General features: G+C 33.6%; 45 protein-coding genes, 1 other RNA gene and 1 pseudogene (1 of these 47 running past the window's edge). 20 read left to right on the top strand and 27 right to left on the bottom strand.

The window, feature by feature from the left end; genetic code table 11:
* A protein-coding gene (locus JEM49_RS07735; protein ID WP_201874522.1) for a DEAD/DEAH box helicase crosses the window boundary here: on the top strand, nucleotides 1-1,216 show its end. It extends 2,312 nt beyond the left edge of the window; only the last 1,216 of its 3,528 coding nucleotides appear in the window; the start codon falls outside the window, past its left edge; the stop codon is at nucleotides 1,214-1,216.
* A gap of 96 nt (nucleotides 1,217-1,312) precedes the next feature.
* On the opposite strand, the gene plsY is transcribed toward JEM49_RS07735, so the two are convergent.
* Complete coding sequence (plsY, locus tag JEM49_RS07730; RefSeq protein WP_025006103.1) at nucleotides 1,313-1,939, bottom strand: glycerol-3-phosphate 1-O-acyltransferase PlsY; 627 nt, start codon at nucleotides 1,937-1,939, stop codon at nucleotides 1,313-1,315.
* Nucleotides 1,940-2,035: 96 nt separating this feature from the next.
* Between plsY and parE the strand changes: the two genes are divergently transcribed.
* The 5 genes from parE (at nucleotide 2,036) to JEM49_RS07705 (ending at nucleotide 9,194) form a co-directional block, all read left to right on the top strand.
* Nucleotides 2,036-3,982 carry a DNA topoisomerase IV subunit B gene (gene parE, locus JEM49_RS07725; protein WP_025006104.1) on the top strand — a complete coding sequence of 649 codons (1,947 nt, stop codon included), beginning with the start codon at nucleotides 2,036-2,038 and terminating at the stop codon, nucleotides 3,980-3,982.
* A gap of 16 nt (nucleotides 3,983-3,998) precedes the next feature.
* Entirely contained in the window at nucleotides 3,999-6,455 is a 2,457-nt protein-coding gene (parC, locus tag JEM49_RS07720; protein WP_025006105.1) for a DNA topoisomerase IV subunit A, read from the top strand.
* A gap of 149 nt (nucleotides 6,456-6,604) precedes the next feature.
* On the top strand, nucleotides 6,605-7,579 hold the full coding sequence (locus tag JEM49_RS07715; protein WP_087235539.1) for a LysR substrate-binding domain-containing protein: 975 nt from the start codon (nucleotides 6,605-6,607) through the stop codon (nucleotides 7,577-7,579).
* A gap of 20 nt (nucleotides 7,580-7,599) precedes the next feature.
* A complete protein-coding gene (locus tag JEM49_RS07710; RefSeq protein ID WP_025006106.1) occupies nucleotides 7,600-8,535 on the top strand; it encodes a manganese-dependent inorganic pyrophosphatase in 936 nt (311 codons plus the stop codon).
* An 80-nt stretch (nucleotides 8,536-8,615) separates the two neighbouring features.
* Nucleotides 8,616-9,194 (top strand): peptidylprolyl isomerase, encoded by a 579-nt coding sequence (locus tag JEM49_RS07705; protein WP_035434451.1) that lies wholly within the window; start codon nucleotides 8,616-8,618, stop codon nucleotides 9,192-9,194.
* Nucleotides 9,195-9,228: 34 nt separating this feature from the next.
* On the opposite strand, the gene JEM49_RS07700 is transcribed toward JEM49_RS07705, so the two are convergent.
* Nucleotides 9,229-9,582, bottom strand: coding sequence for a helix-turn-helix domain-containing protein (locus tag JEM49_RS07700; RefSeq protein ID WP_025006107.1), 354 nt, complete (start codon nucleotides 9,580-9,582; stop codon nucleotides 9,229-9,231).
* Nucleotides 9,583-9,832: 250 nt separating this feature from the next.
* Here JEM49_RS07700 and JEM49_RS07695 point away from each other — a divergent pair, with 250 nt between their 5' ends.
* Complete coding sequence (locus JEM49_RS07695; RefSeq protein ID WP_201874520.1) at nucleotides 9,833-10,531, top strand: YoaK family protein; 699 nt, start codon at nucleotides 9,833-9,835, stop codon at nucleotides 10,529-10,531.
* Nucleotides 10,532-11,807: 1,276 nt separating this feature from the next.
* On the opposite strand, the gene JEM49_RS07690 is transcribed toward JEM49_RS07695, so the two are convergent.
* A complete protein-coding gene (locus tag JEM49_RS07690; RefSeq protein WP_025005684.1) occupies nucleotides 11,808-12,062 on the bottom strand; it encodes a GlsB/YeaQ/YmgE family stress response membrane protein in 255 nt (84 codons plus the stop codon).
* Nucleotides 12,063-12,625: 563 nt separating this feature from the next.
* Here JEM49_RS07690 and JEM49_RS07685 point away from each other — a divergent pair.
* The 3 genes and pseudogenes from JEM49_RS07685 (at nucleotide 12,626) to JEM49_RS07675 (ending at nucleotide 15,090) form a co-directional block, all read left to right on the top strand.
* On the top strand, nucleotides 12,626-13,783 hold the full coding sequence (locus tag JEM49_RS07685; RefSeq protein ID WP_201874518.1) for a GH25 family lysozyme: 1,158 nt from the start codon (nucleotides 12,626-12,628) through the stop codon (nucleotides 13,781-13,783).
* 152 nt (nucleotides 13,784-13,935) lie between these two features.
* Nucleotides 13,936-14,329, top strand: a pseudogene (locus JEM49_RS07680) (hypothetical protein).
* Nucleotides 14,330-14,481: 152 nt separating this feature from the next.
* A complete protein-coding gene (locus JEM49_RS07675; protein WP_201874514.1) occupies nucleotides 14,482-15,090 on the top strand; it encodes a DUF5052 family protein in 609 nt (202 codons plus the stop codon).
* A gap of 102 nt (nucleotides 15,091-15,192) precedes the next feature.
* Here the strand turns inward: JEM49_RS07675 and JEM49_RS07670 are convergent, their stop codons facing one another.
* Entirely contained in the window at nucleotides 15,193-15,648 is a 456-nt protein-coding gene (locus JEM49_RS07670) for a hypothetical protein (RefSeq protein ID WP_025005681.1), read from the bottom strand.
* Nucleotides 15,649-16,163: 515 nt separating this feature from the next.
* Between JEM49_RS07670 and xerS the strand changes: the two genes are divergently transcribed.
* On the top strand, nucleotides 16,164-17,246 hold the full coding sequence (gene xerS, locus JEM49_RS07665) for a tyrosine recombinase XerS (RefSeq protein WP_201874512.1): 1,083 nt from the start codon (nucleotides 16,164-16,166) through the stop codon (nucleotides 17,244-17,246).
* A 193-nt stretch (nucleotides 17,247-17,439) separates the two neighbouring features.
* Here xerS and JEM49_RS07660 read toward each other — a convergent pair whose 3' ends face one another.
* Together JEM49_RS07660 and JEM49_RS07655 are read right to left on the bottom strand one after the other, a co-directional pair.
* Nucleotides 17,440-18,321, bottom strand: a complete 882-nt coding sequence (locus JEM49_RS07660) for a DegV family protein (protein WP_201874501.1) — start codon at nucleotides 18,319-18,321, stop codon at nucleotides 17,440-17,442.
* Between the two features lie 73 nt (nucleotides 18,322-18,394).
* Nucleotides 18,395-18,811, bottom strand: coding sequence for a MarR family transcriptional regulator (locus JEM49_RS07655; RefSeq protein ID WP_201874499.1), 417 nt, complete (start codon nucleotides 18,809-18,811; stop codon nucleotides 18,395-18,397).
* Between the two features lie 294 nt (nucleotides 18,812-19,105).
* Here JEM49_RS07655 and JEM49_RS07650 point away from each other — a divergent pair, with 294 nt between their 5' ends.
* Nucleotides 19,106-20,800: an Rqc2 family fibronectin-binding protein gene (locus JEM49_RS07650; RefSeq protein ID WP_201874497.1), complete on the top strand. Its 1,695-nt coding sequence runs from the start codon at nucleotides 19,106-19,108 to the stop codon at nucleotides 20,798-20,800.
* Nucleotides 20,801-20,864: 64 nt separating this feature from the next.
* On the opposite strand, the gene JEM49_RS07645 is transcribed toward JEM49_RS07650, so the two are convergent.
* From JEM49_RS07645 to JEM49_RS07600, 10 genes are all read right to left on the bottom strand, one after another.
* Nucleotides 20,865-24,056: a carbamoyl phosphate synthase large subunit gene (locus JEM49_RS07645; protein ID WP_201874495.1), complete on the bottom strand. Its 3,192-nt coding sequence runs from the start codon at nucleotides 24,054-24,056 to the stop codon at nucleotides 20,865-20,867.
* Between the two features lie 3 nt (nucleotides 24,057-24,059).
* Nucleotides 24,060-25,115, bottom strand: coding sequence for a carbamoyl phosphate synthase small subunit (locus JEM49_RS07640; RefSeq protein ID WP_191335805.1), 1,056 nt, complete (start codon nucleotides 25,113-25,115; stop codon nucleotides 24,060-24,062).
* A 2-nt stretch (nucleotides 25,116-25,117) separates the two neighbouring features.
* Nucleotides 25,118-26,029 (bottom strand): RluA family pseudouridine synthase, encoded by a 912-nt coding sequence (locus JEM49_RS07635; RefSeq protein ID WP_201874493.1) that lies wholly within the window; start codon nucleotides 26,027-26,029, stop codon nucleotides 25,118-25,120.
* On the bottom strand, nucleotides 26,022-26,486 hold the full coding sequence (gene lspA, locus JEM49_RS07630; RefSeq protein ID WP_025005674.1) for a signal peptidase II: 465 nt from the start codon (nucleotides 26,484-26,486) through the stop codon (nucleotides 26,022-26,024). The genes JEM49_RS07635 and lspA overlap by 8 nt, the downstream gene beginning before the upstream one ends.
* A 6-nt stretch (nucleotides 26,487-26,492) precedes the next feature.
* The gene (locus JEM49_RS07625; RefSeq protein ID WP_025005673.1) at nucleotides 26,493-28,169 is read right to left on the bottom strand and encodes a formate--tetrahydrofolate ligase; all 1,677 of its coding nucleotides are present in this window, start codon (nucleotides 28,167-28,169) and stop codon (nucleotides 26,493-26,495) included.
* 455 nt (nucleotides 28,170-28,624) lie between these two features.
* The gene (locus JEM49_RS07620; protein ID WP_087235529.1) at nucleotides 28,625-29,857 is read right to left on the bottom strand and encodes a metallophosphoesterase; all 1,233 of its coding nucleotides are present in this window, start codon (nucleotides 29,855-29,857) and stop codon (nucleotides 28,625-28,627) included.
* 3 nt (nucleotides 29,858-29,860) lie between these two features.
* Complete coding sequence (locus JEM49_RS07615; protein WP_087176092.1) at nucleotides 29,861-30,985, bottom strand: THUMP domain-containing class I SAM-dependent RNA methyltransferase; 1,125 nt, start codon at nucleotides 30,983-30,985, stop codon at nucleotides 29,861-29,863.
* Between the two features lie 67 nt (nucleotides 30,986-31,052).
* Nucleotides 31,053-31,422, bottom strand: an RNA gene (rnpB, locus tag JEM49_RS07610) — RNase P RNA component class B.
* A gap of 26 nt (nucleotides 31,423-31,448) precedes the next feature.
* Complete coding sequence (locus JEM49_RS07605) at nucleotides 31,449-31,865, bottom strand: DivIVA domain-containing protein (protein WP_087176084.1); 417 nt, start codon at nucleotides 31,863-31,865, stop codon at nucleotides 31,449-31,451.
* A 90-nt stretch (nucleotides 31,866-31,955) separates the two neighbouring features.
* Nucleotides 31,956-32,525 carry a DUF1273 domain-containing protein gene (locus JEM49_RS07600; protein WP_201874491.1) on the bottom strand — a complete coding sequence of 190 codons (570 nt, stop codon included), beginning with the start codon at nucleotides 32,523-32,525 and terminating at the stop codon, nucleotides 31,956-31,958.
* A gap of 63 nt (nucleotides 32,526-32,588) precedes the next feature.
* Here JEM49_RS07600 and recU point away from each other — a divergent pair, with 63 nt between their 5' ends.
* Both recU and JEM49_RS07590 read left to right on the top strand, forming a co-directional pair.
* Nucleotides 32,589-33,215, top strand: a complete 627-nt coding sequence (recU, locus tag JEM49_RS07595; protein ID WP_025005667.1) for a Holliday junction resolvase RecU — start codon at nucleotides 32,589-32,591, stop codon at nucleotides 33,213-33,215.
* Nucleotides 33,216-33,217: 2 nt separating this feature from the next.
* A complete protein-coding gene (locus JEM49_RS07590) occupies nucleotides 33,218-35,491 on the top strand; it encodes a PBP1A family penicillin-binding protein (RefSeq protein WP_201874489.1) in 2,274 nt (757 codons plus the stop codon).
* Between the two features lie 179 nt (nucleotides 35,492-35,670).
* Here the strand turns inward: JEM49_RS07590 and nth are convergent, their stop codons facing one another.
* The 7 genes from nth to JEM49_RS07555 form a co-directional block, all read right to left on the bottom strand.
* Complete coding sequence (gene nth / locus JEM49_RS07585) at nucleotides 35,671-36,291, bottom strand: endonuclease III (RefSeq protein ID WP_056945515.1); 621 nt, start codon at nucleotides 36,289-36,291, stop codon at nucleotides 35,671-35,673.
* 1 nt (nucleotide 36,292) lies between these two features.
* Nucleotides 36,293-36,937, bottom strand: coding sequence for a DnaD domain protein (locus JEM49_RS07580; protein ID WP_025005665.1), 645 nt, complete (start codon nucleotides 36,935-36,937; stop codon nucleotides 36,293-36,295).
* Between the two features lie 85 nt (nucleotides 36,938-37,022).
* Complete coding sequence (gene asnS, locus JEM49_RS07575) at nucleotides 37,023-38,321, bottom strand: asparagine--tRNA ligase (protein ID WP_056945516.1); 1,299 nt, start codon at nucleotides 38,319-38,321, stop codon at nucleotides 37,023-37,025.
* A gap of 53 nt (nucleotides 38,322-38,374) precedes the next feature.
* On the bottom strand, nucleotides 38,375-38,872 hold the full coding sequence (locus tag JEM49_RS07570) for a hypothetical protein (RefSeq protein WP_201874554.1): 498 nt from the start codon (nucleotides 38,870-38,872) through the stop codon (nucleotides 38,375-38,377).
* Complete coding sequence (locus tag JEM49_RS07565) at nucleotides 38,872-41,655, bottom strand: helicase C-terminal domain-containing protein (protein WP_025005663.1); 2,784 nt, start codon at nucleotides 41,653-41,655, stop codon at nucleotides 38,872-38,874. The genes JEM49_RS07570 and JEM49_RS07565 overlap by 1 nt, the downstream gene beginning before the upstream one ends.
* Before the next feature lie 18 nt (nucleotides 41,656-41,673).
* Nucleotides 41,674-45,288 (bottom strand): helicase-exonuclease AddAB subunit AddA, encoded by a 3,615-nt coding sequence (addA, locus tag JEM49_RS07560; RefSeq protein ID WP_201874486.1) that lies wholly within the window; start codon nucleotides 45,286-45,288, stop codon nucleotides 41,674-41,676.
* Nucleotides 45,289-45,290: 2 nt separating this feature from the next.
* The gene (locus JEM49_RS07555) at nucleotides 45,291-48,773 is read right to left on the bottom strand and encodes a PD-(D/E)XK nuclease family protein (protein WP_201874484.1); all 3,483 of its coding nucleotides are present in this window, start codon (nucleotides 48,771-48,773) and stop codon (nucleotides 45,291-45,293) included.
* Between the two features lie 81 nt (nucleotides 48,774-48,854).
* Here JEM49_RS07555 and mvk point away from each other — a divergent pair, with 81 nt between their 5' ends.
* The 4 genes from mvk to fni are packed head-to-tail and all read left to right on the top strand — an operon-like array spanning nucleotide 48,855 to nucleotide 52,880.
* Nucleotides 48,855-49,763, top strand: a complete 909-nt coding sequence (gene mvk, locus JEM49_RS07550) for a mevalonate kinase (RefSeq protein ID WP_025005661.1) — start codon at nucleotides 48,855-48,857, stop codon at nucleotides 49,761-49,763.
* Nucleotides 49,763-50,725, top strand: coding sequence for a diphosphomevalonate decarboxylase (gene mvaD / locus JEM49_RS07545; protein WP_201874482.1), 963 nt, complete (start codon nucleotides 49,763-49,765; stop codon nucleotides 50,723-50,725). Before mvk ends, mvaD begins: the two co-directional genes overlap by 1 nt.
* 43 nt (nucleotides 50,726-50,768) lie before the next feature.
* Nucleotides 50,769-51,851, top strand: coding sequence for a phosphomevalonate kinase (locus JEM49_RS07540; RefSeq protein ID WP_201874480.1), 1,083 nt, complete (start codon nucleotides 50,769-50,771; stop codon nucleotides 51,849-51,851).
* A gap of 12 nt (nucleotides 51,852-51,863) precedes the next feature.
* Nucleotides 51,864-52,880, top strand: coding sequence for a type 2 isopentenyl-diphosphate Delta-isomerase (gene fni / locus JEM49_RS07535; RefSeq protein WP_201874479.1), 1,017 nt, complete (start codon nucleotides 51,864-51,866; stop codon nucleotides 52,878-52,880).
* 234 nt (nucleotides 52,881-53,114) lie between these two features.
* On the opposite strand, the gene JEM49_RS07530 is transcribed toward fni, so the two are convergent.
* Genes JEM49_RS07530 through JEM49_RS07520 form a run of 3 tightly spaced genes read right to left on the bottom strand, consistent with a single transcriptional unit; the run spans nucleotide 53,115 to nucleotide 56,197 of the window.
* Nucleotides 53,115-54,497 (bottom strand): RsmB/NOP family class I SAM-dependent RNA methyltransferase, encoded by a 1,383-nt coding sequence (locus tag JEM49_RS07530; RefSeq protein ID WP_087176072.1) that lies wholly within the window; start codon nucleotides 54,495-54,497, stop codon nucleotides 53,115-53,117.
* Nucleotides 54,478-55,455: a hypothetical protein gene (locus JEM49_RS07525; protein WP_087176071.1), complete on the bottom strand. Its 978-nt coding sequence runs from the start codon at nucleotides 55,453-55,455 to the stop codon at nucleotides 54,478-54,480. Before JEM49_RS07525 ends, JEM49_RS07530 begins: the two co-directional genes overlap by 20 nt.
* A complete protein-coding gene (locus tag JEM49_RS07520; RefSeq protein ID WP_201874476.1) occupies nucleotides 55,445-56,197 on the bottom strand; it encodes an SAM-dependent methyltransferase in 753 nt (250 codons plus the stop codon). Before JEM49_RS07520 ends, JEM49_RS07525 begins: the two co-directional genes overlap by 11 nt.
* 85 nt (nucleotides 56,198-56,282) lie before the next feature.
* Between JEM49_RS07520 and lepB the strand changes: the two genes are divergently transcribed.
* Nucleotides 56,283-56,852: a signal peptidase I gene (gene lepB / locus JEM49_RS07515; RefSeq protein WP_201874475.1), complete on the top strand. Its 570-nt coding sequence runs from the start codon at nucleotides 56,283-56,285 to the stop codon at nucleotides 56,850-56,852.
* 62 nt (nucleotides 56,853-56,914) lie between these two features.
* Nucleotides 56,915-57,106, top strand: a complete 192-nt coding sequence (locus JEM49_RS07510; RefSeq protein ID WP_003627439.1) for an LBP_cg2779 family protein — start codon at nucleotides 56,915-56,917, stop codon at nucleotides 57,104-57,106.
* A gap of 7 nt (nucleotides 57,107-57,113) precedes the next feature.
* Here JEM49_RS07510 and JEM49_RS07505 read toward each other — a convergent pair.
* Nucleotides 57,114-57,671, bottom strand: a 558-nt coding sequence (locus JEM49_RS07505; RefSeq protein ID WP_201874473.1) for a transposase, incomplete at its 5' end; no start/stop codon positions are given.

Raw genomic sequence — 57,671 nt, 5'->3', positions numbered from 1 at the left:
ATCGGTTATCTATAACTGGCAGAATGAAGCACAAAAATTTGCGCCTGAATTAAAAACTGCTGTACTAGGCGGAACTAAAAAAGAGCGAGCATTAATTCTCTCTAACGCTAATAATTACGATTTATTGATTACCTCATATCAATCTTTAAATCGTGACTTGGAATCTTATCAGGGACTTGTTTTCGATATTCAAATTCTTGACGAAGCACAAAATATCAAAAACCACCAATCAATTACAGCTCAATCAGCTAAAGTTATTAAGGCTCATCATAAGCTTGCCTTAACAGGTACACCAATCGAAAACAAATTAAGTGAATTATGGAGCATCTTTGATTATTTAATGCCTAATTTTTTAGGATCATATCTAAACTTTAAGAAGAAGTTTGAGATACCAATAATTAAAGAAGAAGACGAAAATGCCGAAAATCAATTAGTTGAAATGGTAACGCCATTTATTCTGCGCAGGCTAAAAAAGGATGTTTTAAACGATTTACCTGCAAAAGACGAAGAGATCGTTTACGTTACTATGGGTACTAAGCAAGCTGAACTTTATAAACTACAAACGCAAAAGTTAATAGCCGAATTAGCTCGTCAGGGGGATGCAGAATTCAAGCGTGCTCATTTTAAAATCTTTGCGCAAATTACTAAATTACGTGAAATTTGTTGTGATCCGCATTTATTGTATGAGAATTATCATGGTAACTCTGGCAAATTGATTATGACTATTAAGCTAATCAAAGCAAATATAGAAAATGGACATAAAATTCTCTTATTTTCACAGTTCACTTCAATGCTAGAGATAATTCAAAACAAGTTAGCTAAACTAAAGATTCCTATTTTTGTAATTACAGGAGTAACTGCTAAGAAAGAACGTCAGGAAAAAATTCGTCAGTTTAACACATTAGATAAACCTGGCATCTTTTTAATCTCTCTTAAAGCAGGGGGAACTGGCATTAATTTAACTAGTGCTGATGTAGTTATTCACTATGATCCGTGGTGGAATTTAGCTGCGGAAAATCAGGCAAGTGATCGTGCTCACCGTATGGGACAAAAACACACAGTTAAAATTTATAAAATGGTTACCCGTGACAGTATTGAAGAAAAAATTATTTCGTTACAACATAAAAAAGCAGACTTAGCCAAGATAATTTTAGATAATCATGATGTCGCACAAGCTACAATGAGTAAAGAAAATTTATTAAAGATTCTAAAATGATTTTGCACTTGCGAACTATTGTTTGCATAGGTATAATAAAAAACTAAATATAAAACCAACAAGTTATATACTTGCTGGTTTTATATTTAGTTTAATTTAGTGATGTTTTTTATAATACCAATAATATAATCCGAATGGCACCATATTTTCTTGGTGATGCTTTAGACGAATTATATTGCTTCGATGGCTCCAGTAGATTAAGACTACGAGCAGTCCACTGATAATGCTTAAGGCAAGATCGTGGAAGAACAATGAAGCTATAAAAATCAAAACTACTGAAATTAGGCTAGTTAATGAAACCATACTTGTAATAAACAAGATTGGGAAAAAGATGACTGCACAAATTAAAAAGAAGTGGACATTATAGCCTAATAAGAAACCGGCTGATGTAGCAACGGCTTTCCCACCTTTGAATTTTAAAAAGATTGGGAAGGCATGCCCTAAAATTGCAGCTAGGCCAAAAATCAGGCTAAGATAATGAGGTCCTAGATGAAATAGAACTGGTAATAATGTAGCTATGGTTCCCTTGAAAAAATCTACCAAGAAAACAATAATTCCAGCTAATGGACCTAATACTCTAAAAGTATTAGTAGTACCTATATTACCAGAGCCATATTTTCTTATATCTTTGTGAAAGAAGATTTTTCCCACTAATACACCCGTCGGAAAAGATCCGATCAAGTATGCTAAAATAAACAACGATGCAAATTTTAATGCAAACATATTCAACAACTCCTATTAATCTATCGCTATTTTAGCAAAGATTATTCCTTAAATATACGGTGTTGGTGAATTATTGAGTAAATGGGGGATTTTTTAGTGGCAAAAGCTAATACTTATGATGATTCTTCAATTCAAATATTACATGGACTAGAAGCTGTTCGTAAACGACCAGGTATGTATATTGGTTCAACAGATATACATGGTCTTAATCAACTAGTTTACGAAATAGTCGATAACTCTGTTGACGAAGCCATGGCCGGCTTTGGTAAAGAAATTGATGTAACTATCCATAAAGATAATAGTGTAACTGTAAGAGACTTTGGACGTGGGATGCCTACAGGAATGCATAAGTCAGGAAAGCCAACTATTGAAGTTATTCTGACTGTACTCCATGCAGGTGGTAAATTTACTGAACAAAACTATAAAACATCAGGTGGACTTCATGGTGTAGGTTCATCCGTAGTAAATGCACTTTCAAGTTATATGAAAGTACGTGTTGTTCGAGATGGAAAGGCATACGAAGAAGAGTTTGAAAAGGGTGGACATCCTATTGGAACTCTTAAGTGTTTAGGCAAAACTAAAGATCCTACTGGTACTACAATTACTTTTAAACCAGATGCTATGATCTTTTCAACAACTAAGTATAAGTATGAGACTATTCAGGAACGTATTCGTGAGTCTGCCTTTTTGCTTAAAGGTGTTAAGTTTGTTTTAACTGATGAGCGAGAACCTGAACATCATGATGTATTTCAATATGATGATGGAATTAAATCTTTTGTTTCTTATCTAAATGAAGGTAAGGGAACTATTAGTGATGTTTTCTATTTTGAAGGAAAACAAGATGGCATGGAAATTGAATTTTCCGGTCAATATAGTGATGGATATTCAGAAAATTTAGTATCTTTTGTTAATAATGTTCGTACTGGTGATGGTGGTACTCATGAATCTGGTGCTCGCAGCGGATTTACACGTGCTTTCAACGATTATGCTAAAAAGCAGGGACTACTTGGTAAAAAAGATAAAAATATCGATGGTTCAGATTATCGAGAAGGTTTAAGCGCTGTTTTATCAGTGAAAATTCCAGAAGAATTACTTGAATTTGAAGGTCAAACTAAAGGTAAATTAGGTACCCCACAAGCACGTTCAGCAGTTGATTCACTCGTCTACGAAAAGATGTCTTATTATTTGATGGAAAATGGTGAATTAGCTCAAGAATTGGTGAAGAAGGCACAACGAGCTAGGGATGCACGTGAAGCTGCTAAAAAGGCTAGAGACGAAAGCAGAAACGGCAAGAAAAGACGCAAAAAAGAAGTTCTTTCTGGTAAGCTTACCCCTGCTCAATCACGTAATCCTAAAAAGAATGAATTATTCTTAGTCGAAGGTGACTCTGCCGGTGGTTCAGCAAAACAAGGCCGTGACAGACGCTTCCAAGCAATTTTGCCTTTACGTGGTAAAGTTTTAAATACTCAAAAAGCTAAATTACAAGATATCTTTAAAAACGAAGAAATCAACACTATGATTTATACCATTGGTGCAGGTGTAGGTGCTGAATTTGATGTTGATGATTCAAATTATGACAAAGTTATTATCATGACTGACGCCGATGACGACGGTGCTCATATTCAGATTTTGCTTTTAACCTTTTTCTACCGCTATATGCGTCCAATGATTGAAAAGGGAAAGGTATATATTGCTCTTCCACCTCTTTATCGTTTACAAAAGGGACGTGGCAAGAAAGCAGAAATTCAGTATGCCTGGACAGATGAAGAGCTTGCTGAAGATGAAAAGACTATGAAACGTGGCTATTCATTACAGCGTTTCAAAGGATTGGGTGAAATGAATGCTGAACAACTTTGGCAAACAACCATGAATCCTGAATCCAGAATGCTAATTCGAGTAAAAATTGATGATGCTGCTCTTGCTGAACGACGAGTAACTACCTTAATGGGTGATAAAGTCGCTGCTAGAAGAAAATGGATTGAAGAAAACGTTAAATTTAGAATGGGCGAAGATAGCTCAATCTTAGAATCAGAAGATGATTAAAGAAGGTTTTTAATTAATGACCACAAAAGAACGAATTCGTGAAATGCCGCTTGAACAAGTTATGGGCGAGCGTTTTGGGCGATATTCCAAATATATTATTCAAGAACGGGCTTTACCTGACATTCGTGATGGATTAAAGCCTGTTCAGCGACGCATTCTTTATGCAATGTATCAAGATGGAAATACCTATGATAAGCCATTTAAAAAGGCCGCAAAGGCTGTTGGTAACATTATGGGTAATTTCCACCCACATGGTGACAGTTCTATCTACGGTGCTTTAGTTCACTTATCCCAAGATTGGAAGATGCGTGAACCATTAGTAGAAATGCACGGAAATAACGGGTCAATGGACGGTGATGGTCCTGCGGCTATGCGTTATACTGAATCTCGCTTAAACAAAATATCAAACATGCTTTTGCAAGATATTGATAAGCAAACAGTTAAAATGGTTCTTAATTTCGACGATACTGAATATGAACCAACTGTTTTGCCAGCCCGTTTTCCTAATTTATTAGTCAATGGGTCAACGGGTATTTCTGCGGGGTATGCTACTGAGATTCCTCCACATAACCTTGGTGAAGTAATTGATGCTACTATTTATTTGCTAAAACATCCTGATGCTTCATTAGAAGATCTAATGAATTTTGTGAAAGGTCCCGATTTTCCTACTGGTGCTATTGTTATGGGAACTAAAGGCATCAAGGAAGCATATAAAACTGGTAGAGGTCGTATTCAAGTTAGAGCTAAAACCAGTATTCAAGAAATTCGTGGACACCGTCAAGAAATTGTAGCAACAGAAATTCCATTTGATGTTAACAAGGCTCTTTTAGTCAAAAAGATTGACGAGATTCGATTAAATAAAGAAATTGATGGTATTGCTGAAGTACGTGATGAAACTGACCGTCATGGTCTGTCTATCGTTATCGAACTAAAAAAAGATGCAGATGCTCAAAACATTTTAAACTATTTATTTAAGAATACTGATTTACAGGTTTCTTATAACTTCAATATGGTTGCAATTGATCATATGACTCCTGTTCAAGTAGGCTTAAAGCGTATCTTATCATCCTACTTAGAACACGAAGAAGACGTTGTAACTAAGCGAACCAAATTTGATTTAAATAAAGCTGAAGCACGTCTAGAAATCATTCAAGGTTTGATTCATGCGATGGATATTCTTGATCAAGTTATTAAGACCATCCGTGCTTCAAAAAACAAGGCTGACGCTAAAAAGAACTTGGTTGCCAAATATAAATTTACTGCCAATCAAGCCGAGGCAATTGTTTCTTTACAACTTTATAGATTAACTAATACTGATGTTAATGCATTGATTGCCGAACAAACTAAGCTCAATAAACTTGCAGAAAAATACCGTAAACTTTTGTCAGACCGAAAGACCTTAGAAAAAGAAATTATTAAAGAACTATCAGCTGTAAAAAAGGAATTTGCTAGTCCTCGTCGTACTGAGATTTCTGAAGAAAGTGCTAAAGTTAAAATTGATGAAAAAGCATTAGTTGCTGATGAACAAGTACGTGTATTAATCAGTCGTGATGGTTACTTAAAGCGTTCTTCACTTAGATCATACCAATCTACTGATGATGCCGATAATGGCTTACCAGATGGAGATAAAGTAATTTATGAAAATACGTTATCCACTTTATCTAATCTTTATCTATTTACTAATCATGGTAATGTTATCTACCGACCAGTTCATGAGTTAGTAGAAACTAAATGGAAAGAAACTGGGCAACACCTTTCTCAAGAAATTGGATTAGACAGTGATGAACAAATTATTCGTGTCTTTGTATTCGATAATTTAAACGTAACTAAAAACTTTGTTCTAGCTACCAATGATGGTTATATCAAACAACTTGAATTGACTAACTTGCAACCAACTAGAACTTATAAATCACGTGCTATGACAGCTATCAAATTAAAGAATAAAGATAGCTTATTGATTGGGGTAGATCTAATTAATCCTAATGATAAAAAGGAAATCACATTATTTACTCATCGAGCATATGCAATTAGATATGACATCAGTGAAATTCCAACGTCAGGTTCTAAAGCGGTAGGGGTTAAGTCAGCTAACCTTAAAGATGACGATTATATAGTCGGCTATGTTTTAGTTGACAGTCAGTATCTCGATTTAATGCATGTTGGTTTAATTACTCAACGGGGTGCATTTAAGCAATTTAAGCTTTCTTTAGTTAATAAGGTATCTCGTGCCAAACGTGGGGTATTAGTTTTACGCGAACTAAAGACTAGACCACATAGAATTGTAGCTTTAATGCCTTACGCTCAAGATCATATCCTACATGTTACTACCTCTAGTGACCGTCACATTGAAATTAAGACTAATGAATATCCATTAGGTGATCGTTATTCAAACGGTTCATTTGTTATCGATACAACGGTAGATGGTACACCAACAGATATTGAATTAGGTCGTCCAATTAGCAGTCAGAATTAATATCATGCTTATTATTTAATAACATTTTATAAAAAGAAAATAGTGCTGAGACATTTGTTTTGACACTATTTCTTTTTGGATAGATAATAAATTATGTTATGGGACATGACTTATCATAAAATAAAATTTCGAGAAAGAAGATAATTGTTATGCCTAAAACTGATACAATATTGTCGGCTAAATTATTACGTTATTTTTTACAACTAATTGATACAATGAACTACACCCAAGCAGCTCAAATTTTGGGAATTACCCAACCAGCATTAACTCAACAAGTTAAAAAGCTTGAGCATGCTATTGGTGCGCCCTTATTTGGTCAAATGGGTAAGAAGTTATATTTAACCGAAGCAGGGAAAGAAATGGAAACTGCTGCAGTTGAATTGCTTAATACTATCAATGGAGTTGTAAGTGATATTCAAGAATATACTCAAGCAGATAAAGGTCATATCTCTGTAGGGATCTTGGATTCACTTCAATCAGATCTTTTCTATAAATTCTTAGGTGAATTTAATAAGAAATATCCTGATGTAACCTTTACTATCAATTATTTTGATCGTAAAGAGCTATGGCGTAGGTTGGATACCAACCAAGTTGATATGGCGATTATGTATTTACCTGACAATACGAAGAAGGAAGATACTAATTTACGTCACCAGTATAATTACGAACACTTCTATGATGATCGATTAGTAGTTTTAACTCATAAAACAACTGTTGAAGCTGAAGAAACTTGTCCAGTTTCACGCTTTATAAATAGAAAATGGGTCGCATATCCTGACAATTTCTATTTGACACCTTTAATGCATGAATACTTCGGTAAAAAGAATAAGCCGATTATTCCTATTAAAATTGGATCTACAAAAGAATTAATCAAAATGGCTGAGAATTCAGATTACGATACCTTTATTACTCAATCCTATTATGACGCCCATCGTGATGAAATTGACTCAACCAATTTGACTCCAATTTATTTGAAGGAAGATCATGGATTTCATATTTCCTACGTTTATCGTAAAGGCAAGCTTGAAATACCTAGAATGCAAAATCTCTTAAAAGAATGGGAAAAGTTCTTGGACAAGCATCAGAATTTTAGTAAACTATTAGTAGATCAAATAAAAAGTTAGAAAAAGAGGCAATTTATTCAATGGAAAAAGAATTTGTTTTCGGACACCAAAATCCAGATACTGATGCTATTGGTACTGCCATTGCATTTTCATACTTACAAAATAAATTAGGCTATAACACTGAAGCTGTAGCTTTGGGTGAGCCTAATGATGAAACTGCATATGCCCTTAAGAAGTTTGGTTTTGAAGCTCCTCGTGTTATCAAAGAAGCTGCTCCAGAAGTTAAGGCTGTAATGTTAGTTGACCACAATGAACCTCAACAAAGTGTCTCAGATATCGATAAAGTTAAGGTTACTCATGTTGTTGATCACCACAGAATTATGAACTTCAATACTGCAGATCCTTTATACTATCGTGCTGAACCAATGGGTTGTACTTCAACCATCGTTTGGAAGATGTTTAACGAAAATGGTATTGAAATTCCTGAAAAACTTGCTGGATTAATGCTTTCAGCTATTATTTCAGATACTTTACTTCTTAAATCACCAACTACTACTGATGATGATAAAAAGGCTGTTGAAGCATTAGCAAAAATTGCCAACGTTGACTACAAAGAATATGGTTTAGCAATGCTTAAAGCAGGTACTAACATTAGTAATAAATCAGAGGAAGAATTAATTGATTTAGATGCTAAGAGCTTTGCTTTAAACGGCCACAACGTACGTGTAGCACAAATCAATGTAGTTGACCTACCTGAAGCTTTGGAACGTAAGGATGCCTTTTTAAAGGCTATGGAATCAGCATCAAATGATAATGGTTATGACATGTTTATGCTTTTAATCACTAACATTCTTGATTCAGATTCTGAAGCTTTAGTAGTTGGTTCTAATGAAACTAAAGAATTATTTGAAAAAGCTTTTGATAAGAAGCTTAATGATTCAGAAGTTAAGTTGCCTGGTGTTGTATCACGTAAGAAACAAGTAGTTCCACCATTAACAGAAGCTTTTGAAGGCTAATTTTTAGGTTCTACTAAAAATGACTAGGGAACATATCCCTAGTCATTTTTTTATCTTAAATTTAAAGGAGATAATAATATATGTCATACCCACAACTAGATTTAGAAAATATTACAGGTCCTCGTGCTACTATTAAGACTAATCACGGTGATATTAAGATTCAATTATTCCCAGAACAAGCTCCAATGACCGTTGAAAATTTTGTTCGATTGGCAAAAAAGGGATACTACGATGGTACTATTTTTCATCGTGTAATTAGTGATTTCATGATTCAAGGTGGTGACCCTGAAGGAAATGGTACTGGAGGCACTAGTATTTGGGGCCATCCTTTTGAAGATGAATTCTCACGTGATTTATTCAATCTTCGTGGTGCATTATCAATGGCAAATTCAGGTCCTAATACCAATGGCAGTCAATTCTTTATCGTCCAGAATAAGAACATGCCTAAGCGTTACATCAAGCAAATGGAGCCAGCTGGTTATCCTAAAGAAATTATTCATGCTTATAAGCAAGGAGGAACCCCATGGTTAGATGGTCGTCATACTGTTTTTGGTCAAGTAATTGATGGCATGGATGTAGTCGATGAAATTGCCAAGGTAAAGAAAAATAAAATGGATAAGCCTCTAGAAGATGTAGTTATAAATAATATAGAAATTTAAGACTAAAAAAAGAAGTTGCGCTCGCAACTTCTTTTTAATTCATTTCTTTTAAAAGTACGATGAGTGACTTACATACTCGTTCAGCTTGATCGTCTGGTAATTTTCTTAGCTCATTAGTAACTTTTTGAATGAAAATTGGCGTATTGTTAACATGATTTTCTGGCTTAATATTTTTAGCAGAATAAGCATTATTAATAATATCTGGTGTACTAGTGTTCAAAGCCCGAGCTATTGAATCAAGCTTCTGAATACTAATGTTTTGATCTTTAGTTCTTTCTAAGCGTGAAATAAAATTAACTGAAAGATCGCTAAGTTCAGCTAAGTCCTCCTGTGTAAGTTTTTGTTCACGTCTTCTACGAGAAATTTCTTCTCCTAAATTAATATTCACAAAGCATTCGATCCTTTCAAGTTACTTATACCTTTATAGTTATAGACTATAAAAGTTTCAGGATAAAATGAATAAACTATTTTACAGTCTCTTATCCCGTGATTCCATTTAGGTAATTCTAACTCAAAAAACCTATAAAATTAAGTAATTTGACCTTTAATATAAGATAATCTTAAGAAATTATATTTTTGTTCTATATAAAGTTTATAATGTAAACTGATTATAAATTAAGAGGGGAATTAATGAAGAAATGAATTTAAAAGAGATTTTTAATAAATATGAGCGTCCTGCAGAATCTAGACAATTAGCATGCGCTCTTACTTTTTGTGGAGGATTTGTGGATGCCTATACATATATTCAAAGGGGACATACATTATCTGCTGGACAAACTGGAAACATTATTTTCTTCAGTTCAGCTTTAGCTGACCATAATATAGCTGGCATGATTAACCGTGCAAGTACATTTATCGCTTTTTCTTTAGGATTGCTCGTAGTAGGTCTTTTTCATAAGTACGTTAAAGGATATTATTGGAGAGTATTTTGTTTGTTTCCAATTTTGGCTATTTGCTTAATTGTTGGTTTTTTGCCGCGTAGTGTTCCTAATTATTATATTGTGCCAGCAATTGCGTTTGGACTAGCCATTCAAAATGCATCATTCAGCAAAATTGAAGGAATGGGATATAATAATGCATTTACAACTGGAAATCTAAAGAAATCAGTTGTTGCTTGGAGCGCATTTTTCTTTGGTGAAGATAAAAGCCAACATACAGCTGCAGTAAATTATATGTTATTAGTAATTTCATTTGGAGTTGGTGCAATTGTTTCAGCAATTCTTCAAAAGTTTTTGGTTTTAAAAACAATATGGATAGCTGTAATCTTATTAGCACTTATAAACATGATTTATCTTAATGCTTTGAAAAATAATAAAAAAGTAGACATGCTAAAATAAGTAATTATATAGCAATAAAGAAGTATAAAAGAGAGCAATTAATTCTTACTTGTATCTGCGCATAATTCATATTATGTAAAGTTATAAGCGAGAATATCGTAAATACACAAACAGAAGACATTTTCGTGTATTTTAAAATTGGCAACTCTTTTTATACTTTTTATTTTTGCCTTTTTTATTTGTTGCAAGTTAATTAAAGTTTTTTACTTTTATAAAGATGCTGAGATCGCAATTCTACGGTCAAGTTTATTATTTTTAATTAATAATCAATCGATAAACTTGCCTACTTAATTTTTTAAGTCAAAATTCAAAAAAATTAAATCAATGGATCTATTGATTAATTTCTAACAAAATTTAAAGGCTTAAGTGAAATAAATACCATATACATTCAATAACTAGCTAATCAAGCTAATACGCTGATATTTTTACCATAATAATAAATAGATTCAATACAGATTCTCAGACTAAAAATCGGTCTAATTTCATGCTGATTATAGGGATATTCATAGTAAAATGGCATGATCAGCTGATTTAATAATGATTTTAGGGATAGGCAATTCGTCATATAAATTTTGCTGAATCATTATTAATGAAATAATCCCTTTAACGACCATATTCTTTATACTTGCTTTCTATAAATGGTAATTAATTAGATAAATTATATTTGCTATGCATTACTTAAAACAATAATTTTAATGATAGCAAGAACTAAGTTCCTATCAAAACAGCTATTTTTGCTGATTTATAAAGTTCGAACAAATTTTATATTTTGTTTTAATTTTCATTCATTCTTTATAAAAATCCTTATATTATAAAGAATCTCTACGTCTCATAGCTTTTCTAAGCTTTTTTCTTTTATTACTCCACAGTACACTTGCTAATCATCTTTCTATTTTTAATATTCAGCGTTTGATTTTTAACAATTACGTAATTACATAATTACGTATTACATAATGAATAAAAAATAACTTTTTATTTGAACAATCATAAATTCTTTTAAAGTAAGTCATTATTAATCAACTGAAACCTAAACATAATTGGCTTCAGTTGACAATGAGAGCCCAAAATTCTATTCAAAACAGCCAGATTATCTTCAATTCATTGTTTCAAAATCTATTTATTTTTATCAATTTGTAGCATCACTGTCTTTAATGCTTTTATTTCTCTCCCCTCTCCCAAGAGAATAGGGCAACAAAAAAGGCTAAATCTAGGATAAAATCCTTATTTTAGCCTTTTCGTTTGTAGTACGTACTAAAAATTTTTACTCATATAAACGTTATGCAGTTCTAAATTTGCTGACAACGAAGGCAACAATGATTACCAAAATTACTGCACCTAAAATTGACGGTACAATTGCCATGCCAGCAACTTGTGGCCCCCAGGCACCCAATAAAGCTTGACCTAATGAGGAACCAATTAACCCTGCTAAGATATTAGCAATCCAGTTCATTGATCTGCCATGCCCTGTAAGAGCTCCAGCAATCAAACCAATAACTCCTCCAACAATTAATACCCAAATCCAATGTAGCATTTTGATCACCTTTGCTTTCATTAAAGAAACATCTATATACTTTATTTAGCTAATTAAGCGCTTTTCTTAACTATCTATATTTTATATAATTACAATATTTTTGTCATTAAAGTAATATACGAAATAGCCCTCCTTATACATTTCTTTAGGTTTTAAGTATTATTCTTGACATTTAAAAATTAAAAGTGTCTAAAAAGCATAATATTCTAATTGTAATATCAGTATTTATTTATTTTCATTCAAATTTCTTCACCACGTCTATTATCATACTTGGCTAAGTACTAGCACTTTTTTACTGTTTGCTAGGCCTTTTGAACGTGCATCCCTCTAAGGAGGCATAAACCAAAAAGAATGACATTTAATAATCATTCCATGCTCGACTCTCAATTATTATCCCAATTTTATTGCAATTATTTCTATCTGATTACTACAATATTAATATTTAATCTCAACTATTGCATTTTGGTACCTACCAATGTAATCTATAATATATAAGTTTTAAATATATTAAAAGTGAGAGATATAGATTATTAACTCTCTCCACCAATTATGGAGGAATTAATTTGTTAAAAAAGAAAACATTCGTAAAATTAGCTTGTGCAACTATGTTAGTAAACACTGGGATGAGTCTCCTACCTGCATCCCTCTCTCCTATTAATCCTTCCCATGTACAAGCTTCAGCAACTTCCGTAGCAGCAAGAGAACTAGGGATTGATGTTGCTAGTTATCAAAGTGCGGATTTAACAGCTCATGCCAAAGCCGGATCTCAATTTGCAATAGTCAAAGTTAGTGAAGGTACTAGCTATCGTAATCCAAAGGCTGCCGCTCAAATCAAATCTGCCATTGCTAACGACATGATGCCGATGGGTTATCACTTTGCTACATTTAGTTCTAATGCTTCTATAGCTAAAAGTGAAGCTAAATATGCTGTAGCATCTGCTAAAGCCCTTGGCCTTCCTAAAGGATCCTACTTAGCTTGTGATTATGAAACTGGCAGCGGCAATATAATTACTAACGGTAAGAACGTCACCGCTAAGGCAATCTTAGCCTTTATGGATGAAATTAAAGCAGCTGGCTATCAGCCACTACTTTACGCTAGTTCTTCTGTGTTACAAAATAACATTAATACACCATCTATTATCAAAAAATATCCTAATTCCTTATGGGTAGCAGCATATGCTATATCTGGACGAGTAGATAAGCCTAATTTTAAATACTTCCCTTCAATGGACGGCGTAGCTATCTGGCAATACACTGATAATTGGAAAGGAATGTCTACAGACGGTAATGTAACTATTCTCCCATTATCTATTTCAGGCTCTGCAGTTTCCCAAGCACCTTCTAACTCTAATGCCAAACATACTGGCACAATAATGTATAAGTCCTACGTATATGATTGCAATGGCAAGCGTACCGGCGAAGTTTATAAAGCTTATACATCAGTCAATTACTATGGTGGCAAGACAAAATTAAGCAATGGTAAATCAGCCGTTAAAATTGGCGATAATAAATACATCATGGCAAGCAATATCTTAGGTAACTCACGTATATTTAAGACTGAGGCCGATGTTTACCAAAGCAATGGATCACTTAACACTGAGTGGAAAACATTAAAGCAAGGTTCACCTATTAAGACATATGGACCAAAACATTATATTAACAATGAAGCCTACTATAGAGTTGGTAAAAATGCATACGTAAAGGCTGAAAATTTTAAATAATTGAAAAAGGACTAGACGTAATAGTTTAGTCCTTTTTGTTATAGATCAATTATCAGATTTAAGCTTATGTTTCAAAATTAATTTAGTAAATTATTTTTGAATTTTTTAGCATCTTGCATAGATAATATATACAGATATGGAGGCTAAAAAAGATGAGAGTTACTAAATTAGTTATTGAAATTTTAATGATTGTTTTGTCAGTATGGCTATTTCTAGACGGACTGTTAGGTCAATTACTAGGCATATACGCAGCTAAAAGTATAGTTGGTGGTATTCTTGAAATAATCATAGCTGGCCTGTTTATTGGCGCTGGAATTGTCTATATTTGCTTAGAAAAAAGTCCTTACTTAGGTGGAGATATAACTGGCCCAATTTTGATGATTATCGCAGGCGTTCTAGGAATATTTGGTGGTTTTATATATGCCTGGATGTTTTTGTATGCGGCTATTGCATTAGTAATCGGATTTGGATTTTACATTTGGCATCGTATAATTTGGTACTGATGATATTAGAAAAAGATATTCAAAATATATAAAAGTGGATTGATTATTAGAAAAGATCAATTCACTCTTTTGTTTTTTTATTAACTATCAATAGCTTAATTTAATAATACTCCCCGCCTTTTTGCATCCCTTAAGTACAAATATGATAAAATTAAACTCATCACTATTAAGTATGAATTGAGGAATTTAAAACATATGCGTAAAAAGAAACTTACTTCATTGTTAAGCTTAAGTATTTTAAGCGTAGCTTTACTTTCTGGCTGTAGCAATTTTGAAAATTGGGAGCTGTCTATGCGCTCTAAAATCGGTGCTTTACCATTGACAGTTTCCACTTATGATTCAAATGGACAAAAGATCGATCAAATTAAGGCAAAATCTGTTAATATTCATACAGATAAAAAGATGTCTCAAAAAGACAGCAATGGTAACGAAAAATCTAGCGTAATTGACATTGATTACGGTCACAACAGAATGATTCACGTAGGCTCCACTCTTATTGCCTATGAAGGACTAAAGAATTACGAAGATGAATTTAATAAGCATGTTAATATCAATGATCAAAACAAGGCTGTTCCACTATTAAATACTATGTATCAAAATTTTAAAAATGACTGGAATGGTGATGCTAAAGTAGTTATGATTAGAAGCCAACTAGGGATGCCAATTGCTGTATTCACTGGTAAAAACGTTTCTATCCATAAAAGTGATATGAAGAATGCTACCCAGTTTGTAATTGATGGTCATCGTCTTGTTGCTTATAGAGCTGATTACACTATTTATCCAATAGCTAGTTTAAAGAAATAATATATTAAAAAAGCGCCTCACACATGAGACGCATTTTTAATTGATCCATCTAAAGATTGTAAAGCCATTTTGCCTTTTATTAAATTGGATCTTCAAGCACTATTATTCCTTAATTAAAGTATTGAAAGCTTCATTAGTAGCTACAATATCACCCATAACCTGGTTAACCCAATCGTTGAGTTTATCGTTATCATAGTTTTCAAGACCACCTTCAGTATCTCCAATATCAGCAATACCATTATTAAAGTCTACCATTTCAGTGATTAATCTTTCTGCAAAATCCTTAGTTGTACCGGCAAAATTATCCGCAAAGGTATCAACGTTACCATAAGCATCTGTGATATCACTAAAAGTTTGTACCATCTTGCCAAAAGTATCGTCCAAATTATTAACGTCTTCTTGAGTTGGTACAGTTAATTCTTCATTTTCATTATTAAGCTGCTCATCCAAACGAACACCGATATCATTTAATACTAAATGACCATCATACAAACGATTTAATAATTTAATACCACTTGGATTCTTAGCTTGAAAATTTACATCAATTTCTTCTGTCATAATTTTTCCTCGTCTTATATAATCTTCGTCTTTATTGTACAATTTTTATACATGAAATTTCAAAAACAATATTTTAAACTAAATTAACATTAAATATAAATATTTTTTGAAAATTTGGCGTTTAAGACTTGATCATTAGATTTAATCATCTTAAAATAAATACTTGAAAGGTAAGTTGTACCATACAAACAACACTGTCTAATAATACAGATTGTTTAGCTTGATGTTAAATGCCTATATTATATAGATAAACATAATCAAAGTTACTATAACTGGAATGCTGAAGGGTTGCTACCGGCGTTGCTAGTATTCCAGTTATAGTGACGTGGTTTATTCCATTCTTTAAATACTTATGAACAATTTTTTACAATAATACTATAGATATTATCGTTTGAGTTGGGAAAAGTAATTAAAGCTGGGATTTTTAATATTCACCTATCTCCAAAGATAGGTGTTTTTTATTACCTTTTTCTATGATACAATTATTTAAACACTTGTTCGAGTAAGGAGAAAATATGGAATCTACTAAGTATCTTAGCTTAATTAAAACTGAACTAGATAATATGCCAGACTTTGTTAAACAATATAATTTAGGTACTAATCACTCATTAACAACCACCTATCAATATTTAACCGAGATACGTCGTTTTTTTAATTGGTTACGTCAAGAAGGCATCTCTACTGCAAAAGATAATCAACATATCTTACCAGATACTTTAGCAAATTTACGGCGAAATGATATCATGTTGTACATTGATAACTTAGGCCACACTAAGAATAAGCAAGGACACTTGAACTCCCCCACTACTATTAATCGTTCTATTAATGCCCTACGCTCTTTATTTAAATTTTTGACCATTACATCAGATAATAATAATGGTGAGCCCTATTTTGAGCGCAACGTAATGCTCAAAATTGAGTCTTTAAATGATACTAAAACATTAAATTATCGTGCTCACGTTTTAGAATCACACATGTACACTGGAAACCTCAAATTCGAATTTCTTAAATTTATTGATCATGACTATGAAAATAAATGCAATAAGCAAGCTAAACCTGGTTTCAAGATGAATAAAGAAAGAGATATGGCCATTATTGCTTTAATTTTAGGGACAGGAATTCGAGTTTCTGAGTGTGCTGGCGTAGATATGCAAGATTTGAATATAAAGGACGCAGTTTTAGATGTCACGCGTAAAGGCGGACAAAAGGATAGTGTCCCTATTGCTGAATGGACTCTAAACTATATTAAAAATTATAAAAAAATCCGAGCTGAGCGTTATATGGCCGATTCTAAGCAAACGGCTTTCTTTCTAACAAGATGGCACAATAAAACAAAACGCATGACTACTAATGCAATTGAAAAAATGGTTAGCAAATATTCATCCAGCTTTGGTCATCCTCTTACCCCTCATAAATTGCGCCATACATTAGCTTCTGAATTGTATGCTGTTACTAAAGATCAAGTTTTAGTAGCACAGCAATTAGGTCAAAAAGGAACAACTGCCACAGATTTATATACTCACGTAGATCAAAAGAAGCAGCGAGCAGCATTAGATGCAATTTCTAATGATCATCAAAATTTAAATGAAACTAAATAATAAAACAGCACCAAACTATATAAAAATGGTGCTGTTTTTAATATGTCTAGCAATAATAAAAGTGTTATTGCTGATCACCACATAAATAATAGTAAATTTATTATTATATCCATAACCACAACTATAACAATTTTACTATTAATATTAAATAATAAAAAAGACACTGTTTTTTAGTTTAACAGCGCCTCTTTTATTATTTAGTTAAATCTAATTTATCAAAGTCTATCATCCATGCAATCGCAATAGACTTTTCACCTAAGTGTGTAGCAATTACAGGACTGAATTCAGCCACATCCACCGGCTTATCTGGAAAGTTAGTATTAATAAACTCTTTTATGTCTTCTGCTTGTTTGAGGTCATTAGAATGAAATACGAATAAACGTAATCTATCCTTATAAGGTAATTCTGCAGTTTTTTCTAAAGTAAGTTTCTTAACCTTGGCAACAGCACGCTTTAAAGATCTGATTTTATCAAAAGCAACAATTTTACCATCATCATTAAATGTTAATAATGGTTTTATTTGCAGCATAGTACCAATAAACGCACCTGCGTTGCTTAAACGACCGCCTCTGCTTAAGTTCTTAAGATCATCAACTACAAAATATTCATCGATTGTCTTTCGAATTTCGTCCATTTTCTTTAAAATAGCTTCTGGTTCCATGCCATTCTTAATCATTCTAGCAGCAGCTAATACCAAATAACCTTGTAATCTTACGGTCATTTTAGAATCATAAGGATATAGATTATATTCCGGATTATTATGAGCCATGTTTACCATGTTTTGATAAAATCCAGAAATACCACTCGATAAAGTAATAGCAATGATAGCCTCATAGCCTTCTCCATGAAGCTTATTGCATAATTCAATCATTTGACCCATGCTTGGTTGTGAAGTCTTAGGAAAAGCTGCGCCTTGTTTTTGTAGTTCAAAAAGTTGCGCAGAAGTAATATTAACTCCTTCTAAGTATTCCTTGTCGCCAACGATGACGGGAATCGGAACCACATTAATATTATTGTCCTTAACTTCTTGTTCAGTTAAGACACTAGTACTGTCAGTAACTAATGCGATTTTCAATTTATTTCCCCTTCTCAATTTCTTTAATTATATAATACAGAAGAATTATAGCATAAAACCATTAATTACACACCTATTGCAAGTCGTCTAATGAGGAAGAAGCTTGTGCAATTTCGTAAAGTTGCTTAACAAACAGACTAGAAGCATCAGAATCCAAATATATAAAAAGAAGACTTTCAATTTTACTAAGTGTATTCTTTAATTCTTCTGCTTTCTTTATACCTTCTGAACTTAATTTCACAATCTTACTTGAATCTTTTTCAGATCGTGTAATTTCTATAAGGCTCTTTGTCTTTTTTTGTTGAAGCTGACGACTTAAGGTAGATAAAGAAATATTAAGTGCTTTAGCTAATTTTCCCATGGCTAAAGCTTTATTATTTGTGTCATCAAAAAAAAGCAAAATTCTAGTTTGTGAAATATTCAGACCACACTTGTGATTTATTTCTTTTTTTATTTGATCTGCAATAGTGCTAAAAAATAATACATCCATATACAAAGTCCTTTTTCTCCAAATTAGATTATTATAACTGTATTTTATCATTTAATAATCTATTTGATAATACCGTTTCCAAACTATATTAGATATATAGCGTTGTGTGAAACATTAAATATTAAAACTTTAATACTAATGTTAATTATAACTCTAATATGTCATTTTGTATTTATATTAGTTTTGCCTAATTATTAATGTGTATTATTTTTAGCTTATAGTTGATAACTCTAATAATTTTAGAATATTGAATTTTATTGTTATAATATTAAACGTATTTTGAGGTGATGTATTATGGCATTTGATGGATTATTTATCCATAGTTTATTACAAGATTTAACCCCTACTCTAGTAGGAAGTCGTTTATCAAAAATTTACCAACCCTTTGATCAAGACTTAGTTTTAATCTTTAGAAAAAATCGAAAAAACTACCAATTTTTAATTTCAGCTAATGCACAATATCCAAGGATGTATTTAACTGAACAAACAATTAACAACCCTGATAAAGCTCCTATTTTTGTAATGGTATTACGTAAATACTTAGAGGGCTCTGTTTTACAATCTATTGATCAAGTAGGTTTAGATCGAATTACTAATTTCCATTTTAGTAATCGCAATGAATTGGGTGATGAAATCGAATTAGTTCTTTCCGTAGAATTAATGGGTCGTCACAGTAACGTAATTCTCTACAATCAAAAAGATAATCATATCATCGACTTATTAAAGAGAATTAATCCTGATGAAAATAGAGCTCGTATTTTATTACCAAAAGCAAAATATGAGTTACCTCCATTGAAGCCAGGAATAAATGGATTAACTTTGTCTGAAACTGAATTTAAACAACTTAGCAATGAAAATGATGCTAAAAGTTTAGCTAAGCAAATGGATGGTTTAGATAAAGATGATCGAAGTGAACTATTGGGGTACTTAGAAGATGAATACAGCTATTCTTCCTTTAAAACGTTTTTCAATCAGTTCGACAATCCACGCGCATTTGTTTTAAAGACTCCTAATAATAAGAGAAAAATCTTTTGTTATTTGCCTTATCATCTAGATCTTGAAAAGGAAAGCTCTAATCCTGACCTTAACAAAGGACTTGATGAATTTTATGAATATCAAGCTAATCGTGATTGGGTAAAACAACGCGCTAGTCAAGTAGAACGCGTGGTTAAGAATGAGCAAAAAAAGCTAAGCAAGAAAATCAAGAAATTAAAGAAACAACTCAATCTTGCTGAAAACTCAGAAGGATATCGTATTAAGGGTGAAATTTTAAACACAAATTTAAATCAAGTGAAGCCAGGAATGACTACAGTTTCCCTGCCTAACTACTATGAAAACAATGCACCTATTGCAATAAAATTAGACCCTGCCCTTTCACCAGCACGCAATGCTCAAAAATATTTTACTCGATATAAAAAATTGCGCGATTCCATTAAACATGTTAATCAGCAAATCAAAATAGCCGAAGAAAATTTGCGCTATTTTGATTCTATTCAAACTGCTATCGATAATGCGGATCCGCAGGATATTGATCAAATTAATGATGAGTTAATCAATCAAGGATATATTCGAAAACAAAAGAAGAATAAACGAAAAAATAAAATTACAGAACGTAATCTGAATGAATTTAAACTTTCTTCTGGTAAACATGTTTTAGTTGGTAAAAACAATTATCAAAATGATTGGTTAACTTTAAAAAAGGCTAACAAATCTGATTACTGGTTCCATGTTAAAAATATGCCAGGATCTCACGTGATTTTACGAGATGATCAACCATCTGAAGACGATATTAAAGAAGCAGCTGAAATCGCAGCATTCTTTTCTAAGGGCAAAGACTCTGCCCATGTTCAAGTAGATTATGTACAAGACAAACGTGTTAAAAAGCCTAATGGTGCTAAACCCGGATTTGTAATTTATACTGGTCAAAACTCTATTGAAGTCACTCCAGTAGAGAAAGAAATTATGGCAATGAAAGTCAATAAAAAATAAGCATGCCTCTTAAACATGCTTATTGCGAAAGCTAAGTTATTTGAATAAACTTAGCTTTTTTATTTTAAATTGGTTGTGTAGTTAACGCTAGTGATTCTAATACATCTAAAATTAATTCAGCAGTTTCAATACTTGAAAATACCGGAATATGAGTATACAAAGCCTCATCTCTTATTCGTAATGCATCTTCACTAGCCGCATCAGAAAGATTAGTAATATTTACTACCATTACAATTTTATGTTGTCGGATTTTTTCTAGTAAATTGCGAGGATTATTATGGACTTTTTCTACAACTCCTGTAGTAATCCCAGCTTCCGCAAACATATTCGCAGTTCCTTCGGTTGCAATTAACTTAAAGCCCAATCTATCAAATCGACGAGCCAATTCTGTCACTCGATTTTTATCTTCATCTCTAACTGAAATAAAAATTGTCCCATAACTAGGGATGTGTAAATCACTAGCTTCGTATCCTTTGTATAATGCCTTAGCTAAATGAGTATCTCGCCCCATTACTGAACCAGATGATTTCATATTAGAATCAAATGTATTGCCACTACTATAATTAAGGAAAGAAAATACTGGCATTTTAATATGAATAAAGTTACTTGTATGCCATAGTCCATTGGGATAGCCCAAATCTTGAAGGTTATGACCTATCAAGACTTCCGTAGCGCAGGCAGTAATATCTTTATTCAAAGACTTAGACAAAAACGCTACGTTATGACCTGCATATGGCTTAATTTGTAATAAATATAATTCATCATTTACCAACAAATAATGTAAGTTAAAGATTCCTCTTGTTTGTAATACTTTTATCAATTTAATCGATTGTTGTTCAATCTTTTTTTGTTGTTCTAATGTTAAATTTTGAGGTTTAATAACTGCTATTGAATCTGATGCATGTGAACCTGTTTGCTCTAAATGTTCAATAATACCAGGTAAAGTGACATTCTTACCATCCGAAATAGCTGTTACTTCATACTTATTCCCTTCAATAAACTGAGACACGGTGATTTGATCTACCTGATTTTCAGCTAAATATCTTTTAATTGCTGGAATATCATAAACTACAGCGGATTTTAATTTATTCTCTTTATTCATGCCCCCAATTAAAATTGGAAAATCATATTGATCAACAAATTCAAATACAGCATTAGGATTTGTAGTTTTCAGAGATGGTACTCGTTTTAAATCGGTCAGGGGATGATTTAATAATTCCGTAATCATATCACGAGGATCTTTAGTCTCCCATTGACCTATTATATGAAGACCATTTTCTTCCAATTGCTTACTTAATGCACTTACTCTTTTACCTGAAAATTGTAAAAGTACATCTTTAATATTTTCTCTTTTAGCAATAGTTAAAATATTTTCTAATGTAATTGATTCAAAATATACTCGATCGATATCCTTATATCTAGAAGAAACAGATTCATCATTATTTGAAAGCAAAACTGTAACATAGCCATTATTATGTAAAGTCTTTGCTGCATGAGCAATCATATAGTCAAATTCACTAGTCACAGATACTTGTAAAGGCAACATACCTAAAATTAATATCTTTTTATCTGCCGCTAAATCTTTAGCTTCATTTTGAACATCATATGCGCCATAGTAAGCACACACATTAGGCCGATAAACTCCAGCCGAACCGTCTATCTTTAAAAATGATGGTTCTAAATTATATTTACTAATTAATGATCGTACTTCCTCTACAGAAATATTTAATACCTTAGCAAGCAATGGATTAAAAAAGCCGTAATCTTTAGCTTCTCTTACTAAATCTAAAGTTAAATGCTCCTTATTTTGCACTAGTTTATTAATGATTGTGACAATATGAAGAAGCTTTTGATAATAAATTGGATGAAGGCCTGTAATTTCTTGTAATTCACTAAAAGGAATATTTTCTTTAATAGCTGCTAGTAATTTAATTAGATGTAATTCATCGGGATGCTTAAGATCTTCAATTATTTCTTCATATGTTTTCCGACTCTCTTCTACAAAAGCAGCCCAGCCCAAGTCAAGATTAGTAGTTGCATCTAAACCTTTCAAAAACGCTGTTTCAAAATTACGTCCTACGCCCATTGCTTCGCCACTGGCTTGCATTCGATTATTCAACTGATAATGGTTATAACCCGAACCAGTAAATGACCAATAAGGTATTTTAATCGCTATTGCATCTAAAGTAGGTTCAATAGAAGCATTTAATCCTGATAATGGATCGGTTATTTCATTTAGTCGATAGCCAATTGCTACTTTACTTACTACATAACCCACATCATACATGCCAATTCGTTGAGCCCAAACAGAACTACGAGTTAAACGAGGACGGATCGTCAATAATTTTGACTTAATTTGGGTGCCATGATGTTTAATAGCAAAATGAAAACTAGTAAAACCAACAATTTCCAAATTATCTACAATTCGTCTAACTGATTCTCTCAATTCTTGAATATGATCATTATTTAAAGTTAAAGACGGCATTACTATAGCTGAATCACCAGAATTTATTCCCACTGGCTCTATCGAACCAGCAAAATTAGTAAATACTAAATTGCCATCCTTATCACGTATTACATCAACAATAACTTCTTCCCAAGCTGAAAGATCCTCCGTTAATCGATAATTTTTCCATGTAAAATCATCAGTTTGTCTTTCTTCTTTAAAATAGGTCACTAAAGCTTCTTTAGTCTTAAATCGTAAATGTTCATTATGAACATAACGATTATACTTAGTAACTAATACTGGAAAAGTAACTTTGGAAAGTAAATTATCCATAGCACCATTCATATTGTCTTGAGCATTTTGATTTAATTCCCAAGACTCACTAGTATCAATTCCTAATTTATTTAAAAGCTCTGTTCTTTTTTGCTGATTACCCATCTGCAAGATACGAGAATTCAAAGTTAGCAACTGAATGCCAATTTGCTCTAAAATTCCATCTTGCAATAATTTATGAGCAACTTTTAATCCATTAGTTGAACCATACGCAGTAATAATCGCATCTGGTTCTTCCATACGTAAAATTCGCTTAAGAAAATCTAATGTCATCGGCTCTAGATATACGGTAACATTGGACTTTTTATCCGTGGAGATAGTTGCTGGATTAGGATTAACCAATATAACTTGTATTCCTTCTTCGGTTAAGGCATCAATAGCTTCTGTAGCCATTAAGTCCATCTCAGCTACGCTACCAATCAAAGTAGGACCTGATCCGATAATTAATACTTTATCTAAATCATTTTCTAACGGCATAATTTACTCCATCATTTGTAAAAAATAATCGAAAATTTCATCTGCATCGTGGGATCCTGGAGCTCCCTCTGGATTAAAAGCGGTTGCTACTATCTTGTCTTTGATATTCCAAAATCCTGCATTCAATTCACTATGAAGATCAAAATATTCACGATTCATATTCATTTTTACGCTATCAGGTAATACTAATTGATCAATATTCATTGAAGTCTGCCAAATTGCATTAGTATTTTGCTCAATTACTGGATAATTAATTCCATTGAATTCCTGAGGCAACTGAACCAATTCAAAGTCTAAATAATCACTTAACACTAAGAAACCTAATCCAATTCCTAAGATTGGATATTTGCCATAAAAATGATCTAAAATCGGAGCAATTTTATCAACTATTTCCTCCGGCTTACCTGGTCCATTTGAAATAATGATTCCTTCAGGACGTAAGTTCTCAACATTCAGCGGACTAACATTATAAGGTAAAACGGTTGTGTTTACTTTTCTAAGAGACAAGGCTCTGAGCATAGAGTGCTTTAATCCTAAATCTAAAACTGCAACTGTTTTACCTACATTTGGGGATGCATAAGCATTTTTAGTTGAAACCATTGCCGATTTATTTTTAGGCAGAACTAATGCTTTAATTTGATCAAAAGCGTGTTCATCATTAGTATCCATGATTGAGGCCTTAATAGTTCCTTCTTCCATCAAACGATGAACAAGCGCACGGGTGTCTACCTTAAAAATAGCAGGTATCTTTTTTTCTTTTAAAAACGAACTAAGATCTTCAAAATTTTCACTATCAGAAATATTCAAAGCAATATCATTAGCAATTATTCCCTTAACAGTAGGATCAATACTTTCATAGTCAATTGCATTGATCCCATTATTGCCGATCATTGGCGATGTGAAAACTAGAATTTTTCCAGCATTAGTAGGATCAGTTAATGCTTCTTGATAGCCAAAATTAGTAGTTTGAATTGCTAATTCTCCGGTGGAAATAATACTTGCGCCAATACCTTCACCAGCAAAAGAGCTGCCATCTTCTAATATCAAATAACGTTTCATTTTTATTCACTTGCTTTTTCTAATTGGGCTAACATATCCTGAAATATCTTAGGTGGTTCAACAGTGAATTCTAGCCATTCTCCTGTCCGGGGATGCTTAAAGCCTAAAACTTTAGCATGCAAAAACTGGCCGTTCCCTTTTAAAGTTTTGCGTGGACCATATAATGGATCTCCCGCAACTGCATGTCCAATATAATCTAAATGTACTCTGATTTGATGAGTTCGTCCTGTCTCGAGTTGACATTGAATTAAACTATAGCCTTTGAATTGTTTGAGTACCTTAAAATGTGTAATAGCTTTTTTACCATTTTCTACCACTGCCATCTTCTTGCGATCATATGGATTGCGGCCAATTGGAGCATCAATGACACCATTTTCTTCACTAAAATTACCATGAACAATGGCCCAATATATTCTTTTGTTTGTCTTATGAGCTAACTGATCTTCAAGTGATTCTCTTGCTTGAGCATTCTTAGCAATCATCAACAAACCTGAAGTATCCTTATCAATTCGATGTACAATCCCAGGTCTAAAACCTTCGGGAGATTGTGCCAAATCTTTTGTGTGATAAAGAAGTGCATTCACCAAAGTATGATCAGGATGTCCTGGTGCGGGATGCACCACCATGCCCTGTGGTTTATTTACTACAATTACATCGTCATCTTCATAAACAATATCAAGTGGAATATTTTCTGGAACAACATCCAATGGTTTTACCGCTGGAACATTAATTTCAATTTTGTCGCCTGCTTGAATTTTATAAGATACTTTCTCTGCTTTTTGATTAACTAGGATTTCTTTTTCTTTAACTAATTCTTTTACTCTAGTTCTAGACAAATCAGGTACTTGCTCTGAGATAAATTTATCTAAACGTCCGTGCTCATCTTTAACTTGTAATAAATATTTTTTAGGCATTTTTATCATCCTTATCTGCAAAGAAAATTAAGTAAATAAATATAATGAGCACACCAGTGGTAATAGCAGAATCAGCAATATTAAAGATGTTAAAATTAATGAAATCAAGTTGAAGCATATCAACTACATACTTTAAATGAAGTCGATCAATGAAATTACCGATAATACCACCTAATACTAAGGCTAATCCCACGTCAAACAATGCATTTTTATACTTTTTATTGAACAAAAAATATAAACAAACTGCAATGGCAATAACGCTGATAGCGTAAAATAGCCACATTTGACCAGTTAAAATATTCCAAGCTGCACCATCATTTTGTAAATAATTAAATGATAAAATTCCTGGAATAATCTGATGAACTTCACCAACGGTATAATTGCTTACAATATAATTTTTTAATCCTTGATCTGCTAAAACTACAAATAATGAAATAAATAAATATAAAAATTGCATCTTTTATTAAAATAACCCACTAATCTTGCCATTATTATCAACATCGATATCCAAAGCTGCAGGATGCTTAGGCAAGCCTGGCATATCCAATACATGTCCCGTAGTTACAACAATAAAACGAGCTCCATTTTTCAAACTGATTCCTTTCACATGCAACTTGAAATCAGTTGGAGCACCTAATTGCTTCTTATCATCGCTAAACGAATATTGTGTCTTAGCAATAATTACTGGCAACTTTTCCTTGCCTAACTTGGTTAGCTCATTAATTTGTTTATCAGCCTTTTCTGTATATTCCACTCCGCTAGCATGATAAATTTTAGTAGCTACCTTTTCAATTTTGGTTTTGACATCGTCATCTTCATCATAAGTTGATACTACTTTAGCCTTACCAGAATCGGCTAAATCAATTACTGTTTGTGCAGCTTCAATTCCGCCTTTAGAGCCATCATCATGGTAAGTAACTACCTCAGCTGGAATATCTTGTTCTTCAACTAACTTTTTAAGCAAATCAAGTTCTGCCTCAGTATCTGTTGCAAATTGATTAATTAACACAACCACCGGCACATTATATGAACGCATATTATTCATATGACGCTCTAAATTCTTAAATCCAGCCTTCAAAGCAGCAAGATTTTCTTCATCCAGATTGTCGGTCTTTCCTAAAGCTTGATATTTAAGCGCACGAACAGTTGCAACAACAACCGCTGCATCTGGCTTTTTGTCCAAGTGGTTAGATACAAAATCCATAAACTTTTGACCACCGAGATCACTACCAAAGCCTGCCTCAGTTAAAACATAATCGCTTAAATGTAGGGCAAGATTAGTAGCAATAACTGAGTTAGCCCCATGCGCGATATTTGCAAACGGACCACCATGAACTAGTGCAGGAGTATGCTCAAGCGTTTGAACTAAATTTGGCTTTAATGCATTAGAAAGTAATGCAGCAATTGCACCTTGAAAACCGAGTTGCTTAACATAAACTGGTTGATCATCTTTGGTATAACCAACAAGCATATCACCAATTCTAGCTTTCAAATCATCAATATCTGTTGCTAAACATAAAATAGCCATCAATTCATTGGCTACAGTGATTGCAAAACTTGATTTATGCTCAACGCCATTAAACTTAGAGCCTTGCCCAACTGTAATATTTCTCAAAGCACGATCATTAACATCTAAACCGCGTTTCAAAAGAATTCGTTCTGGATCAATATTTAAACTATTATCCTGATAAATATAGTTATCTACTAATGCAGCTAATGTATCAATCGCTGCAGTTAAAGCGTGCATATCACCAGTAAAGTGTAAATTAATGTCTTCCATCGGAATAATTTGTGCCATACCACCACCGGTTGCACCACCTTTAAGTCCAAAAACAGGACCCATTGATGGTTCACGCAGAGCAATCATTGTATTTTTATGCAATTGATTATTGATAGCATCACCTAAACCAATAGTAATAGTAGATTTCCCTTCTCCAGCTGGTGTTGGCGAGATAGAAGTTACTAAAATTAACTTTCCTAATTTTTTGTTTTGGGAAATGCGATTAATAGCTTGCCAATTGATCTTAGCCTTATCATAACCATATGGTTCTAGATCATCTTCTTTTAAATTAACCTTTGCGGCAATTTCATTAATTGGTAACTCTTTAGTTTCTTGTGCAATTTCAATATCTGATTTCATCTATGCTTATTCTTCTTTCTTGAAAAAACTAAAACAGAATAGCTTTGAAATTCACTTTTTAATCGATAAATTTCAAATATACGCCATTTTGCAATTAAAACTGGTTTACTTACCTTAATTTGAGTTCTGTATGGCAATTTAAGTAAATATTTATTTTTACTATTTTCGAAAAATGAATACAACCATGTATACACTAACAAAACAATAAAAATGAATCCGACTACCATTCCAGGAATATTAATTGCTTTATTTCCTTCATAACCCAAAATAAAAGCTGTCAACAGAACGATTAAAAGCCATGAGTAATAAATTACTCCAATTGTTCCTAAAAATATAAAATGCCGTTTAGATTTTAGAATTTAGATCACACCCTACATATCATTTATTCCTTTTCTTATTGTATCAAAAACCATCAAAATAAGAGAGTACGAAATAAATCATACTCTCTTTATTTATCAATATTTTATTTTTACTTGTAAATTACTATGATCACTGGTGTCATACAGAGTCTCTAAATATAGCCTATATTCAGGATGATGTTTAATTAACACTTGATAGGCCTTTGAAGAATGAATTTTATTCAATTCACTCGCCTTAATATGATTATGCCCAGTGAAAAAGTGATAATTCATCCAGCCAAACAATTTACCCATTGCTCGAACTAAATCTATATCGTCATGATATTTATTCAATTCACTCTGCATCATATCCGCAGAGATACTGCCTAATTGTAGATTCTTTAAATACTTATGAAAATGTTCTAAGGTATAATTTTCTTTTTCTTGGTCTGTCAGGTATCTTGTCATATCAAAATTACGTCTTACATATGTAATATGACGTGAGTGAACGCGCACAACCCCATATCCTTGATCATTAGAACAAAAACTTGAAGTTACTACTTCAGTTGTAGGAGTTGTTTCTTGGGGACCTATAATATTTTGAGCATGAATGTGACCACTGAAAGCTAGTTTAACATTATATTGACTGCAAAGCCGCCTTAATTCAACTGCATCATCAACCACATATCCTTTATTTACAGCAGGATTATGAGCATATAAATTATGATGCATAAATAAAATCGGACGAAGTTGATTTTTCTCCGCATACTGTAGCTGTTTTTTAATCCATTTAAGTTGGGATTTGCCGATCATTCCTCGCGTATGCGGAGCAGCCGTCGTTTCTTCTTTACCATATAAGTTGGAATCTGCCAATATCAAAAAATATTGTGGATTTAATTGCACACTATATGCCAAAGAACTATCATCCGTATCAACTGCTTGACGATAGGATTTAGCAAAAATTGAACGCCAAAACATTGGGCTAATTTCACCTGCATAAAATTGCTTTTTACCACGAAATTCTCTAGCCCAACCATCAAAAATATCGTGATTTCCTGGTATAACTAATACTTTCGTATGTTTTAATGGTCGAAAGATTTCGGCAAATTTTTCAGCTGATACTCTTTCACCATTAAAAGTAATATCGCCTGTGACAATAATTGCTGCAGGCTTTTTTCTTTGTGCCATTCGCATAAAAGCTGTTAGAGCAGTCTCTTGATAATATAAGTCCTTACCTTGACTAGTTTTTTGCATTTGTGAAAAAGCTTGTCCTTCATCATGCAAACTGTTTGCAATCAAATGCGTATCAGAAATTACCCAAAATTCAGTATTAAGATCCTTCGTAATCATTTTTTATCTTCTGTTTGCCCAATATTGATAGAAATCTACTCTTAAATTACCATTAAACAGCTTACGTTTCTTAGTAGCCCTTGCTCCAAAACATTTTTCAAAATTAGGATCAGCTGTTAAATAATATTGACTAAATGAGTCTAGTGGACGTAAAACTTCACCCATTTGCTTATATAATTCTTCAGCAGATTCTCGATCCTTAAGACGTTTACCATAAGGCGGGTTGGCAATAATAATTCCATTTTCTAAGTCAGTAGTAAAGTCTTTGACCGCTACTTGCTTAAAACGAATATCTTGTAAAACCCCTGCATTATGAGCGTTTAACTTAGCAACCTCAAGTACAGATTGATCAATATCACTAGCCCAAATAGGAGCGTCTAATGGTTTGACCTCTGCCTTAGCTTTTTCTAATGCAGATTTATGTAAATCGTGATTAAACCAATCGAAATTATCAAAAGCAAATTTTCGCCATGTTCCTGGTGCAATGTTTTTAGCAATTAAAGCCGCTTCAATTGCTAAAGTACCAGAACCTGTCATTGGATCAATCAGGGGATGCGTTCCGTTATACGGGGTCAATTTTAATAAACCTGCCGCAAAGTTTTCCTTTAATGGTGCGCCACCATGTTCTACTCTATATCCACGCTTAAAAAGACTTGCTCCAGTAGTATCCAAGGAAATACGAGCAATATTTTTATAAATGTGAACATCCAATGGATATTCACTACCAGTTTCTGGCAAGAAGCCACGTCTATGATATTGATCAATCATCTTATTGACGATAGCTTTCTTTACGATCGATTGTACATCTGGTTCAGAGTGAAGCTTCGACTTGACCGCACGACCTTGCACAGGAAACTTAGCATCTACTGGCAACAAATCTGCCCAGTTGTAATCATAAACTTCATTAAATAGAGTATCAAAATCGGTTGCTCTAAATTCTTTTAACAAGATTTTGATTCTATCTGCAGTTCTTAACCACAAGTTAGTCTTTACAATATCTTCTTGGGTTCCCTTAAAAAACACACGTCCATTTTCGACTTTGGTCTTGTAACCCATACTTTGTAATTCTTTGTTTACAACGCTTTCAAAACCAGCGCCCATAGTTGCGTATAGTTGATATTCTTTCATTATTTCTCTTTCGTTAATTAAAAATAAAAAAAGAGCTGGACTCAAGCCCAACTCTGCCAATGTGAATCTCTATAAGCCACGTTTTGTTCCAGTAATTCTGGCAAAAATTACCTTCAGTAGTCATCTATCTTTATTGTCAAAGACAATAACCTGGTCTTTAGTTCATTTTCTTAGACCAAGACTCCCCCACCAAATTTGGGTTTCACGCTCGCAGGGTTTACCTCGTTCCACCAAAATCATTTCTAATTTTGCTTCGTCACTGTGGCACTTTTCAGGATAGTCATGCATGTCTTAAAGATTTAGCATTTTTTCCGCCGTAAGAGTTAAAAACTCTTCTCCAGCTTATTGAGCTGAATACGATCACTACAAGCATCGCAGCCTGTGCGTGCGTGGACTTTCCTCAGCTAGCATATAGCTAGCCGCGCCTACTCAAGATCCACACCGTTAACCATTATAGCAAAAATTAATGCTTTACACCATAAACATGTTGTTCAAGATTATAAACTTTTCTTTCTAAAGTTGAAATTCGTTGAATAATGGCCATGTTAGTTGAAATTTCGCCCTGATTATCATCATTATCATCCGCAAAATTAGGAACTGAGGCAGTTCTTCTATGAGTTGGGGTGTAAGTTTTTACTTTATCTTCCTTCTCTGTTTCAACTGTCTTCTTTTCCTTTTGTCTTTCGTCCATTATTTGACGTTGAAGTGTGCCAATTTGTCCATATAAATCTTCAATAATTTGTTGAAAATTCTCATAATCTGAAATAACTTCATCCAAATAAGCATCTACTTCGTCTGGATCATAACCTTTTACTTTACTTCTAAATTGCTTTTTTAGTATGTCTTGTGCAGATAGTTTAATATCATTTAAATTTGCCATTCTACTGACAACTCCTTTACATTCATTTTTATTTTAGCAAAAAGATAGCCTAGGTAAAACCAAGATTTCCATTTTTATAAAACTTTAAAATTATTCGGAGAAATAATTCTGTCGATGAGTCTCTTGATATTCTTCCGCTGCATCTTGTAAATCATGAAAATCAATTAAATCTAATGGATATTCTTTAGTTTCTTGGTACTTTTGAATTAAATTATAATCATATTTTGGTTTGCCGGGATGCTCTGGGTCATAAATCATCAAAGCTCTATCAGTATGTCGAACCATAAAATTTTGATAATTACGTAATTGCACCGAATTTTGATAAGGTAGATTAGAAGTTGAAGCAAAAAAGTCGACGCGTTCTTTTAAGTTTAAAAACTTAGACTGATTATTTTCATTCCAGCGATCAGCAAACTTCTCATACGGGATCATAATAGAAGTTCGCACAGGAAACTTTTGACCCAATTCTAGTCCTACTTCTGCCGCCCATTGCTCGATTCCTAAATTCGCTCCCGTAATAATCCAGTCCAACTGGTCCTCTTCAAGCAAACTCTTAAAATAATTTCTTAAAGCGTACTTAATAACAGTAATTTTAGGGTCTTTATCACCAAAAACATTTAATTCATAACTACGATAACCAGTTACCCATAAACGCTGCATTAAAAGCCCCCTATATTCAAAAATCTAGTCTTTATTGCTATAATGCTAACAGGAGTGAAGTCAATGGTCAAATATCCAAGCGGCAGTTTAGCTGCATTTAGAAAACCTATTAAAAAGAAAGAAAATAGTACTCGTCGTCCATATACTCACCGGAAAGGCGTTAACTTTTCTGATCGTGGAATGACACTTGAACAACAAATTAATGAATCTAATAAATACTATTTGACTGAGGGTATCGCCGTAGTTCATAAGAAGCCTACCCCCATTCAAATTGTTAAGGTTGATTATCCTAAACGCTCTAAAGCTGTTATTCGTAAAGCTTATTTTAGACAAGCTTCAACTACTGACTATAACGGCGTTTATAAAGGATATTATCTTGATTTCGAAGCTAAAGAAACCAGAAATAAAACCAACTTTCCTTTAAAGAACTTTCATGAGCACCAGATTTTTCATTTGAGCGCATGTTTGAAGCAAAAAGGAATTTGCTTTACAATTATTAGATTCGCTAGTTTGGAACGATATTTTGTCACTCCAGCTAGCTTTGTAATTAATGCTTGGAGAGAAAAGGATAAAAGTTCTATGACTTTAAAAGAAATCGTGGACAATTCCTATGAAATCAAAAGCGGTTTTCGTCCTACACTACCTTATTTAAAAGCAGTTGATAAATTTATTGCAGATAGGGAAAGATAATCATGACAGAAAATAATATGAAACGCGAATCACGTAGAAATTATCATAAACGAAGGTCGATTAAGAATAGTTTAGGTATCAAAATCATTAAATGGTTTTTTCTAATAGTTTTGCTATTGATTGTTTCAGGTATTGGGCTATTTGCTTTTTATGCAAAAGATGCACCTAATATCAGTCAAGATCAATTGCAAAGTGGCGGTACGTCTAGTTTATATAATAATGATGGTAAGTTTTTGTTGTCACTTGGTTCTGAAAAACGAATTTACGTAAAAAATAAAGATATACCACAATTATTAAAAGATGCCGTAGTTTCCGTTGAAGACAAGCGTTTTTATAAAGATAAGCTTGGCGTAGATCCAATTAGAATCGTCGGTTCTATGCTTACTAATGCCAAAAGCAATAGTATTGCTGCTGGTGGATCTACTATTACTCAACAACTAGTTAAGTTAACAGTATTTTCTACTGCAGCATCACAACGTACCTTAAAGAGAAAGGCTCAAGAAGCTTGGCTAGCAGTTAAAGTACAACATGAATTCAGTAAAGACCAAATTTTAGAATTCTATATTAACAAAGTCTTCATGAATTATGGAAATTATGGTATGGGAACTGCTGCTAACTATTACTATGGCAAGCCACTGAAAAAGCTTGATTTAGCTCAAACTGCTTTAATCGCAGGGATGCCTAATGCTCCCGTTGCCTATGATCCTTACCTTTATCCTCAAAAGGCCCAATATCGTCGTAACATTGTTTTAAAAACTATGCTACAAAACGAAAAGATCACTAAAGATGAGTATAACCAGGCAATTAATGAACCAATTACTAAGGGGCTAAAAAAGCGTCGAGCAGATAACGAATCGAAGATTCGAAAGATCGATGATCCATACATCAAAGAAGTTATTTCTGAAGTTAAGAGCAAAGGTTTTGATCCTTATAATGATAATTTGAAAATCACTATTAATATTGATCAAAATGCTCAAAACAAACTCTATGAATTGGCAAATAATGGCTCTATCCCATTCACAAACAATAAAATGCAAATTGGTGCTACAGTGATCGATCCTAATAATGGTCATGTTGTAGCAATTTTAGGTGGTCGACACTTGCCTTCAGTTCAATTAGGCTTAGACCGTGCTGTTCAAACTGGACGGTCGACAGGTTCATCAATTAAGCCAGTATTAGATTACGCTCCTGCAATTCAATATTTGAATTGGTCAACTGCAAAGATGCTTGACGATAGCAAATATGTTTACCCAGGTACTAATATCCAACTTTATGATTGGGATAATAAATATGATGGCATGATGACTATGCGTAAAGCTTTGGAACAATCACGTAATGTTCCCGCTGTTAAGACATTAGCTGATGTTGGTGTTAAACGTGCTTCTGCTTTTGCTCGTCGATTGGGCGTTAATGTCCCAGCCAATTCCGGATTATCAGTTGCTATTGGTGCTAATGCCTCTAGTTTGCAAATGACAGGTGCTTACAGTGCATTCGCAACAATGGGTATTTACCATAAGCCTCAATTCGTATCTAAGATTGAAACCCCTGATGGTTTAACTAGAAATTATGACTCAAACGGTGTCCGCGTTATGAAGAAGTCAACGGCATATATGATTACTGATATGCTTAAAGGCGTCATCAAACATGGTTCTGGTACTAATGCAAAGATTCCAGATCTTTATCAAGCTGGTAAAACTGGTACTGTTAAATATTCTGATGAAGATTTAGCAAAATACCCTGGTTATAATTCAACTCCTAAGGACTCCTGGTTTGTTGGTTACACTAGATCTTATACAATTGGTATATGGACAGGTTATGATAATTTAAAGGATGGTACTATTTCAGGTATTGGACAACAATCAGCTCAACTAATGTATAAGAGCATGATGTCTTACTTAATGAGAAATAAACCAAACTTGAATTGGGAACAGCCTAAATCTGTCATTCGTGCAAAAACTGGCGGCACTTGGCAATTATATGTTAGAGGTCATGCCCCTGCTGGTGTCAGTGATAGCGCGGCCAGTTACGATGAAGATGATGAAGAAACTGATACAAATAATGAGACCAACAATTCTGTTAATACAAACAATACTCAGTCTTCTTCTAGTGAAGCTGGTACTGCTCATCAATCAAGCAGAGTTGAAAGATCTCAATCTAGTCAAAGTAGTCGTGAACAATCATCATCTTCCGCTTCACATACTCAAAGTAGTAGGCCGACAAGAAATGAAGATAACGAAGATCATGAACAAAATCATGATGACTCTGATAAAGATTAATTGTTTAAGAGTAGACTGGCGTGTCTACTCTTTTTATTTGTCTGCCGAAACGTAGTGAAGGCAGATTTTTTTTATGCATTTCAAATTTAGTAACAACTCACTATAATTATATCATTAACAAAAAAAGGTTTATTTCTCTAAGCATTTTTGCAAATAGAAATAAACCTTTTTCATCTTAATTAATTCAAATATGAATATGGATCACCTTTGGCTCTGGCTGGCATTGTATATCTTCCAAATAGAATCATAGCATGATGCGTTTTAATCCATTCATTCTTAGGTAAAATTGATTCCAACCGTTGTTCAACTTCATGTGGTGTTGCCTTTTGATCAACAATATGAAACACCTTCGATATTCTTGATACATGCGTATCTACCGCAATTGCTGGAACTCCGTAACCTTCAGCTAAAACTACATTAGCAGTTTTCTCTCCTACTCCAGGTAACGTCATCAAAGTCTTCTTATCTTCAGGAATTTCACTATTATACTTTTCAACTAAAATTTGTGCAGTAGCTTTTAAGTGTTTGGCCTTTGAGCGATACAATCCAATAGTCTTAATTGTATTTTCAATCTCTTCAATTGGAGCATTGGCTAAAATTTCAGGAGTAGGAAATTTTTTAATAAAATCAGGCATAACCCGATTAACCATTTTATCGGTCGTCTGTGCACTCATCATTACCGCACACAACAAATGAAAAGTATTATCCCATTGCAATTCGCCTTTAGCATCAGGGTACATTGCTAAAATTCTTTTTAAAACACTACGTGCTTTATCATCGCTTAATAAATCTTCTGCCATCCTATCTGTTCCTCTTTAAAAATCTCTCAATTTCATCAACGGTTTTTAAGTTATGCCGCTGCCAATTAAGTAAAACTCGATCAATATATTTCAAAGAATAAGCCTGAGACAACACAGCTTCTCTCAGAGCCAATTCTATCACTTCAGGAGTATAATGATCCACACTTAGCCATTGAGCGATCTCTTCCCTCTCAATTGGGCTAAGATAACGTCCAAACTCTACCTCAACTTTACGAGAAAGATAATTTAACGGATTATTATCTAAATCATCTACAACGGATACAGTCTTTTCTCTCTTCTTATCTTTGATTAATACATTCTGATCTATATATTGATCTATAGCATCATACAATTTATTTAAGCTATATCTATTACCAATTTTATCTTGATTATCTTTTACTTGCTCAATAGTTAAATAATCTCGATCAATTAGTCTTTGAATAATATTGCCAACATCTGCTACCGTCAAATTAGTATTAGCCGCTATTTTTTCGTTCGAGGGGAACGACTCTCCACGCTGACTAAAAGCTTCCAGTTGAATAATTAACAATAACTCCGCATCACTAATATTAAGTTTAGAATAGTACGCAATTAAGCCATTTTGTAAGGTGGTAAAACCTAAAGCGCGATAATCATTAAATTGCAAGGCAGATTTCCTTTCCAAAAATAAAAGTTGAACTAATAAATAGTCCAACTTTCGGTTTACATATTCATAATTGTCGATGCAATTATTAAGGTTGCATTCTGTTAATCAATCTTGGGAATGGAATTGCTTCACGAATATGGTCAAGGTGACATACCCAAGCAATAGTACGTTCAAAGCCCATACCGAAGCCTGAGTGAGGAACACCACCAAATTGACGTAAGTCAAGGTACCATTGATAATCTTCAAGGTTAAGACCAGCATCAATAATTTGTTGCTTCAACACTTCGTAGTTACCTTCACGTTCTGATCCACCAAAGATTTCACCGTAACCTTCTGGTGCAATAACATCAGCACATAAGTATTCCTTTGGATTATCAGGATTCTTCTTCATGTAGAATGGCTTAATTGAGGTTGGGTAGTTTACGATAAATACTGGACGGTCATATTGTTCAGAAATGTAACCTTCATCAGGTGCACCAAAGTCATCGCCCCACTTAAAGTCACGACCTGCCTCTTGAAGCATCTTAACAGCATCATCATATGGAAGACGAACAAAGTTACCTTCGGTAGTTGGACGAAGCTTTTCAGGATCTCTACCTAAAATCTTCAATTCGTATTCATTCTTGTCTAATACTTGCTTAACCATGTAAGCTAAGTATCTTTCTTGTAAGTCTAATGATTCATCTTGGTGCATCCAAGCCATTTCGGGTTCCATCATCCAGAATTCAGTCATGTGACGGCGACCCTTTGATTCTTCAGCTCTGAAAGTTGGACCAAAAGTAAAGATCTTGCCAAATGCCATTGCTCCAGCTTCACCATACAATTGACCTGATTGTGATAAGTAAGCATCATGGTCAAAGTAATCAACGTGGAACAATTGAGTAGTGCCTTCTGGTGCTGAATGCATGAAAATTGGGGCATCAAACTTGATGAAGCCTTCCTTTTCAAAGAAGTCAACAGTTGCCTTAAACATAGTATTTCTAATTTGCATAATAGCAAATGGCTTCTTTGATCTTAACCATAAGTGACGGTGATCAAGCAAGAAATCAACACCATGTTCCTTATTACCAATAGGGTAACCTTCATTATTTGAAACAACCTTTAAATCAGTAATTTGGATTTCGTAGCCAAAGTGAGAACGTGCATCTTCATGTACGATACCAGTGATATAAAAACTAGATTCTTGTCTAAGTGATTTAGCAGCTTCAAATACTTCATCTGTTACATCATTTTTACGAACTACACCTTGGAAGAATGCAGTACCATCACGCAATTGCAAGAAAATAATTTTTCCGCTTGATCTTTTATCTGTTAACCAAACATGCATCTTAACTTCTTCGTCAACATGTTTAGAAGAATCTTTAATTGAAATCAATTCTGTCATAAAATTCCTGTCCACCTTTTTATCAATTATACAGTTCCATGATACCAAAGTTTCTATAAATTATCGACTTCTGAAATATCATTTCCATCTTTAAATTCATATATTGTATAGCCCAAATTATCATTATGCTTTTTATAGGCTACTTCCCAAACTGCTTGGCCTTTATACCAACCAAGATTAATATGATTAATTGTAGCATCAGAATGAGAGGATTTAAACTTATTTTTAATATAGGTTTCAGATACTCCTTTACTTGCTGGATATAAATATGCTTTTTTAGAGTTAGGCAAATAAACAAAATAATAGCGTTTGCCTTTTTTCCCGGTTCCAGTAATAGCATAACTACTAGTTCCTCTATCTAAATGATAGTAGCTTTGAATATTCTTAATTGGAGTTTTAGTCCGGGCTATTTCTGCAATTTTTTGATCATTACCTCGACTGCGAGACCCCGCATAATAAAAGATTAAAATGCTAGCCACAAAAGCAATTATAACAATCCCGATTACCCATGATATAAATTTTAACGTTTGTCTCGTATCATCTTGTATCATCATTTTTTCTTATTTTCTAATTCTTTTAATTTCTCTTTTGTAACTCTTTCTACCTTAACAGGAATTGCCTGTAAGAACGCCTTGCCATATTCTTTAGACCATAATCTAGGATCCAAAATAATATATTGTCCATGATCTTTTTCACCACGAATTAAGCGCCCCATTCCCTGTCTGAATCTAATAACAGCTCGAGGGAGGCTATCCTTTTCAAAGACGTTAATCCCTTGATCTTCTAGTTTTTTCTGTCTTAAACGAACTTCTGGCTGATCTGGGGATTCAAATGGCAATCGCGCTGCAAATACAGTATCAATACCACAATCATGAAAATCGATTCCTTCCCAAAAACTATCAGCACCAATAATAATCGCTTTTTTAGCAATTACAAATCTTTTTGCAATTCTATTATTAGAACCCGATATTCCTTGGGCCAATATTTCGAAATCTTTTAATTCTGGGGAATTCATAATAGCCATGAATACCGTTCGAATTTTTTCTAGATTAGTCATTAACACAAGAACGTGGTTTTTATTTGTAAGATCGTTAATTAAAATTTGCTCAATATCATCTTCATACGCTTCACTATCTGGATTAGGCATGTTATTAACCGAGATTACTTGCAAATGCTTCTTAATGTTAAATGTGCTTTTGCCTATGTATTCAACTACAGCCATATTTTTTAAAGCCAGCTGGTTAACAGCATAATCAAAATTATGGTTACTGGTTAATGTAGCACTGATAAAAGCAATATGGTCAAAGCGACTATAAATTTGATTAAGCACTTCTTCAGCATCTAACATCAGCCAATCTAAGTTAGTGCTTAAAGGATCATCCGGATTAGTAACCATCAATATAAACCCATCTTGATCCAAATTTTGCGAATCAGATAATATATCTGCTAATTGATAACTCTTTTCAGAATAATAATCTAAACGATCAATTTGTTCAGTAATTTCACTCAGCAGCGTCTCAGTATTGGTCAGAATTTGTTCTTGCTCATGATAAAGTTCAAACAGAACCTGATTGGTTAATTCTCTAACTTCCTCTAATTTTTGTTGGAACTTAGATAATAATTGCTTAAATTGACTATTTTTATTAAATAAGCCTTTTCCTTGAAAACTTAATTCTAAAGTTCCATTAGCCAAAAATGACCTATTGACTGCATTATCGTTTTGAGCGTATAAATCCTTTTGTAAATCATTAATACATTGAATCAATTCTAGAATCTGTGGATCAAGCTTTTTTAATAAAAAGTTGAGTTGCACATTATCATTAAATTGATTTTCTACACCATCATTAGAAAAATAAAGCAGGTTGCGTAAATGACTTAATACGCCCCATAAAGCTTCAAAGCGTAATGAATCATTACGTGAACTAATAACGTTTTCAGTAAAGCGATGTGCTTCATCAACTACTAAATATGGGTTTTGCCCCCAAATAGTGTCCATATAATGATTAGCCAAATAAGCATGGTTAGTAACTAATATATCAGCCTCTTCCTGGCGCTTTCGTGCAAGATTCCAGAAATCTACACTAGCAAAACGACTACCTACTCTTGCATCCCCCGGGTGTTGAATCTGTGCAAACAACGGAGCATTATAGTTAGTCAAATTTAGCTCATCTAGATCACCAGTTTTAGTTTCCGTAAGCCAAACTAAGATCTGCATCTGTAATACAAGAGTATTTTTATTCGGCGTACCTTGAAAAATCGTTTGTACAAACCCATCTAAATCTAAATAATGACTGCTGGATTTAACGACCTCAGCTGTTAAATCTAATTTAGTAACCTTTAAAAGCTGAGGTATCTCATGCTCCATTATCTGCTCTTGTAATACCTTGGTTGGTGTAGCTACTACTAGTTTTCTACCCGAATAAAGTTGATACGCATATGAAAACAAATATGAGAAAGTCTTTCCAGTTCCATTAGGCGCTTCAATTATCATAGCTCGTTTATCGGAATTATTAATAAATTGATGTAAATGGTTAATTAAATCTACCTGAGCACGACGAAAATGCAATTTACCTTTAAACAAATTCTTCTTTTCATCATCAGTTTTTGGAAAATGAGCATTCTCTCCATGACGATCTAATTGATCATTCTGTTTTTGTAAAATAATATTGCGAACCTGCATATAGCTTGAGCCCAGTGGTCGTTTTTGCTTACGCAGATTATCTGCAATTGTCGCAATTACCCAAGATGTATCTCTAATTAAACTTGCTGATAAAGAGCTCAACGTATTCAAAGTTGCCTGAGGAAGACTCTCTAATTTATGAATAATTTTAATTAATAAAATGGCGGTCCCGTATGCATCTGAATCAGCCTTATGAGGATTAAGATGTTTAATCTTAAGTTGAGCAGTTAGATCACTCAACTTATATGAAGGCAATGTAGGAAAAGCAATCTTAGCTAATTCCACTGTATCAATTGCCTTATTAGTCAAAGCCTCATAGCCATGTTGTACTAATTCATAATTTAGAAAAGGTAAATCGAAATCAACATTATGCGCTACGAAAACCGTATCTTTTAAAATCTCTACTATCTTCGGTGCATAAACAGAGAAATCATCTTTCCCTTGTACATCTTCATTATGAATACTAGTCAGATTAACTACAGACTGGGGAATTTCACGATGAGGATTAATCATAAATGAATATGTCTTAACCACCCTCATATTTTTGATAATTGCACATCCGAACTGAATAATATGATGGCCTTTTTCTCGCTGCGTTCCTGTAGTTTCTAAGTCAACAACAGCAAAGGTATCTTTTGCAAAAATCTTTGCCATCTTTTTCCTTCTTTCTAACTACTTAACCTCAACTACTTGTTTTGCATCAAGCAGAATTAAATATTTGCCAATAACTTTCTTTTCACTAAATTCATTTAACGCTTGTTCATACAAACGAAGCTGACCAGTATATTTTTCTTTAATTAATTCAATTGATTTATCAATATTAGATTTATTCACATGATCAGTTTTGTAATCAAACAAAATGATACCATTCTTTGCTACAAAATAACCATCAATTGTACCATGAACCAAAATTTTAGCATCTGGATCACTAAAATCCTTAAATAAAGTTCTAGCTGAAAGCAAACTAGAAAAATCAACTTCTCGCTTTAAATTATCTGGCTCTTTCCAAAAAGCTTTGGCAAAATCACTATGAACAAACCAGTCAATTTGGTCCTTCTTTAAGCTCGAAACAATATCTGGATTCAATTTCTTTTGTTCAATCAACGTTTCTATCTCTTGATCTAAATTATCTGCACTATCATTCGTGTAATCATAATACTGCAGGATTAAGTGAGTAGCCGTACCGATTTCTGCTCCTGTAAATTTTGTTTGATACAAAAAATTAGGCTTGGTATCAATTGGTTGCAAATAACGATTAGTAGAAGTTAATAAATGAGAATTCTCTAATTCAGCATCTATTGGATCATTAAATGCTTTTTTGATTTCAGAAACCGCTTGATAAGCAGTAGTTTCACTTGCATCTTTGAAAGGATAATCAAATTGATATAGCTGGTTGACTGTCTGCGTTAGCAAATTAAGCTTACTTGTATTTTCCTGCTGCTTATTATCAGTTTCTTCTTTTTCAGTAAATTTAATATCTTCATCCTGATAATCAATAAACAAGATCTTTTGACTTTGATCGATTGACTTAGTAACATCACTCAATTTAATAGCCACATGTCGATCAAATCTTAATGAAGGTCCGATAAAACTTAAAGGACTAGTAGCTGATAATTTATTAATTAATGGCAGTTGACCAGCGTTATTCAATTCTGTCGACCATTCTTTTACCTTTTTGTTAAAGCTAGGAACATCACCTACCAAAATTAATTTTTGCTTTGCTCTAGTTAAAGCCACATAAAGAATACGTGCTTCTTCTTCAAGCAATTGCTGTTTTTTAGTAATGTTCCCCATTGCCTTAACTAGTGAGTCTACACGATAATGCTTTTCTCTTAAGGTAATCCCCATACTATCAGAGTTAATAATATAATTACCATTTAAATCGCGCATCTGATAATGGTGCTGCATCCCTACATAGAAAACAATTGGAAACTCTAATCCCTTAGAACCATGAATCGTCATTAATCTAACAGCATTACCAGCTTCTTTAGTTAAAAGTGGCTGTGCTAAATCTTTTTGACTACGTCTCATTCGATCAATGAAGTTAATAAATTGATATAGTCCTTTAAAGCCTGCACTTTCATATGAAGAAGCTCTTTCATATAGTGCTTCTAAGTTAACTCGCCGCTGCTCACCATTAGGCAATGCCGTCATTATCTCTAATAAATTAGTACGCTCATATATGCTCCAAATTAATTCCGATATTCTATGGGTCGTGGCAAAACTACGCAATTCTGCTAACTGATTTAAAAAGTTTTTACACTTTTTACTTAACTCATCGTTAGTACCTATATATGAAGTAAGTGCACTATAAAAGTTGCTATTTTTACTCTTAATTCTAATTCTGGCTAGCTCTTTTTCATCAAAATTGAACAGTGGAGAACGTAATACTGTTACTAATGGAATATCCTGGTCAGGATTATCAATTATTTTTAAATAATTCATCATGACAGTTAATTCAAAAGTTTGAAAATAGTTTTCTGCATCAGTAACAAATAATGGAATATCTTGCTTAGCAAATTCTTGCATAATTTCCAGATTATCACTACGACTTCTAGTTAAAATAGCAATATCACTATATTGCATATCTCGCATTTTACCAGTATTACTGTCAAAAACCTGAACGTGTTCTTCTTCTAACTGCTTAATCCGAGCAAGTACCATTTGAATTTCAGAAAAGTCTATCTCACTTTCATCTTTATTAGTGCCATTTTTCTTTTCATGAATAATCACTTCACTTGCTTGAGGCAGTGATTTGGGATAATATTTCGCCCCAAAAACTAGCTGCCCTTCTTTTTGATAATCAATCCCACCAAAATCAGTACTTAAAATGCTCTTAAACACTAGGTTAACTGTTTCTGTTACTGACTCGGTTGATCTAAAATTATCTGACAACAAAATCCGTTCTTCATGTTCATTCTGTTCTTGGGCAAATTGATGATATTTTTGTAAAAACAGACTTGGTTCAGCTTGTCTAAATCCATAAATTGACTGTTTTACATCCCCCACCATGAAAAGAGTGTTCTTTTCCTCATTTTTAATTTGCTGAATAATTCTTTCCTGCAGAGCATTAATATCCTGATATTCATCAATCAGAATTTCCTTAAACTTATTTTGATAAAAATCGCGCGCCATTTGGGAACTAGACGTATCTTGACTTAAGATTTGATAAGCTAATTGCTCCATATCACTATAATCAAGCAAATTTTCATTACGTTTTAACTGATTAAAGCGTTCAATTAATTTAATTTCAGCAGCTGAAATAGCACTGACAATCTTTTGCCCATCTTGCATAATCTTGATCTGCTCTTTTTCAGCTACCGCAAAAAATGAAGTAAAGGTATCGAATACCTGACTCTTCGATTCATCTTTTAAAGCTTGGATTTCTTCATAAAACTCTAACAGGTCTTCATCCCATTTTTTCGATTTACGAAAACTAATTGTAAATACGCAGCTTCTTAATAACTCTCTCTGCTTATCATAATCAGCATCTTCTTTAACCGCTTGCACAAAATTATCTATATTTTGTGCAAACAGCGTGAATGACTCTTTTACCTTAGCCAATTCCTTAGTTTCCATCACAGCTTGTGATAAATAAGATGCTATCTTGTCCTGTAATTCCGAGAATTTAGCCACAATATACGGCTTAATTTGTTTTTGCCAAATCTTTGATTCCACAACACTGTCTTCAATATCATAAATCTGTGGCAATTGTTTAAGCCAAGCGCGATATTCTGGTTTTGCCATAGCAAAATTGTATAAATCTAATAGCAAATCACGAGGACTATCTGCATCCCGATCACCAGCAAAATTATCATAGAAATGTCTAAAAGCTTGATCCTTATTAGTTAACATTTCCCCTTCGATCTCACGCAAAGCACGTTCTTTCAACAAGGCAGCTTGCGTATCATCAGTTAAGATCGTAAAACTAGGATCTAACTCAATTGAATAATAAAAGCGATGAATTACATCCAAACAAAATGCATCAATAGTTGAAATATTAGCGGTATCTACCTGATTTAACTGCTCACGCAAATATCTATGATTAACTCCAGGTTTGGCTAATTCTTTAGTTAAAGCAGCTTTAATTCTGATCTTCATTTCTTCGGCTGCGGCTTTGGTAAAAGTCACAACTAATAATTCATCTACTCGCGTACCTGCTAAAATTTCTTTTAAAACACGCTCAACTAAAACAGTAGTTTTACCACTACCGGCAGATGCGGAAACTAAAATATCATGCCCTTGATCATTAATTGCTTTTTCTTGTTCTTTTGTAAATTGTGGCAAAACTAATCCTTCTTTCCTAGTTTTTCCTTAATTTTAGCTAACAAATCTTTCTTACTCATGTTGCTAATCTCGTGATATTGATTATGTCTAAGCATGGCGTCAAAGAAGAAAATATCTTTAAAGTCTGAATATGTTAGAGCGTTTTTGCTCCTGCCATAACGATATGGATTTAATTCAATTTGACCAGATAAAATCTGTCTAGAAGCTTCTTTAATAAGATATTCATCATATTCCAATAGCAACTGAATTTCTTCTTCGCTAAAGTTACGATCTGCTGGCAATTTAAAGCCGCCTTTTGCCTTGGTTCCTACTCCTGTATAAAGTTGAGAAGCTTGACTAGGCTTACCATCTAATAATGGCTCAGCTTCTAACAAAATTTCCGGATTATTACTAATTAGGCCCGTATATATCAACTTAGGCTTACTATCTATTGCATTTTCACGTAAGTTTAAGCTGCTATCAATTAACTTATTACTATTTAGTCTTTCTAGCTGTCTAGTAACTGTTTGATAAAAAGCACCTAATAGCGAAAGCTTGTCCTCTTCCGCAAAGAAATGATTATTATTAGTTAAAACATCCAAGTAAGAAACCATCTGAAGGGCGATACCGTTATAAAACATCCCTAAATCAAATTTTTTAGCAGAAGATTTGTAATCGATCACTTGCGCTAAAACTTGATCTTTATTAGCAAAATTAGCTAAATCTACTCGGTCTATTTTCCCGCGTAAATTAACTTGATGATTACCAGCTAAATCCGGAATATCTAAACTGATACCTTTAATTTTTTGATCTAAACCAAAACTTAATTCAGAATATTTGGCTCGCAGCGGTGTTTCAGCTAGTGATTTACGCCAATTTCGAGCTACCTTGGAAGTCGTATGATCTAAACAGTGGAATAAATACTGGTTAAACGGGTCATTCATCAATTGAGCATATTTACTTTCATCCTTGATAACATCTCTAACCTGATTAAGTTGCTGCTCAAGCTCTACACTACTTAAATCGGCCAAATCAAGATGCTGTTCATTCAATCGCTTAACTAACCGATCAAATGTCTCATGGAAATAATTTCCGGCTTGAATAACATCAAATTCATTTTCAAAGCGGCGCCGTAATTTTAACCCGTAGGTCAAGAAATACTCATAAGAATTTTCATAAAAAGTCTCCAACTGTGAAACTGATGAATACAAATTCTTACCATATAGTTCCGCTGCTAAATCTTCTCCGATATCTTCAGGCTGATTATCAAAGTCGCTTGCGTCAAGCACAACTTTTACTTTTTGTGGTAAATATTTCTGTGTAATTCTTAGAAGTTCATTTATTGCATCAGATGAAGCATTAGAATTCATATAGGCTAAGTAACCTAGACTCGCATCAGGATTAGTTATGAAAGATAAAAGATCCTGCATCTTTTCTGGTAGATCATGTTGACTAAATTCAGGCGCACCATAATTTTGTAGACGCTGATAATAAATTGACGGATCTAATTTCTCATTTGATGCATTTAACACAGGATAAGAAATATACACTCTGTCCTGCGCTAAGGCTAAAGACAAGCCAAACTGATAATTTTGATCTAAATTATTTAGTCGCTGATTATCTTCCAAATATGCATCAGATTCAAAACTACTTTGCAATTGATTTAAATTTTCTGTCGTCAAAAAACCGGGCTTTTTTTCAATTGCAGGTAAATTTCCGCTTGTCGCACCAATAATAAAGACTTGCTTATACCCACTGGCTTGAACCATTCCCATTTCTGATAAGTTGACAGCATCAAGAGTTGAAGGGATTTGCGAGAAAGTAGCTTCCTTGAATGCGCTAATCATCATATTAAAAAATTCATCTAAATCAAATTGCTCTGGGTTAATTGCCAAATAATCTTTCAATAATTGAATCAGCAAGTCCCATAATTGTTCAGGTTGCTGTGCTTGTTGCAAATCACCAGATTCATTCGCATCATCGCGCCATTGTTCTAAACGCTCAGCAATTCCGTTCTTAGTCAAAAAATCAAAGAATATGGTTAGAGCTTTTTGACTATCCTTTTCTTGCTCTAATTTAGTAAACAAATTTGTAACTTTATCTACCAAATAACCACGTAATCGATCAATTTTGACCACTTCTTCATCAATTTTGTCTAATCTGATAACTTCTGCACTTACAAAATCTGCAAAATGTTTTTTCCACAAATTATGATTAATTCCGTGAGCTAAAACAAAATTTTCTAATTCATCTACATCATGAATATACTCAGCTTCTTCTTTATACCAAGATGGGATGAGCAAATGCGTCTTTAATATGGCAAGCATACTCTGCGTCTGAAATGGACTATCCTTTAAGTCACGTAAATTGAACAGATTTTCAATCAATACAACTAGAGGGTGATATTTCATTTCCTGCTGCAAATCATTAAAGAAAGGAATATTATTTTGCCGCAAAATTGGCGTTAAATATGTCTCATATTCTTTCAAATCTGGTGCCAAAATCAGAAAATCACGGTAGCGATAATTATTAAGAGCCACTTGTTGATAAATTGTTCGCGCAACAAAATATGCTTCCGCATATCGAGAATCAGCTTTAACAAGTTGTACTTGATTTAATTCATCAACTTTAGGAATCGTTTCTGTCCAAAGGCTGTTTAGGATTTCACTTGAAGTAGGCTCAGCAGCAATCGGAAATTCATTTGCTACATAATCCATATCTCTCTCTTGCAAAAACGAAACTAATCGCTGGATAGTTTGTTGAATGACGTAATCATAATCTCCTTCTTCGGCTTTAGGATTGATGTTTCCTAGTCTCGTTTTAAAAGCCAGTGTTACATCTTTAGCTTTTCTCATTAAGATTTGAATAGTTAACATTTCCTGCAGAGAAAAATGAGAGAAATCACAAAAATAAAAACTAACATGTTTTAAATCAGAATTTTTAGCTAAAATTTCATTCAACTGTACTTGTACTTCGTTTTTAGTTGAAAATTTGCCCGCTATTTCCTCAATAAAAGCATTATAAATAATCCGTAAATCATGAATTTTACTTTTAGTTTCTTGATCTAAATTAGTTTCATCTATGTTATCCAAATCCAAATTGCCGTCATACACTTGTAAAATCGTATTATAAAGTTGACGTACCATCCCTGAATTACTCTGTTCAAAGATAATCAGCTCGTCTTGCTTTTCCTCAATAATATGGGTTAGCAACATCGCACTAGCAGCATCATCTAATTGTGTAGGCAATCCCTGTTCAGCATCTTTTAAGAAAAACCACGCTAAACGCGAGAACGATAACACGTACAGATTTTTGACTGCTGTCTCCGTTTGCTTTTTCTTAGATGCAAGTTTATTAATCGCTCTAACTTCTGTGGTAAACTTAATATGATTAGGAACGATGATAAAAGTTTTGTTTTCTGGGTGCTTTTGATAATTTTCAATTGCTGAGGCCAGAATTTTTTCTTGTAATGGGTCAGTTTGTCGTCCTGTTAAAATTTTGATCATTTGTTCGCACTTCCTTGTTTATTATTTTATCATAGCAAGGTTGATATCTTTTATTAAATCTATTTTAAGGATGATTAAAAAATGAAAACTAGTTTTTTAGCTCATGGGAAAGTAATTATTATTGGTGAACATTCTGTTGTTTACGGCTATGATGCTTTAGCGATGCCTATCAAAGCTTTGCATATTAAAACTACTGTCGAAAACAATTCTAAAATGTGGATGGATACCGCACGCTACCATGGCTCTTTTTATGATGCTCCGAGTGAATATGATGGTCTGAAGTATGTTGTCAAAGCTATGCAAAAAAAGGCAAACAACGATGAGCCATTAAAGATCACATATACTGGAGAAATCCCTATGGAACGAGGATTTGGCTCCAGCGCTACAGTTGCTCTAGGTACTACAAAGGCTTTAAACGAATTCTTTTCTTTAAATTTATCTGAATCTGAAATTATGGCAGTTACCAATCAGGCAGAAATGATTAATCACGGCAAGGCTTCTGGTCTTGATGCCGCTACAGTTAATTCCAACTACTTAGTATTTTTTAACAAAAAAATGGGACCCAAAGTTTTACAAGCTGAATTAGGTGCTACACTTTTAATTATGGACACTGGAGAATTAGGCAATACTAAGAAGGCTGTTACTCAAGTAAGTCAACTTTTAAGTGAATCAAAAAAGGCAAATGTTAATATGAAACGCTTAGGCGAATTAGCTGATCTGACAAAAAAAGCCTGGATTGATCATGATATCAAAACTGTAGGTAATATTTTTAATGAAGCACAAACGATTTTGCATTCTTTTAATATTTCAACTACCAAAATTGATCAATTACAAAAAATTGCTCTAGATAATGGTGCCCTTGGCTTCAAATTATCTGGTGGTGGCTTAGGCGGAATTACTATTGCTCTATGCGAGAACCAAGAAATCGCCAAAAACATTGCGGATAAATGTCAAGATCTAATTAGTAACTACTGGGTGGAGAAAATTTAATGTCAAAAATAGTACGTGCTCATACAAATATCGCTTTAATTAAATATTGGGGTAAAGCAAATGCGGAGTTAAGACTTCCCTTAATGTCTAGTCTCTCAATGACACTAGATGCTTTTTATACCGATACTACAATCGAAAAGACAAACGATGATCCTGCTTTTTATTTAAATGGAAAAAAGCAAGATTCTAAACAAAGCCAACGAGTTTTTTCATATTTGGCCAAACTTCAAAATAAATTTGGTTTTCATGACAACTTAATCGTTAAATCTGTTAATCATGTTCCAACCTCTGCTGGACTCGCCTCTTCTAGTTCAGCCTTCGCCGCATTGGCAGCTGCTTTTTGCCAATGCTATAATATCCAAGTTGACAAAAAAGAGTTGTCACGTTTAGCACGAATCGGTTCTGGTTCCGCATGTCGCTCTATTTTTGGTGGGTTCTCGGTTTGGCAAAAGGGAGATTCCGACGAAAGTTCTTATGCATATGCTTTAGATGAACATCCTCAAATGGATCTACACCTTTTGGCTGTAGAATTAAACACTAAGCAAAAGAAGATTTCTTCTACTAGCGGCATGAAAGAAGCACAATCTTCTCCTTTCTTTAAGCCTTGGCTTGAACGCAATGAAAGTGAACTAAAGCAAATAATTACGGCCATTAAAAATAATGACTTTACCGCATTAGGTGAACTAGCAGAATTAAATGCTAATGAAATGCATGCCATCAATTTAACCGCTCAACCTGAATTTACGTACTTTGAACCAGATACAATTCGCGCCATTAAATTAGTTGAAGATCTTCGCAAAGAAGGAATTGAATGCTACTATACTATAGATGCTGGTCCAAACATTAAAGTTCTTTGCCGGTTAAGAAATAGCAAAGAAATTGTTGAACGCTTTAAGTCAGTATTTAATAATGTTAATATAGTGATTGCAAATTTTGGTCCTGGTATTACCTACTTGGATTAATCGTTGTAATAGAAAGTTAATTAGATTCGAGGATTTAATTCTTTTGATAACAGAAAAAGCACCCGGAAAATTATATATCGCTGGAGAATACGCCGTTTTAGAACAAAACTGTCCTGCTGTTTTAGTTGCCGTAAATCAATTTGTACGTGTTTCAATTACTAAAAGCAAGACTTCTACGGGCTTAATCCACTCTAAACAATATTCACAAGATTCTATTCACTGGATCCGTCAAGGTTCTAAGATGGTAATCGATAATCGTGATAACCCATTTGAATACATTTTATCTGCAATTTCTTACACAGAACAATATTGTATTGAACAAAACATTAAGATGAAAGTCTACGATCTGCATGTTAATTCAGATCTAGATTCTGCTGATGGTAAAAAGTATGGTTTAGGTTCAAGTGCCGCTGTCACTGTAGCTACGGTTAAAGCTATTTTACACTTCTATGGTGTCAAAATGAGCAATGAACTAGTATATAAATTATCTGCCATTTCCCATTATTCTGTCCAAGGTAATGGTTCTGCTGGTGACATTGCAGCTAGTGTTTATGGTGGTTGGCTAGCCTACCAAACTTTTGATAAAAAATGGCTACAATATGAATTAGCTAATAAAACCTTATCAGAAGTCATAAATGAAGCTTGGCCAGGACTTAAGATTGAGTTGCTAACCCCACCTCACGATATGAAATTAATGATTGGTTGGAGTCAAAAGCCAGCATCAACTTCTCGTTTAGTTGATGAAACCAACGCTAATAAGGCAGCTTTAAATATGGAATACAAAAACTTCTTAGCTGCTTCTAGAGAATGCGTATTAAAGATGATTGCCGGCTTTGAGGCAAATGATATTCCATTAATAAAGAAGCAAATTCGTGTTAATCGTCATTTATTACAACATTTTGCTAAAATTAACCAAATTGCCATTGAAATTCCACGTTTGACTCAATTAATCAAAATTGCTGAAGACTTTGGTGGTGCCGCAAAAACTTCTGGGGCTGGTAATGGTGATTGCGGAATTGTAATCACTGATGCAGATACTGACGTTGATGCCTTAGAGAATGAATGGCGTCGTAATGGTATTCTGCCTTTGAACTTTAGAGTTCACCAAATTAGCCTTGCTCACTAATTGGAGAAAAATATGTCAATTAGATCTGAAAGAAAAGAAGAACATCTGAAATTAGCTCAGATGTTTTTTAATAAAGAAAAATATAATAGTTTTGATCAAATGCATCTGTTACGCCCTGCTCTACCAGAAAGTAAGGTTGATCAATCTGTTTTGGCAACAGAAATGTTTAATAAAAGCGTTTCTGCTCCTTTTTTTATCAATGCAATGACAGGTGGATCAAAGCAATCCTTAATAATTAATCAGGCTCTGGGAAAGATCGCACATCAAGAAAAGATTGCTCTAGCTCTTGGTTCTGCTAGCATTTTAGCTAAGGAAAAGGATCAATTAGAAAGTTTTTATGTTGCTCGCAATGAAGATCCAAATGGCGTTTTAATTGTCAATGTTAATCCAGAAACTCCCATTAGTGCGATTAAACAAACAATAAATGAATTGCAAGCTGATGCATTACAGATTCACCTTAATACAGTCCAAGAAATTGCAATGCCAGAAGGTGATCGTGACTTTATTTGGCTCGATAAAATCAAGAATATCCTCGATCAAATTTCCATCCCCGTGATTATTAAGGAAGTAGGATTTGGTCTTGATCAAAACAGCATTCACCTGCTTAAAGAAAATGGCATTAAGTACTTTGACATTGCAGGTGCTGGGGGAACAAATTTCGCTCAAATTGAAAATGCACGTAATTCACGGGATGTTTCTTATCTAGAAGACATCGGATTACCTACTGTTGTTTCAGCCTTAATGGCACAAAAAGAAAACGTTAATTTTATTGTTTCAGGTGGTGTATGTAACCCGCTAGATATTTTAAAAGGGCTAGCTTTAGGTGGACAATTTGTTGGTATTTCTAATGTATTCTTGCAAGAATTCAACAAGAATGGTTTTGAGGGACTTCAAACCTTAATCAGCGATTGGAAAGATGAATTAGCTGCTTTAATTGCGATTTATGGTAAAAACGATTTGGCATCCCTACCCCAAATAAAAAAATACTATGATCTACAACTAAAGAACCAAATAGATCAATTAATTTAATATCAAAAAAGCACTAGACAATCTAGTGCTTTTATTTTACATAATTTTTATTATTTTGGCCTCTATATCTTTCTTACTTTTATTTTTATTGTAGAAAGAAAAAGGATTAAGCATTCCTGATCCCCGGATCTAACGCTTAATCCTTTTAATATTTATTTAGTTCTTTTTCTTACGGTCCAAGCCGAAGATTGAGAAACAGTCGAAAAATTTCTTTTATAGCCGCAACTGCCGCGATTATTTTCTAAGTCCTTTAGGATAGAAATTTTTCAAAATTCCATTACCAGTAATTTTGCCAAAACTAAAAATCATTTGACTATAACTAACCAGCACAAAACCACGCAAATCACTTTGGACCTTAATCGTTTCTCCATGTAAGTACTTTTGGTAATCATCCAAGGTTGCCAAATCAACTACACATGTCTGCTCCAATTGACCTAATACTTCTGCAAGTTGATGACCCGGTTCGAATCTCTTTTTCTTTAGAATTCCTAATTCGACACCATTATTAACAATGTGCAGCTTAGTCTTTTCAGGTAAAACAATCGCAGGAATAAAGACATGATCATTTCTAACCATTGCCTTTTTAGACCAATCACTCAAACTAGTAGGCAAATTAAATTGATTAATCACCTCTGCAACTAGTTCTTGTTCGTTCTTAGTCAAACGCAATGGATTCTTTTTTTGCTTTTTCTTTTTACTCTTTTTGGTTACAACTTCTACATTGCCACCATTTTTCTGCAATACAGCAGCAAACTGACCTTCACCGACCCCATCTTGTGGCCAAAATCTAAGCGTTTTGGTTAATTCTGGATTATTATCACTCCACTCAGGATGACCTAGACTTATTCTTTCATCTTTGATTCCAGTATCTAAAATACTAAAATCGTGTTCATTAACTAACCAGCTAACAATTTGTTCATCTTCTTCTGGAGCAAACGTACAAGTCGAATAGATCAAGCGTCCATTTGGCTTGAGCATCTTAACTGCTTCGTTCAAGATATCTTTTTGTCTTCTTTGACATGTCAAAACATAATCTTGAGACCAATAATCAATTGCTTCAGGATTCTTTCTAAACATCCCTTCCCCACTACATGGAGCATCAACTAAAATTACGTCAAAAAATCCTGGAAAAACTGGTGATAATGCTTCTGGACTTTCATTAGTAATCAGTGCATTGCTTATTCCCCAACGCTCAATATTTTCTCTCAAGGCTTTAGCTCTAGTACCTGAGATTTCATTAGCAACTAACAGTCCTTCGTTTTCTAGCTGCTCTCCTAATTCAGTTGTTTTCCCACCAGGAGCAGCACAAAGATCTAATACCCTGTCTCCAGGCTTAACACCGCTCAACGCAGCAGGAAACATCGCAGCAGGATCTTGCGAATAAACGTATCCACTTACCCATTCAGGATCTTCACCGCTTATTTCGCCATAATATGCATCCCTAAGATCAGGAATTGGTTTATTTAAGTCATAAGATAATTTGATCGGATTCTTTAACGTATTAATTCTAAAAGCTTTTTTGCTTTCTTCATTCATTGCCGTAAAAAGTGCTGTCGCTTCTTTATCGCCTAATAATTTTTCGTATTTTTCTTTAAATTCAACGGGTAGCTTTAACAACTTTTTTATCCTTTCTTATTAAGTGATATAACGTGATACAAAATGCCACTACATTCATTAGCCATGCCATAAGTAAAACTATGCTCAACACACTAGCCACTGAATAAAATGCATGCCATCTTAAAAAGATATATGCTAAAAGTCCACAAACGCCTTCTACCATTAAAGTACGAGCACTACGATTAATTACCCAATTGCGGAATAAATCGCCATGAAGGTGGGTTAATTTAGCTTGTCGCATCATTAAAATTGCAAGTACTATATTAGTTACCACACCTAGTATCATGCAAGTTACTAACATTAAAATATTAGGCAATACTGACAAGCGGTCACGGTGATGTTCCTGTACAAATGGAGGAATATGAAGCTTAGCGTGATAATGTTTAGCTATCTTACTAATTACATACGGAGTACTATCAATCACTATCCTATAATTTCTTAACTGATCTCGTGCTGTAGGCTGATTTACTCCTGTGCTCAGATAATATTTATCCATTTCAACTTGAGGATAATTTTTAAACGTGCCAATTACAGAATAATAATTTCGTCCTAAAACAACATATTTATTATTTTGTGCTTCTAAAACATTGATCTTAGCGGTAGGACCTAATACAGCAAATGAGACTTTCCCTTCAAAATCATCTGGAGAAAAATAGCGTCCTGTTTCTGTCGGCAAACTTTTTACCACATGATTACTCCAGACTAAGACCTGCTTTTTTTCATAATTACTATCGAAGTGTAATTGAATCTGATGATTTTTATAGTTCTTATTTAGGTAACGTAAAAAAGAACTAATGCTTTCATCGCTATCTGTTCTAAAATAGCGTGTATTGTTAGTCAGCCCATGGGCTTCTAATACTTCATCTGCATAATCAGATTGAATATTAGAAATCATAGTGCCTATTCCCAAAAACATAATTAACGGTACTAAAAGTAAAAAAATTCTTTTAAAATTCATTATCTATCTCAAATATCCGTTCATCAATAAAATCAAAACTTTGAAATGAACTATTAATTTCATTCAAAGCTGCTGTATGTTTAAACCAATTACGTTGCCAGAATTCTGGCGAATTAGTTGCCCCATTTTCTTCACCAATGAAGATAAAATGCTTTGCATTACTATATTTTTGCCATGCATCAATTGCCGCAAGATCACTTTGACCGAAATTGGGTGACCAAGAGCAAAGAATCAAATCCACATCGGAATACTTTTTTATTGCTTGCGCTGCTTCTAAATTAATAACTGGATGAAATGGCTCCGCACCTGTTGATGAAGTCTTAGCCCATTCTAAGGAATCCGTACTTATTGTTTGAATTCCAACATTTGCTAGTGTACTTGACCAATAAGCATTGCCAGCCATAATTTCCAAAGCAGTATCAATCTGCATCTTATCTTTTATCAAAGCTGCCGTTTTTAAATTGGCTATTGACCAAATGCCATATTTCAAAGATAAGTATTGCCGAAAATTATTAAATAAGTTATTAATATCGGTTAATTTTCTTTTTTTATTATTTCCGATTTCTTTTAAAACATCTTCAAATTGATCTGGTAATAATCCCAATTTATCTGGTGCGGCTTTTAACGGCTTACCATTACCAACGTAATGATCAATTTGTTTTATTTCTTCTACTTGACCATGTATCAGAGGATGATTAATTTCATCATCTAACATAGTTAATTTGTGCAAATAATTCGTCATATCTTCCTACCTTACCTAATGATTTTACCATTCAAAGTCATAGAAATCAGTTATAATAAAAATAGCAAATAAAAGGAGATTGTTTATGGGAAAAAAAACTAAGAAGAAAAATGAAGACGAAGAAAGCATAGGTCATTTTGTTCTCGATATAATCATTATGTTTGCGATTTTGATGGGGATTTACTATTTTGTATTTAGCTTTTTCCTTTCAAATGAAACAGTTTCTGGCCCCTCAATGCAGCCAACATTTGAAAATGGTGATCGTTTAATTGCCGTTCGTCATTTTACGCCTAAGCGCAATGATATTGTGATTTTAAAAGCTCCTGATCAAAAAGGCGCTTTATATATCAAGCGTGTAATTGGCACGCCTGGCGATATGGTTACTTCAAAAAATGATAAGCTTTACATTAACGGTAAGCAAATCGCTGAACCATATTTGAATAACAAGTATGAAAAGCAAGCTCATCGTTTAGGAGAACTATATACTAACAATTTTACATTAAAAGAAAAAGTACCTAAGAATCACTACTTCGTCATGGGTGATCATAGAGATGTTTCTAAAGATTCTCGTTACTTTGGCTTTGTTAAACGGAGTGCACTTATTGGGAAAGTTGTCTTCCGCTACTGGCCATTTACTCAGTGGAAAACATTTTAATTATTTAAAAGTTTTATTTTGTATATAATTTGATTAAAATTAAAGTGTAAGGAGAGATTATTATGAATGAGCAACAAGAAGAATTATCGAACGCAATTATTGATTTTCAAGTTAAACACCATGTTAATGATACTGATTTAGCTTTTGCTAGTCACCTATCTGTTGAAAAGGTGCATGCAATGAAAACTGGTGATGGGGAATTCACCAACGAAGAAATTAATCAACTTTATGACTATATGTCTGCTAATGCTTAATTAGTAATCATAAAAAGGTGTCTGGGAAAAAACTAACTCTCAGATACAAAAAGACGATCAATCTAACTCTTAATTTGAGTTGCTTGACCGTCTTTTTCTTTTCGCTTAAACAAAATTGGTCCTTTGACCATCTTCTGTTCCAATATTTGCTTAAATTCATCATCATGAAGGCTATTCCAATATAGGTTTCAACCTTCTTTTTGCCTCTTAAATGAGTTCGACGCATGCCAAAAACATTCTTCAAATGTCCAAAAATCGGCTCCACATCATACTTTCTCATTCTGTAGATGTGACTGCCTTCAGGACTTGGGAGAACTGCTTTGGCTTTTTCTTTTAAGTATTGCCAGTTAGGATTATAGCGAACCTGCCACTGGCGCCCGCTCTTGGTTTTAGCTAAGCGCTCTAATTCTGGCGTTAACTGAAATTCATCTGCTTCATAAATCTTAAAATCGCGAATCTGACCAGTCGTTTTATCTTTACGCCGACTATAATATTTGAAGCTAAATCTAACGCCGTTTTGATCAAGGTAGTAATCGTCTTGTTCATCATAGAACCAGTTAGCTAG

It is taken from the genome of Lactobacillus sp. A27 (assembly GCF_016742815.1).
GTDB lineage: Bacteria > Bacillota > Bacilli > Lactobacillales > Lactobacillaceae > Lactobacillus > Lactobacillus gallinarum.
This window is presented reverse-complemented; position numbering and strand designations above follow the sequence as displayed.

Bases quoted from the DNA above. Each gene is read 5' to 3' on its own strand.
- plsY (WP_025006103.1), bottom strand. From the start codon at position 1,939: ATGTTTGCATTAAAATTTGCATCGTTGTTTATTTTAGCATACTTGATC.
- parC (WP_025006105.1), top strand. From the start codon at position 3,999: ATGACCACAAAAGAACGAATTCGTGAAATGCCGCTTGAACAAGTTATG.
- JEM49_RS07715 (WP_087235539.1), top strand. From the start codon at position 6,605: ATGCCTAAAACTGATACAATATTGTCGGCTAAATTATTACGTTATTTT.
- JEM49_RS07710 (WP_025006106.1), top strand. From the start codon at position 7,600: ATGGAAAAAGAATTTGTTTTCGGACACCAAAATCCAGATACTGATGCT.
- JEM49_RS07705 (WP_035434451.1), top strand. From the start codon at position 8,616: ATGTCATACCCACAACTAGATTTAGAAAATATTACAGGTCCTCGTGCT.
- JEM49_RS07695 (WP_201874520.1), top strand. From the start codon at position 9,833: ATGAATTTAAAAGAGATTTTTAATAAATATGAGCGTCCTGCAGAATCT.
- JEM49_RS07690 (WP_025005684.1), bottom strand. From the start codon at position 12,062: ATGCTACATTGGATTTGGGTATTAATTGTTGGAGGAGTTATTGGTTTG.
- JEM49_RS07675 (WP_201874514.1), top strand. From the start codon at position 14,482: ATGCGTAAAAAGAAACTTACTTCATTGTTAAGCTTAAGTATTTTAAGC.
- JEM49_RS07670 (WP_025005681.1), bottom strand. From the start codon at position 15,648: ATGACAGAAGAAATTGATGTAAATTTTCAAGCTAAGAATCCAAGTGGT.
- xerS (WP_201874512.1), top strand. From the start codon at position 16,164: ATGGAATCTACTAAGTATCTTAGCTTAATTAAAACTGAACTAGATAAT.
- JEM49_RS07655 (WP_201874499.1), bottom strand. From the start codon at position 18,811: ATGGATGTATTATTTTTTAGCACTATTGCAGATCAAATAAAAAAAGAA.
- JEM49_RS07650 (WP_201874497.1), top strand. From the start codon at position 19,106: ATGGCATTTGATGGATTATTTATCCATAGTTTATTACAAGATTTAACC.
- JEM49_RS07645 (WP_201874495.1), bottom strand. From the start codon at position 24,056: ATGCCGTTAGAAAATGATTTAGATAAAGTATTAATTATCGGATCAGGT.
- JEM49_RS07640 (WP_191335805.1), bottom strand. From the start codon at position 25,115: ATGAAACGTTATTTGATATTAGAAGATGGCAGCTCTTTTGCTGGTGAA.
- JEM49_RS07635 (WP_201874493.1), bottom strand. From the start codon at position 26,029: ATGCCTAAAAAATATTTATTACAAGTTAAAGATGAGCACGGACGTTTA.
- lspA (WP_025005674.1), bottom strand. From the start codon at position 26,486: ATGCAATTTTTATATTTATTTATTTCATTATTTGTAGTTTTAGCAGAT.
- JEM49_RS07625 (WP_025005673.1), bottom strand. From the start codon at position 28,169: ATGAAATCAGATATTGAAATTGCACAAGAAACTAAAGAGTTACCAATT.
- JEM49_RS07620 (WP_087235529.1), bottom strand. From the start codon at position 29,857: ATGATTACGAAGGATCTTAATACTGAATTTTGGGTAATTTCTGATACG.
- JEM49_RS07615 (WP_087176092.1), bottom strand. From the start codon at position 30,985: ATGAAAGAATATCAACTATACGCAACTATGGGCGCTGGTTTTGAAAGC.
- JEM49_RS07605 (WP_087176084.1), bottom strand. From the start codon at position 31,865: ATGGCAAATTTAAATGATATTAAACTATCTGCACAAGACATACTAAAA.
- JEM49_RS07600 (WP_201874491.1), bottom strand. From the start codon at position 32,525: ATGCAGCGTTTATGGGTAACTGGTTATCGTAGTTATGAATTAAATGTT.
- recU (WP_025005667.1), top strand. From the start codon at position 32,589: ATGGTCAAATATCCAAGCGGCAGTTTAGCTGCATTTAGAAAACCTATT.
- JEM49_RS07590 (WP_201874489.1), top strand. From the start codon at position 33,218: ATGACAGAAAATAATATGAAACGCGAATCACGTAGAAATTATCATAAA.
- nth (WP_056945515.1), bottom strand. From the start codon at position 36,291: ATGGCAGAAGATTTATTAAGCGATGATAAAGCACGTAGTGTTTTAAAA.
- asnS (WP_056945516.1), bottom strand. From the start codon at position 38,321: ATGACAGAATTGATTTCAATTAAAGATTCTTCTAAACATGTTGACGAA.
- JEM49_RS07570 (WP_201874554.1), bottom strand. From the start codon at position 38,872: ATGATACAAGATGATACGAGACAAACGTTAAAATTTATATCATGGGTA.
- JEM49_RS07565 (WP_025005663.1), bottom strand. From the start codon at position 41,655: ATGGCAAAGATTTTTGCAAAAGATACCTTTGCTGTTGTTGACTTAGAA.
- JEM49_RS07555 (WP_201874484.1), bottom strand. From the start codon at position 48,773: ATGATCAAAATTTTAACAGGACGACAAACTGACCCATTACAAGAAAAA.
- mvk (WP_025005661.1), top strand. From the start codon at position 48,855: ATGAAAACTAGTTTTTTAGCTCATGGGAAAGTAATTATTATTGGTGAA.
- mvaD (WP_201874482.1), top strand. From the start codon at position 49,763: ATGTCAAAAATAGTACGTGCTCATACAAATATCGCTTTAATTAAATAT.
- fni (WP_201874479.1), top strand. From the start codon at position 51,864: ATGTCAATTAGATCTGAAAGAAAAGAAGAACATCTGAAATTAGCTCAG.
- JEM49_RS07525 (WP_087176071.1), bottom strand. From the start codon at position 55,455: ATGAATTTTAAAAGAATTTTTTTACTTTTAGTACCGTTAATTATGTTT.
- JEM49_RS07520 (WP_201874476.1), bottom strand. From the start codon at position 56,197: ATGACGAATTATTTGCACAAATTAACTATGTTAGATGATGAAATTAAT.
- lepB (WP_201874475.1), top strand. From the start codon at position 56,283: ATGGGAAAAAAAACTAAGAAGAAAAATGAAGACGAAGAAAGCATAGGT.
- JEM49_RS07510 (WP_003627439.1), top strand. From the start codon at position 56,915: ATGAATGAGCAACAAGAAGAATTATCGAACGCAATTATTGATTTTCAA.